The organism is Phenylobacterium sp., from assembly GCF_031984885.1.
In the GTDB taxonomy this organism is placed as follows: domain Bacteria; phylum Pseudomonadota; class Alphaproteobacteria; order Caulobacterales; family Caulobacteraceae; genus Phenylobacterium.
Window position 1 is genome coordinate 106,716 of record NZ_DAMABV010000001.1, and the last position, 54,600, is coordinate 161,315.

57 protein-coding genes (2 of these 57 running past the window's edge) are annotated in these 54,600 nt (G+C 70.7%); 30 read left to right on the forward strand and 27 right to left on the reverse strand.

Annotation, left to right across the window (positions count from 1 at the left end; translation table 11 throughout):
• From RTL41_RS00570 to RTL41_RS00590, 5 genes are all read left to right on the forward strand, one after another.
• Positions 1-199, forward strand: partial view of a UbiD family decarboxylase gene (locus RTL41_RS00570; RefSeq protein WP_312160270.1) — the end only. 1,325 nt of this gene lie to the left of the window's left edge; 199 of the gene's 1,524 nt are visible here — the last part of the coding sequence; the start codon falls outside the window, past its left edge; it ends in the stop codon at positions 197-199.
• A gap of 89 nt (positions 200-288) precedes the next feature.
• Entirely contained in the window at positions 289-690 is a 402-nt protein-coding gene (locus RTL41_RS00575; RefSeq protein WP_312160272.1) for an MAPEG family protein, read from the forward strand.
• Between the two features lie 43 nt (positions 691-733).
• A complete protein-coding gene (locus RTL41_RS00580; protein ID WP_312160274.1) occupies positions 734-2,065 on the forward strand; it encodes a TldD/PmbA family protein in 1,332 nt (443 codons plus the stop codon).
• Positions 2,065-2,859, forward strand: coding sequence for a 3'(2'),5'-bisphosphate nucleotidase CysQ (locus tag RTL41_RS00585; protein ID WP_312160276.1), 795 nt, complete (start codon positions 2,065-2,067; stop codon positions 2,857-2,859). Before RTL41_RS00580 ends, RTL41_RS00585 begins: the two co-directional genes overlap by 1 nt.
• Positions 2,860-2,876: 17 nt before the next feature.
• The gene (locus RTL41_RS00590; protein WP_312160279.1) at positions 2,877-3,113 is read left to right on the forward strand and encodes a DUF4170 domain-containing protein; all 237 of its coding nucleotides are present in this window, start codon (positions 2,877-2,879) and stop codon (positions 3,111-3,113) included.
• A gap of 232 nt (positions 3,114-3,345) precedes the next feature.
• Here RTL41_RS00590 and RTL41_RS00595 read toward each other — a convergent pair whose 3' ends face one another.
• Together RTL41_RS00595 and RTL41_RS00600 are read right to left on the reverse strand one after the other, a co-directional pair.
• Positions 3,346-4,011, reverse strand: coding sequence for a fused DSP-PTPase phosphatase/NAD kinase-like protein (locus RTL41_RS00595; RefSeq protein ID WP_312160282.1), 666 nt, complete (start codon positions 4,009-4,011; stop codon positions 3,346-3,348).
• Between the two features lie 74 nt (positions 4,012-4,085).
• Entirely contained in the window at positions 4,086-4,568 is a 483-nt protein-coding gene (locus tag RTL41_RS00600) for a hypothetical protein (RefSeq protein ID WP_312160285.1), read from the reverse strand.
• Positions 4,569-4,719: 151 nt separating this feature from the next.
• Between RTL41_RS00600 and RTL41_RS00605 the strand changes: the two genes are divergently transcribed.
• Genes RTL41_RS00605 through lpxK form a run of 5 tightly spaced genes read left to right on the forward strand, consistent with a single transcriptional unit; the run spans position 4,720 to position 10,471 of the window.
• Positions 4,720-6,492, forward strand: a complete 1,773-nt coding sequence (locus tag RTL41_RS00605) for an ABC transporter transmembrane domain-containing protein (protein ID WP_312160288.1) — start codon at positions 4,720-4,722, stop codon at positions 6,490-6,492.
• Positions 6,489-7,190, forward strand: a complete 702-nt coding sequence (locus RTL41_RS00610) for a lysophospholipid acyltransferase family protein (protein ID WP_312160291.1) — start codon at positions 6,489-6,491, stop codon at positions 7,188-7,190. Before RTL41_RS00605 ends, RTL41_RS00610 begins: the two co-directional genes overlap by 4 nt.
• A 30-nt stretch (positions 7,191-7,220) precedes the next feature.
• Positions 7,221-8,222: a cation diffusion facilitator family transporter gene (locus RTL41_RS00615; RefSeq protein ID WP_312160293.1), complete on the forward strand. Its 1,002-nt coding sequence runs from the start codon at positions 7,221-7,223 to the stop codon at positions 8,220-8,222.
• 9 nt (positions 8,223-8,231) lie between these two features.
• Positions 8,232-9,482 (forward strand): 3-deoxy-D-manno-octulosonic acid transferase, encoded by a 1,251-nt coding sequence (locus RTL41_RS00620; RefSeq protein WP_312160295.1) that lies wholly within the window; start codon positions 8,232-8,234, stop codon positions 9,480-9,482.
• Positions 9,479-10,471, forward strand: coding sequence for a tetraacyldisaccharide 4'-kinase (gene lpxK, locus RTL41_RS00625; RefSeq protein WP_312160297.1), 993 nt, complete (start codon positions 9,479-9,481; stop codon positions 10,469-10,471). The genes RTL41_RS00620 and lpxK overlap by 4 nt, the downstream gene beginning before the upstream one ends.
• Position 10,472: 1 nt before the next feature.
• Here lpxK and RTL41_RS00630 read toward each other — a convergent pair whose 3' ends face one another.
• The 5 genes from RTL41_RS00630 to RTL41_RS00650 form a co-directional block, all read right to left on the reverse strand.
• A complete protein-coding gene (locus tag RTL41_RS00630) occupies positions 10,473-12,413 on the reverse strand; it encodes a transglycosylase domain-containing protein (protein ID WP_312160299.1) in 1,941 nt (646 codons plus the stop codon).
• Positions 12,414-12,488: 75 nt separating this feature from the next.
• Positions 12,489-13,556: a phosphotransferase family protein gene (locus RTL41_RS00635; RefSeq protein ID WP_312160301.1), complete on the reverse strand. Its 1,068-nt coding sequence runs from the start codon at positions 13,554-13,556 to the stop codon at positions 12,489-12,491.
• 102 nt (positions 13,557-13,658) lie between these two features.
• Complete coding sequence (gene purD / locus RTL41_RS00640; protein WP_312160303.1) at positions 13,659-14,933, reverse strand: phosphoribosylamine--glycine ligase; 1,275 nt, start codon at positions 14,931-14,933, stop codon at positions 13,659-13,661.
• A gap of 33 nt (positions 14,934-14,966) precedes the next feature.
• Positions 14,967-15,431 (reverse strand): VOC family protein, encoded by a 465-nt coding sequence (locus tag RTL41_RS00645; protein WP_312160305.1) that lies wholly within the window; start codon positions 15,429-15,431, stop codon positions 14,967-14,969.
• 68 nt (positions 15,432-15,499) lie between these two features.
• Positions 15,500-16,513: a 2'-deoxycytidine 5'-triphosphate deaminase gene (locus RTL41_RS00650; RefSeq protein WP_312160307.1), complete on the reverse strand. Its 1,014-nt coding sequence runs from the start codon at positions 16,511-16,513 to the stop codon at positions 15,500-15,502.
• A 138-nt stretch (positions 16,514-16,651) separates the two neighbouring features.
• Here RTL41_RS00650 and metZ point away from each other — a divergent pair, with 138 nt between their 5' ends.
• A complete protein-coding gene (gene metZ / locus RTL41_RS00655) occupies positions 16,652-17,836 on the forward strand; it encodes an O-succinylhomoserine sulfhydrylase (protein WP_312160309.1) in 1,185 nt (394 codons plus the stop codon).
• On the opposite strand, the gene RTL41_RS00660 is transcribed toward metZ, so the two are convergent.
• From RTL41_RS00660 to RTL41_RS00675, 4 genes are all read right to left on the reverse strand, one after another.
• Entirely contained in the window at positions 17,811-18,899 is a 1,089-nt protein-coding gene (locus RTL41_RS00660) for a hypothetical protein (protein ID WP_312160311.1), read from the reverse strand. The two genes, metZ and RTL41_RS00660, sit on opposite strands and share 26 nt — an antisense overlap.
• Before the next feature lie 188 nt (positions 18,900-19,087).
• On the reverse strand, positions 19,088-19,993 hold the full coding sequence (locus tag RTL41_RS00665; RefSeq protein ID WP_312160313.1) for an Hsp33 family molecular chaperone: 906 nt from the start codon (positions 19,991-19,993) through the stop codon (positions 19,088-19,090).
• Between the two features lie 90 nt (positions 19,994-20,083).
• A complete protein-coding gene (gene argF / locus RTL41_RS00670; RefSeq protein ID WP_312160315.1) occupies positions 20,084-21,019 on the reverse strand; it encodes an ornithine carbamoyltransferase in 936 nt (311 codons plus the stop codon).
• Positions 21,020-21,132: 113 nt separating this feature from the next.
• Positions 21,133-22,308 (reverse strand): aspartate aminotransferase family protein, encoded by a 1,176-nt coding sequence (locus tag RTL41_RS00675; protein ID WP_312161338.1) that lies wholly within the window; start codon positions 22,306-22,308, stop codon positions 21,133-21,135.
• A gap of 224 nt (positions 22,309-22,532) precedes the next feature.
• Here RTL41_RS00675 and RTL41_RS00680 point away from each other — a divergent pair, with 224 nt between their 5' ends.
• Positions 22,533-22,943, forward strand: coding sequence for a YbaY family lipoprotein (locus tag RTL41_RS00680; protein ID WP_312160317.1), 411 nt, complete (start codon positions 22,533-22,535; stop codon positions 22,941-22,943).
• Between the two features lie 13 nt (positions 22,944-22,956).
• Here the strand turns inward: RTL41_RS00680 and RTL41_RS00685 are convergent, their stop codons facing one another.
• Entirely contained in the window at positions 22,957-23,778 is an 822-nt protein-coding gene (locus RTL41_RS00685; protein WP_312160319.1) for an ABC transporter permease, read from the reverse strand.
• 251 nt (positions 23,779-24,029) lie between these two features.
• On the opposite strand from RTL41_RS00685, the gene RTL41_RS00690 reads away from it, so the two are divergent.
• From RTL41_RS00690 to RTL41_RS00705, 4 genes are all read left to right on the forward strand, one after another.
• Positions 24,030-24,539 carry a GcrA family cell cycle regulator gene (locus RTL41_RS00690; RefSeq protein ID WP_312160321.1) on the forward strand — a complete coding sequence of 170 codons (510 nt, stop codon included), beginning with the start codon at positions 24,030-24,032 and terminating at the stop codon, positions 24,537-24,539.
• Positions 24,540-24,636: 97 nt separating this feature from the next.
• The gene (xseA, locus tag RTL41_RS00695) at positions 24,637-26,091 is read left to right on the forward strand and encodes an exodeoxyribonuclease VII large subunit (RefSeq protein ID WP_312160323.1); all 1,455 of its coding nucleotides are present in this window, start codon (positions 24,637-24,639) and stop codon (positions 26,089-26,091) included.
• 44 nt (positions 26,092-26,135) lie between these two features.
• Complete coding sequence (locus tag RTL41_RS00700; protein WP_312160325.1) at positions 26,136-26,354, forward strand: DUF2093 domain-containing protein; 219 nt, start codon at positions 26,136-26,138, stop codon at positions 26,352-26,354.
• Between the two features lie 145 nt (positions 26,355-26,499).
• Entirely contained in the window at positions 26,500-27,192 is a 693-nt protein-coding gene (locus RTL41_RS00705) for a M23 family metallopeptidase (protein WP_312160327.1), read from the forward strand.
• 6 nt (positions 27,193-27,198) lie between these two features.
• Here the strand turns inward: RTL41_RS00705 and RTL41_RS00710 are convergent, their stop codons facing one another.
• On the reverse strand, positions 27,199-28,113 hold the full coding sequence (locus RTL41_RS00710; protein ID WP_312160329.1) for a lysophospholipid acyltransferase family protein: 915 nt from the start codon (positions 28,111-28,113) through the stop codon (positions 27,199-27,201).
• 127 nt (positions 28,114-28,240) lie between these two features.
• On the opposite strand from RTL41_RS00710, the gene RTL41_RS00715 reads away from it, so the two are divergent.
• Positions 28,241-28,642 (forward strand): helix-turn-helix transcriptional regulator, encoded by a 402-nt coding sequence (locus RTL41_RS00715; protein ID WP_312160331.1) that lies wholly within the window; start codon positions 28,241-28,243, stop codon positions 28,640-28,642.
• 83 nt (positions 28,643-28,725) lie between these two features.
• On the forward strand, positions 28,726-29,547 hold the full coding sequence (gene hisN, locus RTL41_RS00720; RefSeq protein ID WP_312160333.1) for a histidinol-phosphatase: 822 nt from the start codon (positions 28,726-28,728) through the stop codon (positions 29,545-29,547).
• On the opposite strand, the gene RTL41_RS00725 is transcribed toward hisN, so the two are convergent.
• The 3 genes from RTL41_RS00725 to RTL41_RS00735 form a co-directional block, all read right to left on the reverse strand.
• Complete coding sequence (locus RTL41_RS00725) at positions 29,548-30,993, reverse strand: alpha/beta hydrolase (protein ID WP_312160335.1); 1,446 nt, start codon at positions 30,991-30,993, stop codon at positions 29,548-29,550.
• A 2-nt stretch (positions 30,994-30,995) separates the two neighbouring features.
• Positions 30,996-31,304, reverse strand: coding sequence for an SCP2 sterol-binding domain-containing protein (locus RTL41_RS00730; RefSeq protein ID WP_312160338.1), 309 nt, complete (start codon positions 31,302-31,304; stop codon positions 30,996-30,998).
• Between the two features lie 101 nt (positions 31,305-31,405).
• Complete coding sequence (locus tag RTL41_RS00735; protein WP_312160339.1) at positions 31,406-31,861, reverse strand: DUF3617 family protein; 456 nt, start codon at positions 31,859-31,861, stop codon at positions 31,406-31,408.
• A 158-nt stretch (positions 31,862-32,019) separates the two neighbouring features.
• On the opposite strand from RTL41_RS00735, the gene RTL41_RS00740 reads away from it, so the two are divergent.
• Positions 32,020-32,631, forward strand: coding sequence for an MSMEG_1061 family FMN-dependent PPOX-type flavoprotein (locus tag RTL41_RS00740; RefSeq protein ID WP_312160341.1), 612 nt, complete (start codon positions 32,020-32,022; stop codon positions 32,629-32,631).
• A 46-nt stretch (positions 32,632-32,677) separates the two neighbouring features.
• On the opposite strand, the gene RTL41_RS00745 is transcribed toward RTL41_RS00740, so the two are convergent.
• Together RTL41_RS00745 and RTL41_RS00750 are read right to left on the reverse strand one after the other, a co-directional pair.
• The gene (locus tag RTL41_RS00745) at positions 32,678-33,565 is read right to left on the reverse strand and encodes a methyltransferase (protein ID WP_312160343.1); all 888 of its coding nucleotides are present in this window, start codon (positions 33,563-33,565) and stop codon (positions 32,678-32,680) included.
• A gap of 68 nt (positions 33,566-33,633) precedes the next feature.
• Complete coding sequence (locus RTL41_RS00750; RefSeq protein ID WP_312160345.1) at positions 33,634-34,473, reverse strand: methyltransferase; 840 nt, start codon at positions 34,471-34,473, stop codon at positions 33,634-33,636.
• A 262-nt stretch (positions 34,474-34,735) separates the two neighbouring features.
• On the opposite strand from RTL41_RS00750, the gene RTL41_RS00755 reads away from it, so the two are divergent.
• Positions 34,736-35,191 (forward strand): Hsp20 family protein, encoded by a 456-nt coding sequence (locus RTL41_RS00755; RefSeq protein WP_312160347.1) that lies wholly within the window; start codon positions 34,736-34,738, stop codon positions 35,189-35,191.
• A 120-nt stretch (positions 35,192-35,311) separates the two neighbouring features.
• Here RTL41_RS00755 and RTL41_RS00760 read toward each other — a convergent pair whose 3' ends face one another.
• The 4 genes from RTL41_RS00760 to gpmA form a co-directional block, all read right to left on the reverse strand.
• Positions 35,312-36,079 (reverse strand): crotonase/enoyl-CoA hydratase family protein, encoded by a 768-nt coding sequence (locus RTL41_RS00760; protein WP_312160349.1) that lies wholly within the window; start codon positions 36,077-36,079, stop codon positions 35,312-35,314.
• Between the two features lie 66 nt (positions 36,080-36,145).
• Positions 36,146-37,405, reverse strand: coding sequence for a pentapeptide repeat-containing protein (locus RTL41_RS00765; protein ID WP_312160351.1), 1,260 nt, complete (start codon positions 37,403-37,405; stop codon positions 36,146-36,148).
• 81 nt (positions 37,406-37,486) lie between these two features.
• On the reverse strand, positions 37,487-37,930 hold the full coding sequence (locus RTL41_RS00770; protein ID WP_312160353.1) for a bifunctional diaminohydroxyphosphoribosylaminopyrimidine deaminase/5-amino-6-(5-phosphoribosylamino)uracil reductase RibD: 444 nt from the start codon (positions 37,928-37,930) through the stop codon (positions 37,487-37,489).
• Positions 37,927-38,640, reverse strand: coding sequence for a 2,3-diphosphoglycerate-dependent phosphoglycerate mutase (gene gpmA / locus RTL41_RS00775; protein WP_312160355.1), 714 nt, complete (start codon positions 38,638-38,640; stop codon positions 37,927-37,929). The genes RTL41_RS00770 and gpmA overlap by 4 nt, the downstream gene beginning before the upstream one ends.
• A 101-nt stretch (positions 38,641-38,741) precedes the next feature.
• Here gpmA and RTL41_RS00780 point away from each other — a divergent pair, with 101 nt between their 5' ends.
• The 7 genes from RTL41_RS00780 to RTL41_RS00810 all read left to right on the forward strand — a co-directional run bounded on the left by RTL41_RS00780 (position 38,742) and on the right by RTL41_RS00810 (position 46,029).
• On the forward strand, positions 38,742-38,987 hold the full coding sequence (locus RTL41_RS00780; protein WP_312160357.1) for a hypothetical protein: 246 nt from the start codon (positions 38,742-38,744) through the stop codon (positions 38,985-38,987).
• A gap of 14 nt (positions 38,988-39,001) precedes the next feature.
• Positions 39,002-39,964, forward strand: coding sequence for a KpsF/GutQ family sugar-phosphate isomerase (locus tag RTL41_RS00785; RefSeq protein ID WP_312160359.1), 963 nt, complete (start codon positions 39,002-39,004; stop codon positions 39,962-39,964).
• A gap of 94 nt (positions 39,965-40,058) precedes the next feature.
• Positions 40,059-41,558, forward strand: a complete 1,500-nt coding sequence (locus RTL41_RS00790) for a phosphomannomutase/phosphoglucomutase (protein WP_312160361.1) — start codon at positions 40,059-40,061, stop codon at positions 41,556-41,558.
• A gap of 123 nt (positions 41,559-41,681) precedes the next feature.
• Positions 41,682-42,986: a UDP-glucose/GDP-mannose dehydrogenase family protein gene (locus RTL41_RS00795; RefSeq protein WP_312160363.1), complete on the forward strand. Its 1,305-nt coding sequence runs from the start codon at positions 41,682-41,684 to the stop codon at positions 42,984-42,986.
• A 427-nt stretch (positions 42,987-43,413) separates the two neighbouring features.
• Positions 43,414-44,091: a DUF969 domain-containing protein gene (locus tag RTL41_RS00800; RefSeq protein ID WP_312160365.1), complete on the forward strand. Its 678-nt coding sequence runs from the start codon at positions 43,414-43,416 to the stop codon at positions 44,089-44,091.
• Positions 44,088-45,038, forward strand: a complete 951-nt coding sequence (locus RTL41_RS00805) for a DUF979 domain-containing protein (protein ID WP_312160367.1) — start codon at positions 44,088-44,090, stop codon at positions 45,036-45,038. The genes RTL41_RS00800 and RTL41_RS00805 overlap by 4 nt, the downstream gene beginning before the upstream one ends.
• A complete protein-coding gene (locus RTL41_RS00810; RefSeq protein WP_312160369.1) occupies positions 45,016-46,029 on the forward strand; it encodes a DUF2891 domain-containing protein in 1,014 nt (337 codons plus the stop codon). Before RTL41_RS00805 ends, RTL41_RS00810 begins: the two co-directional genes overlap by 23 nt.
• 149 nt (positions 46,030-46,178) lie before the next feature.
• Here the strand turns inward: RTL41_RS00810 and RTL41_RS00815 are convergent, their stop codons facing one another.
• Positions 46,179-47,192 (reverse strand): adenosine deaminase, encoded by a 1,014-nt coding sequence (locus RTL41_RS00815; RefSeq protein WP_312160371.1) that lies wholly within the window; start codon positions 47,190-47,192, stop codon positions 46,179-46,181.
• Positions 47,189-48,541: a phosphoglucosamine mutase gene (gene glmM / locus RTL41_RS00820; RefSeq protein WP_312160373.1), complete on the reverse strand. Its 1,353-nt coding sequence runs from the start codon at positions 48,539-48,541 to the stop codon at positions 47,189-47,191. The genes RTL41_RS00815 and glmM overlap by 4 nt, the downstream gene beginning before the upstream one ends.
• 111 nt (positions 48,542-48,652) lie before the next feature.
• Here glmM and glmS point away from each other — a divergent pair, with 111 nt between their 5' ends.
• On the forward strand, positions 48,653-50,470 hold the full coding sequence (glmS, locus tag RTL41_RS00825; RefSeq protein ID WP_312160375.1) for a glutamine--fructose-6-phosphate transaminase (isomerizing): 1,818 nt from the start codon (positions 48,653-48,655) through the stop codon (positions 50,468-50,470).
• 4 nt (positions 50,471-50,474) lie between these two features.
• On the opposite strand, the gene RTL41_RS00830 is transcribed toward glmS, so the two are convergent.
• The gene (locus RTL41_RS00830; protein ID WP_312160377.1) at positions 50,475-50,744 is read right to left on the reverse strand and encodes a hypothetical protein; all 270 of its coding nucleotides are present in this window, start codon (positions 50,742-50,744) and stop codon (positions 50,475-50,477) included.
• Positions 50,745-51,032: 288 nt separating this feature from the next.
• On the opposite strand from RTL41_RS00830, the gene RTL41_RS00835 reads away from it, so the two are divergent.
• Together RTL41_RS00835 and RTL41_RS00840 are read left to right on the forward strand one after the other, a co-directional pair.
• On the forward strand, positions 51,033-51,902 hold the full coding sequence (locus tag RTL41_RS00835; protein WP_312160379.1) for a UTP--glucose-1-phosphate uridylyltransferase: 870 nt from the start codon (positions 51,033-51,035) through the stop codon (positions 51,900-51,902).
• 9 nt (positions 51,903-51,911) lie between these two features.
• Entirely contained in the window at positions 51,912-52,778 is an 867-nt protein-coding gene (locus tag RTL41_RS00840) for an SDR family NAD(P)-dependent oxidoreductase (protein WP_312160380.1), read from the forward strand.
• Between the two features lie 24 nt (positions 52,779-52,802).
• Here the strand turns inward: RTL41_RS00840 and chrA are convergent, their stop codons facing one another.
• Positions 52,803-54,137: a chromate efflux transporter gene (gene chrA, locus RTL41_RS00845; RefSeq protein WP_312161339.1), complete on the reverse strand. Its 1,335-nt coding sequence runs from the start codon at positions 54,135-54,137 to the stop codon at positions 52,803-52,805.
• A protein-coding gene (locus RTL41_RS00850; protein WP_312160382.1) for an alpha/beta hydrolase crosses the window boundary here: on the reverse strand, positions 54,134-54,600 show its 3' portion. 280 nt of this gene lie beyond the right edge of the window; 467 of the gene's 747 nt are visible here — the last part of the coding sequence; its start codon lies off the right edge, out of view; it ends in the stop codon at positions 54,134-54,136. Before RTL41_RS00850 ends, chrA begins: the two co-directional genes overlap by 4 nt.

A 54,600-nucleotide genomic window follows, 5' to 3' on the forward strand; every position in this document is an offset into this window, starting at 1 on the left:
CACCCCGATCGACTATCTCGACTTCGCCTCGCCCGAGAGCGGGCTGGGCTCGAAGATCGGCCTGGACGCCACCAACAAGTGGCCGCCCGAGACCAGGCGGGAGTGGGGCGAGAAGCTGGGCATGGACGAGGCCACGGTGAAGGCCGTCAGCGAGAAGTGGGCGCGGCTGGGCCTGCCGGGCGGCGGCGAGCCGGTCTGACCAGGTCGTGACCAGGCCAAGCCTTGCCCTTTGAGTGAATCCAAGTCCAACTGCGCGCCTTCGCGGGGGCGAAAGAAGGACAATCGAGTATGGACGCCGTGACATCCGGCCACGCCGCGGCCCTGTGGGTCGGGCTGCACCTGATCCTGTTGCTGGTGCTGTCGCTGCTGGTGGTCCGCCAGCGACGCCGGCACAAGGTGGCGCTGGGCGACGGCGGGGTGCCGGAACTGGCCCAGGCGATCCGCGCCTTCGGCAACGCCACCGAGTACGTGCCGGCCGCCATGGTCGGAATCGCGGTGCTGGCCATGGTCGACGCGCCGCCGCTGGCGGTGCACCTGACCGGCTTCCTGCTGTTCGTCGGCCGCGGGCTGCACGCCTTTGGCCTGTCGCGCAGCGGAGGGGCCTCTTTCGCCCGTTCGATCGGCGTCACCCTGACCTGGCTGGCCTATGTGTTCGCCAGCGTCGCCCTGCTGTTCTACGCCATCGCGTGAGGCGCGGCTTGCCGCGGGCCGCGCATCCCGCCATATGGCCTGGATGGATGAGAGCCTCCTAGCCGATGTCGTCGCCGCCGCGCTGAAAGCCGGGGCGGACTCCGCCGAAGCCGTCGGGGCGCAGCGCGCCGCGCTCGGCATCAATGTCCGGATGGGCGAGCTGGAGGAGGTCGAGCGCGAAGAGAGCCGCGACCTCGGCCTTCGCGTGTTCGTCGGCCAGCGCCAGGCCACGGTGTCGGGCTCGGACATCTCGCCCGAAGCCCGCGCCAAGCTGATCGAGCGGGCGGTGGCGATGGCCAGGCTGGCGCCCGAGGATCCCTATGCGGGCCTCGCCCCCAAGGAACGCCTGGCCCAGGGCCCGTTCGCGGACCTGGAGCTCTACGACCCGCAGGAACCCTCTCCGGAATCGCTGGAGGACGTCGCCCGCGCCGCCGAGGACGCCGCCCGGGCCAATCCCAAGATCACCAATTCGGACGGCGGCTCGGCCTCGGCTTCCTCGTCGCACTGGCGGCTGGTGACCTCGGAGGGCTTCTCCGGCGTCTACCGGGCCTCGGCCTTCTCGATCACCGCCTCGGTGGTGGCCGGCGACGGCGAGACCATGGAAAGCGGCTATGACGGCCGCTCGGCCCGCTGGCGCGACGACCTGCCGAGCGCGCAGTCGATCGGCGAGGAAGCCGGCCGACGCGCCGCCCAACGCCTGGGCGCCCGCAAGATCGACTCCACCACCGCCCCGGTGATCTTCGAGAACCGCGTGGCCATGTCGCTGATCAGCCCGCTGATCGGAGCCATCGCCGGCCCCTCGATCGCGCGCGGCACCTCGTTCCTGAAGGACAAGCTGGGCGCCCGGCTCTTCGCCAAGGGCGTCAACATCGTCGATGACCCGCACAAGGTCCGCGGCCTCGGCTCCTCGCCGTTCGACGACGAGGGCGTCGCCAACCGCCGCTGGTCGCTGATCGACGACGGGGTGCTGACCACCTGGATCATGAACACCTCGTCGGCGCGGCAGCTCGGCCTGGAGACCACCGGCCACGCCTCGCGCGGACTGGCGGGCGCGCCGGGCGTCTCGACCACCAACCTGACGCTGGAGCCGGGCGCCCACAGCCAGGCCGAACTGATCGCCCAGGCCGGCAAGGGCCTGCTGATCACCTCGATGTTCGGCCCCTCGCTGAACGGCAACACCGGCGACTGGTCGGTGGGCTGCTCGGGCTTCTGGTTCGAGAACGGCGAGCTGGCCTATCCGGTCGCCGAGATCACCGTGGCCGGCAACCTGATCGACATCTACGGCCGGCTGGTCCCGGGCTCCGACCTGGAGATCCGCGGCTCGGCCAACGCGCCGTCGCTGCTGGTCGACGGCCTGGCGATCGCCGGGCGCTGATGACCGATCCCGCCCAGGACCTGGAACTGATCACGCAGGCCGCGTTCGAGGCCGGGGCCCTGGCCCTGAAACTGCGCAGCCAGGGCCTGGAGACGACCTACAAGGAAGGCGACTCGCCGGTCACCAACGCCGACCTGGCCACCGACGCCCTGATCAAGCAACTGCTGACCAGCGCCCGACCCGACTACGGCTGGCTGTCGGAGGAAACCGCCGACGATCCGGCCCGGCGCTCGCGCCGGCGGCTGTTCGTGGTCGACCCGATCGACGGCACCCGCGCCTTCATCAAGAACCGGCCCTGGTGGGCGGTGTCCGTCGCCGTCGTCGAGGACGACAAGCCGATCGCCGGCGTGGTGTTCGCCCCCGATGTCGACGAAACCTACCAGTCGATCGCCGGCGCCGGCGCGACCCTGAACGGCCAGGCCATCCACGCCTCGGACCGCGAGGTGATCGAGGGCTGCGGCATGGTGGGCGACGCGCGCATGTTCGCCCATCCCGCCTGGCCAGCGCCCTGGCCGCCGATGCGGATCGAGGCGCGCAACTCCACCGCCTACCGGCTGTGCATCATCGCCGCCGGGGCGTTCGACGCCACCCTGGCCCTGGTCGCCAAGTTCGACTGGGACCTGGCCGCCGCCGACCTCATCGCGCGGGAAGCCGGCGCCTTCGTGGGCGATCACCGCGGGCGGCCGTTCGTGTACAATGGCGCAAAACCTGCGCAACCGAGCCTGGTTTGCGCCGCGCCGCGCCTGGCCCCATTGATCCTTGAGCGCGTACGGCATATCGACCTACCCAACTGACCAATTTGGGGAACATCATGCCCGACAAGCAGCTTCTTCACCTCGTCATCGGCGGCGAACTCGAGGATCTGGAGCACAATACGTTCCGTGATCTGTCGAAGGTCGACCTGGTCGGCGCCTTCGCCAGCCACGGCGAGGCCCTGGCCGCCTGGCGGCGCAAGGCCCAGGAGACCGTGGACAACGCCCACATGCGCTATTTCATCATCCACGCGCATAAGCTGCTCGACCCCGACAAGGACACCGAGCACAACTGAACTGGACGCTAAGCGCCCCCGACGGCGGCGAGGGTCCGCCCTTCTCCCTTTGCGGGAGAAGGAAAGCCCATGGCCGCCTCGTCATGGCCGGCAGGTCCCGGCCATCCATGGACGCCGAGGTCCGTCGGCGATCCCGGGCGCGTATGGATCCCCGGCACGCCTACGCGGCCGGGGATGACGATCGCAGGCGGGGGCGAGGCGACGACGCCATATGCGATCGCCCTGCCGGGACCTACTCCCGCTTGAGAATGCCCTCGGTGAGCAGCCGGCCCCACATCTGGGCGCGGAAGTCGGCCTTGATGGCGGCCTCGTCATAGGCGTCGCTGTCGACCCATTGCAGGAAGCTCTGCCCCTTGGGCTCGCCCTCGGCCAGGTAGCGCTCGAAGGTGTAGTCCAGCACCCCGGTCTTGCCCTGCTTCACATGCAGGTAGCGGATGTGCAGTTGGTCCAGGGCCTCGCGGATCGGCAGGCCCTTGCGGAAGTGCATGTAGAAGACGCTCATGATCCCCGCCCGGTCCGCGCCGGACTTGCAGTGCATCAGGGCCGGATACTCGATCGTCTCGAACAGCTCCTTGGCGCCGTGGACGCGGGCGCGGCTGGGCACCTCGCGCGAGGTGATGGTGAAGTCGACCATCTTCAGGCCCAGGCGCTCGCAGGCGTCCTTCTCCAGCGCATGGAAACTGGCGTCGAACCCGCCGCGCAGGTTGATGATGGTCTTGACGCCGCGCTTCTTCCACTCCGCCAGTTGGTGGGGCCAGGGCTGGTTGGTGCGCACCAGCTCGTCGCTGATCCAGTGGGCGTTGGAAAAGCCCAGGCGCAGATAGGCGTGATCCTTCCAGAGGTAGTCCAGATAGGTCGCGGCGCGCCCCTGGGGCGTGGAGAGGTCGAAATCGGCCAAGGGGGCTTCCTGCATTGCGGGGGCCTAGATAGGCGGTTCGGTCCTCCAGCGGAAGCCGAGCGCGACGTCTGGTCCTAGGTCGCGGGCTTCAGGACGGCGGTGAAGCCGGCGACCTTGCCGCTGCTGGGCATCAGGGCGCAGGTGAAGGTGAAGTCCCTCCAGGTCGAGCCGGAGCGCACCTGGCCGACCCCGGTCAGGCTGCGGACGCTGACCAGGGTCAGGGTGGTCGGATCGTCGGAGCCCAGGAACACGCGGTCGGCGTTCGGCACCTGCTTCTTGAGCGCCGGCAGCGCGGCCGGGCGGCAGATGACCTCGGCCACCTTCTTGGCGTTGTTCCAGCCCGCGGCGAGGTGGCGCTCCTCCGGCGTCTTGAGCGCGGCGATCGACTTGGCGATGGCCGCGTTCTGGGCCCGCGACAGCGCCGGCTCCGCGGGGGCGGGCGCCGGCCTGGCCGGCGTCGTCGCGACAGGCTTCGCAGCGGTCGGCGCAGCGGGCGGCTGCGCGGCGACCGTCGCGGGCGCGAAGATCATGACCAGGGCGAATGCGACGGCGCGCATGACAGTCTCCTTCGGGGTAAGGTTTGCCCGAGGCGCCCTTGAAAATAGCATCGAGCCCTCTGTTTCACCCCGTTCGACACCATATGCCGCCTTTGCGCTGGGCCAAGACGCCTTCTTGACTTCGCCGCGCCGAGAGCCGACCCCAGGACCGATGAGCGAGCCCGCCGCCGAACTTTCCACCCGCGCCGTCGTCGCCCGGATCGCGCGCGTCTACATGGCGCCGCGCTGGAAGGGCTGGACGGTGGCCATGATCGCCGCGATCGCGGTGGCCTATCTGAGCGCCAGCCTGATCCAGATCCTGGAGCCGGCGATCAACGACCTGCTGGTCAATCACAAGCCGGGCACGCTGCTGGCGGTGCCGCTGACCATCGCCGGCCTGGCCATCGCCCGCGGGCTCTCGCAGGTGATCCAGGCCACCCAGGTCAACCGCATCGGCAACGAGGTGGTCGGCCAGGTGCAGGTGCAGTTGTTCGGCAAGCTGGTCCGCGCCGACCTCGCGCGCCTGCGCGCCGGGCACACCGGCTCGTTCGTGTCCTCGGTGCTCTACGACGCGGGCCTGATCCGCGAGGCGGCGACCGCCGGGATCATCAACTACACCCAGCACCTGCTGACCGTGATCGGGGCGATCGTGGTGATGGTCAGCAACGACCCGATGCTGTCGCTGACCCTGGTGGTCGCCGCGCCGCTGTCGACCTGGGTGATGCGCCGCTTCTCCAAGCGGACGGTGAAGGCCACCAAGGGCGCCATGGCCGAGACCTCGGCCCTCTCCACCGCGATCATGGAGAGCCTGGACGGCGTGCGCGTGGTGAAGATCGAGAACCGCGAGGCCTACGAGGAGAACCGCGTCGCCGAGGTGGTCAAGCGGCGGCAGAAGTTCCTGGTCCGGGGCGCCAACGCCCGCGCCCGCGCCGCGCCGGCGACCGAGACGCTGATGACCCTGATCACCGCCGGGGTGATCGCCTATGCCGGCTGGCGCTCGCAGTCGGGCGGCATGAACGTCGGGGCCTTCGTCGCCTTCATCGGCGCGCTGGGCCTGGCCTCGCAGTCGTTGCGGCAACTGGCCAACCTGCAGACCGTGATGGCCGAGGGGCTGTCGGCCGCCCGCCGCCTGTTCGCCGCGCTCGACGTCGAGCCGGAGGTGCGCGAGCGCCCGGGCGCCCGGCCGCTGGTCATCACCGAGGGCACCGTCGCCTTCGACGAGGTCGGCTTCGCCTACGGCGCGGAGGACCGCCCGGCCCTGCAGGGCGTCAGCTTCGAGGTGCGGCGCGGCGAGACCGTGGCCCTGGTCGGCCCCTCGGGCGGCGGCAAGACCACGATCCTGAACCTGATCCCGCGGTTCTACGACGCCAGCAGCGGCAAGGTGACCATCGACGGGGTCGACGTGCGCGACGTGACCCTGGCCTCGCTGCGCGATCACGTGGCGCTGGTGACCCAGGAGCCGTTCCTGTTCGACGACACCATCCAGGCCAACATCGCCTATGGCCGCCCGGGCGCCACCGACGCCCAGATCATCGAGGCGGCCAAGGCCGCCGCCGCCCACGAGTTCATCGGCGCCCTGCCGGAAGGCTATGAGACCCTGGTCGGCGAGGCCGGCGCCCGGCTGTCCGGCGGCCAGCGCCAGCGCATCGCCATCGCCCGCGCCTTCCTGAAGGACGCCCCGATCCTGCTGCTCGACGAGGCGACCAGCGCGCTGGACACCGAGAGCGAGGCCCAGGTCCAGGTCGCCCTCTCGCGGCTGATGGCCGGCCGCGCGACGATCCTGATCGCCCACCGGCTGTCGACCGTGCGCGGCGCGGACCGCATCTATGTGATCGAGAAGGGCAAGGTGGTCGAAACCGGCGACCATGCGAGCCTGATCAGGAAACGCGGCCTCTACGCCCGGCTCGCCAAGAGCCAGGACCTGGACATGGAACCCGCGATTTGAAGACCCTGCTGCGTAATCCCGGCGTCCAGACCTTCCTGAGCTGGCTGCTCTGGCTGCACCTGATCATCACGCTGAAGAGCCGCCGCTGGGTGCATGACAACCTGGCCTGCGTCGAGCCGGTGCTGAGTGACGGCAAGCCTGCGGTCGCGCTGTTCTGGCATGGCGCCATCCCGCTGTGCCTGGGCCTGGCGCCGGTCTGGTGGCGGCGCGACAAGGTCCGCTGCATGGTCTCGCCCTCGGCCGACGGCGAGTTCATCGCCCAGGCGCTGTCGCGCGCCGGCTTTCCCGCCATCCGCACCTCCTCGGCCAAGAAGGGCGACACCACCAAGGCCCGCCAGGCGGTCGCCGCGATCCGCGAGGCGATCAACTGGGTCAATGACGGCGGCGTGCTGATCGTCACGCCGGACGGCCCGCGCGGCCCCGCCGAGGTCATCGCCCCAGGCTCGCTGCAGATCGCCAGGAAGACCGGGGCGCCGATCTACCTGATGGGGCTGGCGGTCTCTCCGGCCATCGTGCTCGACACCTGGGACAAGGTCACCTTCGCCTGGCCGTTCGGCCGCGGCGCGACCGCCTGGGACGGCCCCTTCTACGTCCCCGCCGACGCCGGCGAGGCGCAGATCGCCGCCCTGATCGAAGATCTGTCCGCCAGGCTGACCGCCACGACGAAACGGGCCGAGGCCCTGGTCGGCCGGCGTTGATCCTTCCGCCGCGGGGTGAGACATAGGGGCATGGCGCACGACCACCCCGGCCACCGTCACGACGATCACGACCATGATCACGCGCACGGCCATGATCACGGTCATGGCGCGCACGGCCACGCCCATTCGCACGACCATTCCCACGGCCCGGGCGGGCATAGCCACGCGCCCAAGGACTTCGGCCGCGCCTTCGCGATCGGGGTCGGGCTGAACTTCGCCTTCGTCCTGGCCGAGACCGCGGCCGGGCTGTGGTCTGGATCGCTGGCCCTGCTGGCCGACGCCGGACACAATCTTTCGGACGTGCTCAGCCTGCTGCTGGCCTGGGGCGCGACGATCCTGGCCAAGGCCGCGCCGACCGGCCGCCGGACCTACGGCCTGCGCAAGGCCACGATCCTGGCCTCGCTGGCCAACGCCGTGCTGCTGCTGGTCGCGGTCGGGGTGATCGTTTCGGAGGCCATCCACCGCTTCAGCGAGCCGGCGGACATCGCCACCTGGCCGGTGATGATCGTCGCGGCCATCGGGGTGGTGATCAACACCGCCACCGCCCTGATGTTCATGAAGGGCCACGAGGACCTCAACGTGCGCGGGGCCTTCCTGCACATGGCCGCCGACGCGGCGGTGTCGCTGGCGGTCGTGATCGGGGCGGGCCTGATCGCCCTGACCGGCCTGCTCTGGATCGACCCGGCGCTGAGCCTGCTGATCGCCGCGGTGATCGTCATCGGCACCTGGGCGCTGCTGCGCGATTCGGTCGACCTGGCGCTGGACGCCGCGCCGCGAGGCGTGGACGTCGAGGCGGTGCGCGCCTGGCTGACCTCGCGGCCCGGCGTCACCGAGGTCCACGACCTGCACATCTGGGCCATGAGCACGACCGAGGTCGCCATGACCGCCCACGTGACCCGGCCCGACAACGAGAACGCCGACGACTTCCTGCACGCGGTCTGCGAGGGCCTGGCCAGCAAGTTCGGCATCGGCCACGCCACCTTGCAGGTCGAGACCGGGCACGCCGCCTGCCGGCTCGCGAACGCAATCTGAGTCCGCGCCTTGCGCCCCCTTTCCCTAGCGCTCTACGCCGCGGCCACCGGCCTTGCCGAACCCCTGGCCCCCGGCATCCTCCGCCGCCGGGCCGCCCGCGGCAAGGAAGACCCCGCGCGCCTGGCTGAGCGGCTGGGCCGCGCCGGCGCGCCCCGGCCGCCCGGCCCGCTGATCTGGCTGCACGGCGTCAGCGTCGGCGAAAGCCTGTCGCTGCTGCCGCTGGCCGAGGCGCTCGCCCGCCCCGGCCTGACCCTGCTGGTGACCTCGGGCACCCGCACCTCGGCCGAGCTCCTGGCCAGGCGCCTGCCGCCGGGCGCCATCCACCAGTACGCTCCGGTCGATGCGCCGGGGGCGGTGCGGCGGTTCCTGGATCACTGGAAACCCGACCTCGGCGTCCAGGTCGAGAGCGAGCTGTGGCCCAACCTGATCCTCGGCGCCAAGGCCCGCGGCGCGAAGCTCGCCCTGGTCTCGGCCCGCATGACCCAGGCCAGCGCCGACGGCTGGGCCCGCGCGCCCGGCGCGGCGCGCGCCCTGCTCTCGGCCTTCGACCTCATCCTGCCGCAGGACGCGGAGACGCAGGCCCGGCTCCAGGGCCTGGGCGCCGCCGTCGGCCCGCGCCTGAACCTGAAGAACCTCGGCTCCCCCCTGCCCGCCGACCCCGCCGAGCTGGAGCGCCTGAAGGCCGCGATCGGCGCACGGCAGGTGGTGCTGGCGGCCAGCACCCATCCCGGCGAGGAAGAGATCATCGCCCGCGCCGCCGCCGGCTCGGGCGCGCTGCTGATCGTCGCGCCGCGCCATCCCGACCGCGGCGAGGCGCTCGCCGCCCAGCTTCGGCAGATGGGCCTGTCCATCGCGCGCCGCGCCGCGGGCGAGCCCCTGACCTGCGCCACGGACGCCTATGTCGCCGACACCCTGGGCGAGATGGGCCTGCTGTTCCGGGTCTGCGACGTGGCGGTGATGGGCGGCAGCTTCGTGCCCGGGATCGGCGGCCACAACCCGCTGGAGCCGGCGCGCCTGGGCGTGCCGATCCTGACCGGACCCGACGTGTTCAACGCCGCGGCGACCTATGACGAGATGTTCGAGCGCGTCGCGGCCATCCGCTGCGCGGACGAAGCCGCCCTGGCGCGGGACCTGCGCGGCCTGCTCACCGAGCCGCTGATCGCCCCGCGGATCGGGCGGGCCGCCCTGGCCTATGCCGAGCGCCAGGGCGCGGCCCTGGGCCAGGCCCTGGCCCTGCTCAAGCCCCTGTTGCCGGCATGAAGCTCTCCACGCCCCGCTGGTGGTACGTGCGCGAAGGCGCGCCGGCCCCCGTCACCCGCGCCCTGCTCAAGCCGGTCTCCTGGATCTGGGCCGCCGCCACCGCGCGGCGGATCGCGCGGGCCGAGCCGGTCGATCCGGGCGCGCCGGTGATCTGCGTCGGCAACTTGACGGTCGGCGGCTCGGGCAAGACCCCGGTCGTGCGCGAGATCCTGCGGCGCCTGCCCGGCGCCCACGGCCTCTCGCGCGGGTATGGCGGCTCCGAGCGTGGCCCGCTGCGCGTCGATCCGGCCCGGCACACCGCCGCCGAGGTCGGCGACGAGCCGCTGATGCTGGCCCGGGACGCGCCGATCTGGATCGCCCGCGACCGCGCCGCCGGCGCCCAGGCGGCCGCCAAGGCCGGCGCCAAGGTCATCGTCATGGACGACGGCCACCAGAACCCCAGCCTGAAGAAGGCGCTGTCGCTGGTGGTGGTCGACGGCGAGACCCGCGACGGCGTCTGGCCGCTGGGCGACGGCTCGGTGTTCCCGGCCGGGCCGCTGCGCGAGCCGCTGGCCATCGGCCTAGCCCGGGCCGACGCCGTGGTCCTGATGCTGCCCGCCGACCTCGCCGAGCCGGACCCGGCCCTGGTGCGGGCCTTGATCGACAAGCCGATCCTGATCGCCCGCCTCGACCCGGCCGCGCCGCCGCCGCCGGGGCCGCAGGTCGGGTTCGCCGGCATCGGCATGCCCTGGAAGGTCGAGCGCGCGCTCAAGGCCGCCGGCTGCGAACTGGCCGACTTCCTGCCCTTCCCCGACCACTTCGCCTATGACGCCGGCGCGCTGAAGCTGATCGAGAGCCGGGCCGAGCTGTTCGGCGCCGGCCTGGTCACCACCGAGAAGGACTGGGTGCGCCTGCCCTCCGACTGGCGCAAGCGCGTCACCGCCTGGCCGGTGCACGCGGCCTTCGAGGACGACGCCGTGCTGGAGCGCCTGCTGGCGCCGTTCCGCTAGCCTAGAAGATCGGCTGCAGGCCTTGCGGCGGCGGCGCGGCTGGAGCCGCCGGGGCGGGCGCGGCTTGCGGGACCGGGGCGGGCTGGCTTTCGACCGGGGCCTGCGGCGCAATCTCTTCCAGCGGCGCTTGCGGCTCGATCGGCGGCGGGGCGACCGGGGGGAGGCCGATCTGGCGGCCGTTGGCGCGGACCACGCCCTTGCTCATCGCAAAGCGCGCGAAGTCCCGCCAGATCTCGGCCGGCAGGCCGGCGCCGGCCACGCCGTTCATCGGGCTGTTGTCGTCGTTGCCGACCCAGACGCCGATCACCAGGTCGCCGACATAGCCGAGATAGAGCGCGTCGCGGTAATCCTGGGTCGTGCCGGTCTTGCCATAGGCGTAGGGCGAGACGTTGCCGCCGTTGGCGGTGCCGAAGACGACCGCCGCGCGCAGCAGGTCGCGCAGGCCGTCGCGCTCGGCGGCCGGAAGCTCCTTGGGGGCGGGCTTGCGCGCCTGGATCACGCCATAGGGCGTCACCGGATAGCGCCCGCCGGCCACGCCGGCATAGGCCGCCGTCATGTCCAGCAGGGTGGTCGGCGCGGTGCCGAGCGCAAGGGTCAGGTCGGGCGGGAACTGCGAGCGCAGGCCCATGTCCTCGGCCGCCTTGATGATCGCGCCGCGGCCGACCTGCTGGGCCAGGCGCGCGGCGGCGACGTTCGAGGAGCCGGCGAAGGCGTTGCGCAGATGGATCTCGCGGTTGGCGTAGTGGCCCTCGTGGTTCTTGGGCGACCAGTCGGCGATGGTCACGGGGGCGTCGAGGATCAGGCTGTCGGGCGTCATCCCCTGGCGCAGGGCGGCCTGGTAGACGAACAGCTTGAAGGCCGAGCCGGGCTGGCGCTGGGCGTCCGCGACGCGGTTGAACTGGCTGACCCTGTAGTCGTCGCCGCCGACCATCACCAGCACCCGCCCGTCGGGGCGCATGGCGACCAGGGCGGCCTGGCCGGCGTGCAGGTAGCCGCCGTGGCGCTTCAGCGCCGTGCGCACGATCTCCTCGGCGCGGTCCTGGAGGACGGAGTCGAGGGTGGTCGGGACCATGACCTCGCCATAGGCCGCCTCGAACGCCTCGCGCGCCTGGGACGAGACCCAGTCGGCGAAGTAGGAGCCGACGGGCAGCTTCTCGCGGCCGGAGCGGACGCTGGCCGGGCGGGCGGCGCGGGCCTGCTGCGGCGTTATGACGCCCTGGTCGGCCATCGCCGCAATGACGATCCGAGCCCGCTCGCGGGCCGCCTCCAGGTCCTCGGTCGGGGCCAGGCGCGAGGGGGCCTTGACCATGCCGGCCAGCATCGCCGCCTCGCTGATCGAGAGCGTGTCGGGGGTCTTGTCGAAGTAGTGGCGGGCGGCGGCGCGCAGGCCGAAGACGCCGTCGCCGAAATAGACGGTCGACAGGTACCTGGAGAGAATCTCGTCCTTGGACAGCCGCGCTTCCAGGTAGAGGGCGATCAGGGCTTCCTGGGCCTTGCGGCGCAGGCTGCGCTTGTTGCTGAGGAAGGCGTTCTTGGCGAGCTGCTGGGTGATGGTGGAGCCGCCCTGCTGGACCTCGCCGGCCGAGACGTTGCGCTGCAGGGCGCGGGTCAAGGCCTTCAAATCTATACCGAAATGGCTGTAAAAGCGCCGGTCCTCGATGGCGATGAAGGCGCCGGGAACGTGGCGGGGCAGCCCGGTCACGTCGACCGGCGGCTCCTTGTAGGAGCCGCGCCGGGCGAACGGCTTGCCGTCGGCGGTGACCAGCACCAGGGTCGGATCCGGCAGCGGCTCCAGCGCCCGCCCGAGCGGCAGGGACCAGACCATGAAGACGATCGCCGCGACCAGTGCCAGCGCCGCGCCGCCGGCGATCTGCCAGGGGCGGCGGCGCCAGATCGGCGGCCGTTCGCGCACGACGTCGGGTGCGCCGGTAAGCTCGGTCATGGGGTTCCGTACTCGGACGTTGGGCAAGGGCCCGGATCGGCCGATCGCCCTCTTCGCACGCCGCGACGGCGGTTTCTAGGCGCCGGCCCTCCGGGCGTACTCCCAGGCCGACTTGGCCAGCAGCGGCACGCGCTCGGCCATGGCCGCGGCCTGCGGGCTGTTGGCGGTGCCGTCGCGCACCCGGCCCACGATCCCCTGACAGATCCCGGCCAGCCGGAACATGTTGTAGGACAGGAACCAGTCGAGATGGTGCAGGCCCGCGCGGCCGGTGCGGGCGCAATAGGCCTCGACCGCCTCCTCGATGGTCGGGATGCCGTGCGCCTTGAGGTCGGGCAGTTGCGAGATCGTGCCGTTGACCCAGTTCATCAGGAGATAGGTGAAGTCGGCGAGCGGCTCGCCGAGCGTGCCCAGCTCCCAGTCGAGCACGGCGATGACCCGCGGCTCGGTCGGGTGGATGACCATGTTGTCCAGGCGGTAGTCGCCATGGACGATCGAGGTGCGCTCCTGCTCGGGCAGGGTCTTGGGCAGCCAGTCGATCAGCCGCTCCATCTCCTCGATGTGGGCGGTCTCCGAGGCCTTGTACTGCTTGGTCCAGCGGTCGACCTGACGGCCCATATAGTTGCCGGGCTTGCCGTAGTCGCCCAGGCCGATGGCCTGGTAGTCGGTGTTGTGCAGGTCGGCCAGGGTGTTGATCTTGGCCATGAAGATCGCATGGCGCTCGGCCGGCTCGTACTGCGGAAGCTGCTGGTCCCAGAGGATGCGGCCCTCGACCATGTCCATGACGTAGAACATGGTGCCGATGACGCTGTCGTCGGTGCAGAGGCCATAGGAGCGCGCCACCGGGAACCCGGTCGGATAGAGCGCGGTGATCACCTTATACTCGCGGTCGACCGCGTGGGCCGAGGGCAGCAGCTTGCCCGGCGGCTTGCGCCGCATGACGTACTTCTTGGCCGGGGTGATGAGCTGGTAGGTCGGGTTCGACTGCCCGCCCTTGAACTGACGGACTTCGAGCGGGCCGGCATAGCCCTCGACATTGGCCTGCATCCAGGCGGCCAGCGCGGCCTCATCGAAACGATGGGATTCGGCGACCTCCTTGGTCCCGCTGTTGAGCTGTTCGCGCTGCTGCTCTGCGGTGTCGGCCATGGCGGTTCCCTCGACGTTCGTACAGTTGTTTGAACCACCATACCGAGGCCGAGGCATACCGAGCAAGCCGTTCCGCCGCGGGAGCCGCCCAGGAACCGACCGCTAGCGGGCGGTCAGCGCCCGCCAGCCGATGTCGGTGCGATGGAAGCCGCCCGGCCAGTCGATCCGGGCCACCGCGGCATAGGCCTTGTCGCGGGCCTCCTGCAGGGTCGCGCCGCGGGCGCAGACGTTCAGCACCCGGCCGCCGGCGGCGCGCAGGGTCCCGTCGGCGTCGCGCGAGGCGCCGGCGTGGAAGACCACGACGTCGGGCCCGAAGTCCTGGTCGGCGCCGCGGATGATCGAGCCGGTCACCGGGCTTTCCGGATAGCCGTCGGCGGCCAGGACGACGCAGATCGCCGCCTCGTCGCGCCAGACCGCGGCCGGCGCCTGGGCCAGCTCGCCGTTGGCGCAGGCCAGCAGATAGGGAACCAGGTCGCTCTCCAGGCGCAGCATCAGCACCTGGCACTCGGGGTCGCCGAAGCGGACGTTGAACTCGACCAGCTTGGGGCCGTCCTTGGTGGCCATCAGCTCGACGAACAGCACGCCCTTGTAGGGCGCGCCTTCCGAGGCGATGCCGGCGAAAGCGGGCTCGGCCAGCCGCAGGCGGGTCTGTTCGATCAGCTCGGGTGTGAACACCGGGGCCGGGGAATAGGCGCCCATGCCGCCGGTGTTGGGGCCGATCTCGCCGTCATAGGCGCGCTTGTGGTCCTGGGCCGCGCCGAAGACGATGGAGTCCTTGCCGTCGCAGAGCGCGAACAGCGAGCCGATCTCGCCTTCGAGGAACTCCTCGATCACCACGCGGGCGCCCGCCGTGCCGAACCGGCCGCCCAGGGCGTCGTCGATGGCCGCCTCGGCCTCGGCCCGGTCCTGGGCGATGACGACGCCCTTGCCGGCCGCCAGGCCGTCGGCCTTGATCACATAGGGCGGCTGGAAGCCGTCCAGCGCCGCCTTGCCGGCCTCGGCCGTGTCGCAGACCTTGTAGCCGGCGGTCGGCAGGCCGTGGCGGTCGGTGAAGGCCTTGGTGAAGGCCTTGGAGGACTCAAGCCGGCCCGCGGCGGCCACGGGGCCGAAACAGGGGATCTGGGCCGCGTTCAGCGCGTCGGCCAGGCCCGCCTCGACCGACACCTCGGGTCCGATCACCACGAGGTCGGCGGCGATCTCCCGCGCCAGGGCGACCAGGGCCGGCACGTCGGTCGCCTTGATCGGCGCAAGTTCGCCCAAAGCCGCCATGCCCGGATTGCCCGGGGCCATGACCAGGCGCTTCACCAGCGGCGAGGCCGCGATCTTCCAGGCCAACGCATGTTCGCGCCCGCCCGAGCCGACGAGGAGGATGTTCATGCGCCGAGCGTTTGGCGCGCTTGATCGCGGCGGTCAAGGACGGGCCGCGCCGAGCCACCGGCGGACGACCTGCGCCGCCCGCTCGCCGGCGCCCGCGGCCGGCGCGCTGGGCGGGGCGGTGATCTCCAGGACCACGCCGTCGGGGTCCTCGAAATAGATCGACTGCTGGGCGCCGTGATCCTCCTCCCAGAAGCGCACGTCGGCGGCGCGGAGCCGGGTTCGCCAGGCGGCGAGGTCGGAGACGGCCTCGATCGCCATGGCGTAGTGCCGCGCGTCCCGCGGCAGGTCGCCATAGTCGGGGAGCTGGGCGTCCTTGAGCTCGACCAGCACGATCTCGCCGCCGCCGGGCAGCGGGAAGATCATCATCAGCCAGGGATAGGAACCCCAGTCGTCGCCATCGTGCGCCTCGGCCAGGGAGAGGCCGAGGACGTCGCGGTAGAAGGCGAGGCTTCGTCCGGCGTCGCGGACCGGAAAGACCACATGGTCCAGTCTGAGCATGCCAAACCCTCCTTTGAGGGAGGGGCCAGCATAGCACATGCGCCGGGCCGGCGGGGGCGGCTTCGGCCCTAGCTCCAGACCCGGAAGTGCTTGGAGAGCTTGAGGCCCTGGCGCTGGTAGTGGGAGCCGTTATCCCCGTACAGACGGGCAGGTTTCGCGGTCAGGGGCTCATAAACCAGCCGAGCGACGGTCTGGCCGTCCTCGAGCAGGAACGGGGTCTCGTGGCTGCGCACCTCGAGCACGCCGCGCGAACCGACGCCGCCCGCCTCTTCGGTGCCGAAGCCGGGATCGAAGAAGCCGGCGTAGTGGACGCGGAACTCGCCGACCGAGGGGTCGATCGGGGTCATCTCGGCCGCTTCCATGACCGGGATCTCGACGGCCTCCTTGGAGGCCAGGATGTAGAACTCGCCCGGATCGAGCAGCAGCTCGCCCCGGCGCGGGATCAGCGGTTCCCAGAAGTCCTTGGGGTCGTGGCCGTCGACATGGTCCATGTCGACGACGCCGGCATGGCGTCGCGCCCGGAACCCGGCGACGCCGTCGGTGAGGTCGACCCCGACGCTGCGGACCTGGAGCTTGGGCGGCTCGCCGCGCTTCAGGCGCAACTGGTTGAGGCGCGTGGAGGTGCGCACCAGGATCGAGAAGGTCTGCGGCGCGATCTCGATATAGGTCGGGCCGGCATAGCCCTCGGACACGTCGTCGAAGGCGACCGAATTGTTGGTCAGCAGCCGCACGAACACGTCGACGCGGCCGGTGGAGCTCTTGGGATTGGCGCGAGCCGAGATGCCCTTGGGCAGGGCCAGGGCCTCCTGCAGCTCGGCGATGTAGACGCAGCCCCGCTCCAGCACCGCCCCGCGGGTCAGGTCGAGTTCGTGCATGGCCACGTCCTCGATGCGCTGGGGCACGGTGCGCCCCAGGCCCGGCAGGAACGAGGCGCGCACGCGCCAGGCCCGCGCGCCCAGGCGCAGGTCCAGGCTGGCCGGCTGGACCTGGTCCCTGTCGAAGGGACGGGAGGACGTGATGGCGCCCGCGGCGATCAGGTCTTCGATGGATTGGGAGGGCAAGATGCCGGGGGCGTCGTTCATCGCCGCGACACTCGCCGCCCGTCACGAGTCTGGCAAGGCTCGACGCCCGCTTCACCTGCAAGCCGCGGCAGATTTTCACTGGTGGCGGAGGGCCGGGACGGGGTTTAGAACGCGACGCCTAAGCTGAAAGGAACCACCATGGCCGAAGACACGCGCGACTGGGAGCTCGAGACCAAGCTGGTGCGCGGCGGCCTGGCGCGGACGCCCTACGGCGAGATTTCCGAAGCCCTGTTTCTGACCCAGAGCTTCTCCTACGAGAGCGCCGGCGCGGCCGACAAGCGCTTCTCCGGCGAGGAGCCGGGCTTCATCTACCAGCGCTTCGGCAACCCGACGACGGCGATGTTCGAGGACCGCCTGGCGCTGCTGGAAGGCGCCGAGTCCTGCCGCGCCACGGCCTCGGGCATGGCGGCGGTGCACGTAGCGCTGCAGGGCCTGGTGCGGGCCGGCGACCATATCGTGGCGGGCCGGGCGCTGTTCGGCTCCTGCCGCTGGATCCTGTCGGAATGGATGCCGCGGTTCGGGGTCGAGGTGACCTATGTCGACGCCACCGACCTGGACGCCTGGAAGAACGCCGTGCGGCCCAACACCAAGGCCTTCCTGGTCGAGAGCCCGGCCAACCCGCTGCTGGAGGTGACCGCCATCGGCGCGGTCGCCGAGATCGCCCACGCGGCCGGCGCCAAGCTGGTGGTCGACAACGTGTTCGCCACGCCGGTCTTCCAGAAGCCGCTGGCCCTGGGTGCGGATATCGTCGTCTATTCGGCGACCAAGCACATCGACGGCCAGGGCCGGGTGCTGGGCGGCGCGATCCTGGGCGCCGAGCCGCTGATGACCGAGTCCTACAAGGAAATCCTGCGCCACACCGGGCCGGCGCTGTCGCCGTTCAACGCCTGGGTGCTGCTGAAGGGGCTGGAGACGCTGGAGCTGCGCGTCACCCGCCAGGCCCAGAACGCCGCCAAGATCGCCGAGGTGATCGCCGCGCACTCGAAGGCCAGGACGGTGCTCTACCCGACGCGGCCCGACCATCCGCAGGCGGCGATCATCGCCAACCAGATGACCGGCGGCGGCAATGTCGTGGCCTTCGACCTGGGCAGCCGCGAGGCCGCCTGGCGGTTCCTGGACACGCTGGAGATCGTCGACATCTCCAACAACCTGGGCGACGCCAAGTCGATGGCCACCCATCCCTGCACCACCACGCACCGCTCGATGCCCGAGGCCGAGCGGCTGGAGATCGGCCTGACCGAGGGCTGGGTGCGGATGAGCGTCGGCCTGGAAGGCGCCGGCGACCTGGCCCGCGACGTCAACCGCGCGCTGGACGCGGCCTGAGTTCGAGCCACTCCAGGATCTCGGCGCTCATCTCCACCGGATAGGTGTGGGCGAGGTCGGCGATCTCCCGATAGGCGACCTCGGCGCCGGCGCCCTCCAGGGCCCGGACGGCGTCGCGCGCCATCTCGACCTGGAACATCCAGTCGAGCGCGCCGTGCGCGACGTGGATCGGCAGGCCGCGCAGGCGATCGGCGTCGGCCATCTGGGCCAGCATCGGATGGAAGGCGGCGGCGACGGGGGCGAGGTGCGTGAAGGGCGAGCCCGGCTCCAGCCCGCTCACATAGCTGAAGGTCCCGCCGTCGCTCATGCCGGTGAGCAGCAGGCGGCCGGGGTCGAGGTTCCAGCGCGCGCCGATCTGCGAGACGATGTGCGCCAGGTTGGGGGTGTCGAGGTCCGGCCCCGACAGCGCCCAGGTCTGGCCCAGGGCGGTGGGGGCGACGACGATGGCGCCGTGGCTGCGGGCGGCCCGCAGCCAGCTCCACAGGAAGGCGCGGCCATTGCCCGAGCCGCCGTGCAGGGCCACCACCAGCGGCCAGGCGCGGTCGGCGGCGTAGTACTCCGGCACGTAGAGCGAGAACGCGCCGCGCGCGCCCGGCTCGCCGCCGGCGTGCATGACGCCGGTGTGCGGCGCGGGGGCGTTGAAGCGGGCCTGCCGTCGCGGGTCGCCGCGGACGCCGGGCTCCAGGAAGAAACGGTTCACCGGCGGCAGCAGGCCGGCCAGGGGATAGAGCGCCTCCAGCGCCTGCGGCCCGTGGCGCAACGCCTTGAAGGCCTCGCGCGCGTCGCCGGCCGCCACGCCCGCGCGCAGGGCCTCGAACCCGGAGACGACGGCTTGGCCCGCTTCCTCCAGCGGCCCGCGCAGCGCGGCGACCGGCCCCTGCCAGCCGCCGGCCCGTTGCAGGTGCTCGGCCAGGCCCGCCTCGGGCGCGCCGACCGCGGCCAGCAGCGCGGGCAGGTCAGGCGGGTTCAGCCGCCGACCGATGAAGGCGAGCGCCTCCAGCGCGCCCAGAAGCGCGCCGGTCAGGGCGGCCAGCTCGTCGAACTCGCGGTCGGCGTCATCCATGCCGCATAGTCGCGTCAGCGGCGGCGGGAGGCCAGCCCCGAGAAAGCCTGGAAATCAAGGCTGTCATCCCGGTTCCGGCGCAGCCGAAGACCGGGACCCATTCGCGCCGTGCCTGACGAATGAGGCGCGGCCTTGCCGCAAAAGCTCAACTGACTTGATGACGCCTATGAACTGATGACAGCCGTGAGCTAGAGGCTGGCCGGATCGATGGCGTAGACCGTCGAGCAGTATTCGCAGGTGACGCGGATCTGGCCGTCGTCCTCGACCATGTCGGCGCGCTCGTCCGCGCCGAACGACTTCAGCACGGTCTCGATGCGCTCCTGCGAGCAGCGGCAGAAGGCCTGCAGGGCCTTGGGCTCGAACACCCGCACGCCGTCCTCGTGGAAGAGGCGGAACAGCAGGGTGTCGGCCGAGATCGTCGGGTCGAGCAGCTCGTCCTCGCCGATGGTCTCGAAGAACGCCTGGCTGCGCACCCAGGGCTCGGTGGTCGGGCCGCGGGCCTCGTCCTCGGCGATGTTCTGGATCAGCATGCCGCCGGCGCGCCAGTGCGGCCCCTGGCCGACATCGGCCTGGCCGACGGCCAGGCGCACGCGGGTCGGGGTCTGCTCGGACTGGGCGAAGTACTGCTCGGCGCACAGGGCCAGGGTCTCGCCCTCGATGGCGGTGACGCCCTGGTAGCGGTCCATGTCCGGGCCCTGGTCGACGGTCATGATGAACACGCCGCCGCCCAGCAGGCTCTTGGCGCCGGGGCGCGCGAAGCCGGTGGTCAGCTTGGCGACCTCGTCGGCGTCGAACCGGCAGTAGCCGCGCAGGGCGCCGGAGGTGTCGTAGTCGGCCACCACGTAGCGCACCGGGCCGTCGCCCTGGGCCTGGACGATCAGCCGGCCTTCGAACTTGAGGCTGGAGCCGACCAGGGCGGCGAGCGCGCAGGCCTCGCCCAGCAGGTTGGCGACCGGCTCGGGATAGGCGTGGCCGGAGAGGATCTTGTCGACCGCCTCGCCCAGGCGGACCAGGCGTCCGCGCACGGGTTCGCCTTCGATCTGGAAGGGGGCGACGATGTCGTCGGGGATGGCGTTCATGACGGTGTCGGACATGGTGGCGGCATATAGGGAGCCGATGTCGAAGTTGCGAGCTTCACCGATTTTCCTCTTCCTCCCCCATCGCGACGGGGGAGGAAGGGATCGTCAGATCGCGCCGAAGCACCAGGCCAGGATCGACTTCTGGGCGTGGATGCGGTTTTCCGCCTCGTCCCAGATCAGCGACTGCGGGCCGTCGATGACGTCGTCGGTGACTTCCTCGCCGCGGTGGGCCGGCAGGCAGTGCAGGAAGACGCCGTCGGAGGCCGCCAGGGCCATCAGGTCGCGGTCGACCTGATAGGGCTCCAGCGCTTCCAGGCGCTCGTCGTGGTCGGTGTCGCCCATCGACACCCAGGTATCGGTGATCACGCAGTCGGCCCCGCGCACCGCTTCGCGCGGGTCGGCGGTGGTCATGATCTGGCCCTGCTGCTCGGCGGCGCGGGCCAGGTCCATCAGGTCGGGGTGATAGACCGCCGGGCTGGCGATGTTCAGCTTGAAGCCGAGCTTGGGCGCGGCGTGGATGAAGCTGGAGCAGACGTTGTTGCCGTCGCCCACCCAGGCGAAGGTCTTGCCGCGCACCGGGCCGCGATGCTCCTCGAAGGTCATCAGGTCGGCGATGATCTGGCAGGGATGGCCCTTGTCCGACAGGCCGTTGATGACCGGCACGGTGGAGGCGTAGGCCAGCCGCTCGACGTCGTCGTGGCTGTTGGCGCGCAGCATGATCGCATCGACCATGCGCGAGAGCACCTTGGCGGTGTCCTCGATCGTCTCGCCGCGGCCGAGCTGCATGTCGGCGGCGGTGGAGATGATCACGTCGCCGCCAAGCTGGCGCATGGCGGCGTCGAACGAGAAGCGGGTGCGGGTCGAGTTCTTCTGGAAGATCATCGCCAGCGTGCGCTCGCGGGCGGGCGCGTCGCCGTCGGGGCGGCCCTGCGGCCAGCCGCGGCGGGCGGCCTTGCGGGCCTTGGCGTCGTCGAGGATGGCGCGCAGGTCGGAAGCTTCGATCTTCCAGAGGTCGACAAAGTGTCTGACGGGTTGGGTCATGGCGGGGTCCAACTGACCCCGCTCGTCCCGGCCGGGGCCGGGGGCCAGTTTCCTCTGGCGCGAGCGGGGTGTTTCACCTGGGTCCCGGCCTTGGCCGGGACGAGCGGTTGTATTCAGGCGGCCTTGGCCTTGGCGCGGGCGGCTTCGCAGGCGCGGTCCAGCTTCTCGACCGCCTCGCGGGCCTCCTCCAGGGTGAGGGTCAGGGGCGGCAGCAGGCGCACGCAGTTGTCGCCGCCGCCGGCCACCAGCAGGTGCTGGTCGCGGGCGAGCTGCATGAACTCGCGGTTGTTGGTGGCGAGCTTGAGGCCGATCAGCAGGCCCTTGCCGCGGATGTCGAGCACGACGTCGGGATAGCGGTCCTTCAGCCCGTTGAACTGCTGGGTGAAGTAGCCGGCCAGCTCGCGGACGTGGTCCATGAGCTCGGGCCTGGACAGCTCCTCCATCGAGGCCAGGCCGACGGCCATGGCCAGCGGGTTGCCGCCGTAGGTCGAGCCGTGCGAGCCGACGGTCATGCCGGCGCCGGCCGCGGCCGAGGTCACGCAGGCGCCGATCGGGAAGCCGCCGCCCAGGGCCTTGGCCAGGGCCACGATGTCGGGCTTGACGCCGGCCGCCCATTCCCAGGCGAACAGCTTGCCGGTGCGGCCCAGGCCGCACTGGATCTCGTCGAGGATCAACAGCACGCCGGTCTCGTCGCAGAGCTGGCGCATCTGCTGGAGCTGCTGCTCGGTCAGGGCCCGCGCCCCGCCCTCGCCCTGCACCGGCTCGACGATGATCGCCGCGGTGGTCGGGCCGACGGCGGCCTTCAGCGCCTCCATGTCGCCGAACGGCAACTGGACGAAGCCCGGCATGCGCGGGCCGAAGCCCTCCAGATAGGCGGCGTTGCCCGAGGCGTTGACCGCGGCCAGGGTGCGGCCGTGGAAAGAGCCCTCGAAGCCGATGATGTCGATCCGCTCGGGCGCGCCCTTGGCCCAGTGATACTTGCGCGCGGTCTTGATCGCGCACTCGACCGCCTCGGCGCCGGAGTTGGTGAAGAACACCTCGTCCAGGCCGGTGAGGTCGGTCAGCACCTTGGCCAGCTTTTCCTGGCCCGGGATCTGGAAGACGTTGGAGACGTGCCAGAGCTTCTCGGCCTGCTCCTTGACCGCCGCCACCAGCTTGGGGTTGGCGTGGCCGAGCGCATTGACCGCGATGCCGGCCATGCAGTCGAGATAGGCTTCCCCGTCCGTGGTGAACAGGCGCGCGCCCTCGCCTCGTTCGAACGCCAGCGGGGCGCGGTTGTAGACGCCCATGATGTGGTCGCTGGGAACGGTCGCGGCGTGTTGCGCGGTCTTTTCAGTCACGGGGATGCCCTCCGAAAACGTAAGCGTCCCCGCGGCGAGCGCTGCGGGGACTGGAAGGCTTGGCGTTTTCCGCTGGGAACGGCGGTCTGTCAATGACCGGTTCTGTGAAGCTTCATGGACCGCCTGGCCGCCACGGTCCATGTTTGGCCACGTTCGCCCCCGAGGAGGCCCGCATGAAACCGATCCACGCCCTCGCCCCGCTCGCCGCCCTGGCCCTCGCCGGATGCGCATCCATGGAACCGCCGCCCGCCGCCCAGGCCCAGGTCACCGGCTCGGTGCTCTATCGCGAGCGGATCATGCTGCCGCCCACCGCCACGGTGACCGTGACCCTGGCCGACACCTCGCTGATGGACGCCCCGGCCCAGGTGATCGACACCCAGGTCATCACCGGCGGCTCGCCGCCCTACCGGTTCGCGCTGTCCTACGACCCGGCCAGGATCATCGCCAACCACACCTATTCGGTGTCGGCGCGGATCGAGGTCGACGGCAGGCTGCGCTTCATCACCGACACCCATACGCCGGTGATCACCCACGGGGCGCCGACCCACGTCGAGATGATCGCCGTGGGCGTGCCGCAGACCTGAGCCCAGGGCCGGCTCAGGTCTTGAGCTTGTAGCCGGTCTCGAACATCCAGAGGCACAGGCAGGCGAAGGCCGCCACCAGGCCCGCGGTCATGCCGACGCCGGCCAGCAGCGAGCCCTCCGCATGGCCGATGAAGCCGTAGCGGAAGCCGTCGATCAGATAGAAGAACGGGTTGTAGTGGCTGGCCGTGCGGAACGGCTCGGGCAGCTTGTCGACCAGGTAGAAGGTCCCCGACAGGAAGGTCAGGGGCATGATGATGAAGTTGGTGACCACCGCCATGTGGTCGAACTTCTCGGCCCACAGCCCGGCCATGATGCCCAGCATCCCCAGGATCAGCGCCGCGCTGATCCCGAAATAGAGCACCGCCCAGAGGTGGACGACCGGCAGGGCGGCGAAGGGCAGGATGGCCGCGAAGGTCACCGCGCCGACCACCACGCCGCGCGTGGCCGCGCCCAGCGAGAAGGCCAGCACCTGCTCGACCGGCGTCAGCGGCGGGGTCATGAAGTCGCCGACCAGGCCGTTGAACTTCGCCTGCAGCAGCGACGATGACGAGTTGGCGAAGGCGTTGTTGAGGATCTGCATCATGATCAGGCCCGGCGCCACGAACACCGCGAAGGGCGTGCCGTGGATCGGCGGGGCCGCGCCGCGCACCGCCACGACGAAGACCATCATATAGAGCAGCGCCGTGACCACCGGGGCGGCCAGGGTCTGCATCCCCACCTTCCAGAAGCGGCGGACCTCGCGGGTGTAGAGGGTTCCGAACCCCGCCCAGTTGAACCCGTGATAGTCGCGGGGCTGCGGCGGAACGACGGCTTCGGATGCGGGCATGTCCTTCATGGCCCTGGATGTGCGCCCGCTGCAGCCAGTTCGCAAGCGCCTGGAGGCGCCGCCCGGCAGGCGAACCCTGTGGACAGAATCAACATCTGGTTTCTGTGGACGAAGCTAAGGGCGCCTATTGTGGCCGTTAATGGATCGGTTACGATATCTAGTAGTTGATGGCGGTCAGGTTTTCGGACTGCCACAAGATGTAGATCCCGGCCAACCCGCGGGGGCGGCGCCGGGGGCGTACAAGCGGGTGGAGGCCAGACATGGGTTGGACTGACGAACGCGTCGAGAGTCTGAAGAAACTCTGGCAAGACGGCCTTTCGGCCAGCCAGATCGCAAAGCAATTGGGCGGGGTGACCCGCAACGCCGTCATCGGCAAGGTCCATCGCCTGGGCCTGTCGGGACGCGCCGCGCCCTCGAAACCGGCGCGCCCGGCCTTCAAGGCGCCGCGTCCGGCCCGTCCGGCGGCGGCTCCGGCCACGCCGCGGCGCATCGCCGAGCCGACCGCGGTCGCCGCCGCGCCGGCCCCGACGCCCGCGCCGGTGCGCTATGTCGAAGAAGCTCCGGGCACGGCCACCGTGCTGACCCTGGGCGCGCACATGTGCAAGTGGCCGATCGGCGATCCGTCGAGCGACAGCTTCACCTTCTGCGGCCGCCGGCAGGACGAGGGCCCCTACTGCATGGAGCACGCCCGCGTCGCCTATCAGCCGGTGCAGACCAAGAAGCGTTCGGGCGCCAACGAACTGGCCCGCTCGCTGCGCCGGTACATCTGATCCGGGGGGATGGGTTCAGGGCGCGCCCTGCGACGGCTTGCTGTCGCCCGGCGCGCCCGAACTTCTTTTTGACGGCGCACGCCGCTATGTCTCGCCCATGACCGACGTCGCGCCCGACACCGACAGCAACGCCAAGGCCTACTCGGTCTCGGAACTCGCGTTCGCGCTGAAGCGGACGCTGGAGGACGCCTACGGCTTCGTGCGCCTGCGGGGCGAGCTGTCGAAGGTCACCCACCACTCCAACGGCCACGTCTACCTGACCATCAAGGACGAACGCGCCGCCATCGACGGGGTGGTGTGGAAGGGCTCGGTCAAGAACCTCTCGATCCGTCCCCAGCAGGGGATGGAGGTCGTGGTCACCGGCAAGATCACCACCTATCCGGCCGGCTCGCGCTACCAGATGGTCATCGAGACCATGGAGGCGGCCGGCGTCGGCGCCCTGCTGGCCCAACTCGAACGCCTGAAGGCCAAGCTGCATGGCGAGGGCCTGTTCGACCCGGCCCGCAAGCAGCCGCTGCCGACCATGCCGGGCGTGGTCGGGGTGATCACCAGCCCGACCGGGGCGGTGATCCGCGACATCCTGCACCGCATCCGCGACCGCTGGCCCTGCCGGGTGATCGTCTGGCCGGTCGTGGTGCAGGGCGACGCCGCCGCCGGGCAGGTCGCCAACGCCATCGCCCGCTTCAACGCCATGGGCGACGACGGCCCCGTGCCGCGCCCCGACATCCTGATCGTCGCGCGCGGCGGCGGTTCGGTCGAAGACCTCTGGGCGTTCAACGACGAGAACCTGGCCCGCACCGTGGCGGCCGGGACCATCCCGCTGATCTCGGCCGTGGGGCATGAGACCGACACCACCCTGATCGACTTCGTCTCCGACCGCCGCGCCCCGACCCCGACCGCCGCGGCCGAGATGGCGACGCCGGTCCTGGCCGAGCTGAAGGCCTATATCGGCGACCTGTCGGCGCGGCTGCACCGCTGCGGCGGACGCACGGTCGAGGACCGCCGCGGCCGGGTCGAGCACGCCGGCCGGGCGCTGTCGCGGGTCCCCGACCTGGTCGAGATGGCCGCCCAGCGCTTCAACCTGGCCTCCAGCCGGCTGGGCGCGGGGCTGTCGCGCAACGTGGCGGCGCACCACACCGACCTGGTGCGGATATCCTCGCGGCTGTCGCCCAGCCTGCTGCAACGGCCCCAGCAGGTGCACGCCGATCGCCTCTCGCGGCTGGTGCTGCGCCTGAAGCCGGCGATGGAACGCGGCCTGGACCGGACCGCCGAGCGGCTCTCCAGCCTGTCGAAGCTCTACGCCTCGGTCGACCCCAGCGCGCCGCTGAAGCGCGGCTTCGCCCGCGTGCACCGCGCCGACGGCTCGCTGGTGCGCGAAGGCGCCTCGCTGGCCAGCGGCGAAGGCGTGCGGCTGGTCTTCGCCGACCAGAGCCGCCAGGCGACCATCGACGGGACGCCCAGCGCCGCCCCGCCCGCGCCGTCGCAGCCGGCCAGGCCGGCGCGCGCGCCGAGGCCCCCGCCGCCGCCCTCCAACCAGGGCGATCTGTTCTGACGGCGCCCTGTTCCGACCGACTTTCGCGCGCTACATAGAGATCCATGAACGCCCACGACCGCGACCTCACCGGCTCCGACATCGCCACGCTGCACTATGGCGACGGCGAATTCGTCGTCCTCAAGCCGGGCCGCTACGTGATCTGCGCCGTCTCCAAGGTGAAGATCCCCGTGGAGGCGCTGCGCTACTGGAACCCAGCCCTCCAGGAAGCCTACGCCACCCCGGTCGAAGCGCTGGCGCGGTGGAAAGAGCTGCATCCCTGACGCGCGCCTGAACCGCCGCGCGGCGGTTCTCGGGCTGGCCTCCACCGCGCTGAGCAGCCCCGCCCTGGCGGCGGCCGAACTCTCGCTGAGCGGGCGCTTCCAGCAGGGCGGCTTTGCGATCGGCCGGACGGTCAGGCACGCCCAGGTGTTCCTGGACGGCCAGCCGGTCACCCGCGCCTCCGACGGCGGCTTCTTCTATCTGGGCTTCGACCGCGACGCCGGACCCAAGGCCGCGATCCGGGTCGACGGCCGCGGCGGCGAGGCCAGCCGCGTGCTCGAGATCGGCAAGGCCGACTACGACGTCCAGCGCATCAAGGGCCTGCGGCAGGTCTACCAGGGCCAGGCCAGCCCGGAGCTGGAGGCCCGCATCGCCGACGAGAGCCGCCGCAAGGCGCAGGCCTTCGCCAGCCGCGTGGAGCACGACGACTTCCGCGGCGGCTTTTCCGCGCCCTTGCGGGACTTCCGGGTCACGGCCCGGTTCGGCGGCCAGCGGATCATCGACGGGCGGCCGCGCCCGCCGCACTACGGCGTCGACCTGGCCGCGCCGCGCGGCACGCCGGTCTACGCCCCGGCCGGCGGGCTGGTGGTGCTGGCCGACAGCGACATGCTCTTCGAAGGCGGCCTGGTGATGATCGACCATGGCCAGGGCCTGGTCTGCGCCTATCTGCACCTGAGCGAGGTGGACGTCATGCGCGGCGCCAGGGTCGCCCGCGGCGAGCGCATCGGGGCGGTCGGCGCGACCGGCCGCGCCACCGGCCCGCACCTGTGCTGGCGGCTCAAGTGGCGCGGGCGGAACATGAACCCGATGCTGATGGTGGGCGTGCCGGGGCCGGCCTGAAGTTGCTCAGCGGCCGCGCCGATAGGTCTCGTTCGGCCAGCGCTTGTGGGTCCAGAACCATTCGGCCGGACGCTCGCGCACCATGCTCTCGATCATGGCGTTGATCTTGCGCACGCCCGCCTCGATGTCGGCGGTCATGTTGCCGGTGCGCTCCAGGCGGATCGGGTCGTGCACGACCACTCGGAAGCGGGCCTTGCGCCCCCGCTGCACGGACATCGGCTGGAGCACGGTGTTGAACCGCAGCGCCAGGCGCGAGGGCCCCGGCGCGGTGTGGCAGGTGACGCCGAAGAACGGCGCGGCGACCCCGCCGTTGAACTTCTGGTCGTTCATCAGCGCGACGGAATCGCCCCGGCCCAGGGCGGCCAGCAGTTCGCGCGCGCCGTCCCCGCCCTTGGGTGCGAAGTAGCGGACGCCATAGCGGAAGCGATAGTCGCGGACCCGCTTCTCGACGTGCGGGTTGTTCATCGCCCGATAGGTGATCTGGCACTTCACGGGCGAATTGACGATCGCGGCCGGCATCACCTCGAAATTGGCGAAGTGGCCCGAAACGAACACCACCGGCTCCTGGTTGGCGGCGATCTCGTCGAAGCGCTGGCCGTTGACGATCTCCACGCGGCCGGGCGCGCCGATGATCCGGTCCATGATCAGCAGTTCGAGGAAGGTGCGGCCGGTATTGTCCCACTGGGCCTTCAGCAGGCCGGCGATCTCGGCGTCCGAGGCCTGCGGAAAGGCGATGCGCAGATTGGTCTCGGCCACCTTGTGCGCGCCGGTCAGCGGCCCCAGGGTCTTGAAGAACCAGGCTCCGAAATCGGACACCAGGTCGACCGGCAATATCCGCGCGAACGCGATCACCACGTCGAAGGCCAGGGCCTCCAACCGCCACAAAAGATCCTGCGCCAACGGGGGCTTGGTCTGCGTCATGCCCCTCTAGTAGTCGCCTCGTTCCCTGTCGCGCAACGCGAACGGCGCTCGCTTGGCGCGCGACTTGCGAAATTCGGTTCAGGCCGTCTCGCTTTGGGACGGGCGCCAAGCAGAGGAACCGGGGGCGATGGAAGCCATGGGCAGCAATATCGACGTTCATCTGGGCAAGCGGCTGCGCCGTCGGCGGCGCCTGCTGGGCCTGACCCAACAACAACTGGCCGGCGCCTGCGGCGTGCGGTTCCAGCAGATCCAGAAATACGAGTGCGGCGCCAACCGCATTTCCGCGGCCCGCCTGTGGCAGTTGTCGGAAGCGCTGGAGGTGCCGGTGGGCTATTTCTACGACGGCCTGGCCGAGGCCGCGCAGCGCGAGCATGCGCTGGGCGAGGGCCTGGGCGAAGCCGGCGGCGAGGTGCTGGGCCGCAAGGAGACCCAGGACCTGATCCGCGCCTATTATCAGCTCGGCGAGCGTCCGCGCCGCCGGCTGCTCGACCTCGCCAAGTCGCTGAACGGCGAGCACGAGGCCGCCTGACGCCTGCTTGCGCCCGACCTTGCGTTTCCCCCTTCTCCTCAGGGGGATTTCGCGGACGCCGGCGGCAGGGTAAAGCGGGAGCCATGCCCGCCTCCGACCTTGCCGCCGGCCGTCTGGCCGAACTCGACGCCTTCCTGATCGAGCTGAACGCCGCCGCAGGGCGCGTCACCCTGCCCTACTACCGGGCCGACCACGGCCTGGAGGACAAGGGCGGCGCACGCGGCTTCGACCCCGTCACCGCCGCCGACAAGGGCGCGGAGGCGGCCATCCGCGAGCTGATCGCCGAGCGCTATCCCGAGCATGGGGTGATCGGCGAGGAATATGGCGAGGACCGCCCGGACGCCGAGTTCGTCTGGGTGCTGGATCCCGTCGACGGCACCCGCGCCTTCATCGCCGGCCTGCCGCTGTGGACCACGCTGATCGGCCTGCGCCACCAGGGCCGCCCGGTCCTGGGCTCCATCGGACAACCCTATCTGGACGAGGTGTTCATCGGCCATGCCGGCGGCTCGCGGCTGATCGCGCGGGGCCAGACCACGCCGCTGAAGGTCCGCCCCTGTCCCAAGCTGACCGACGCGATCATCGCCACCACCGACCCGGAGGGCTGTTTCGACGGGGCCGAGCTGGGCGCCTGGACCCAGGTGCGCGCCGCCGCCCGCCTGGCGCGGCTCGGCTGCGACGCCTACGCCTACGCCATGGTGGCGATGGGCAGGATGGACATGGTCATCGAGGCGGGCCTGAAGTCCTGGGACATCGAATCCGCCATCCCCCTGATCGAGGGCGCCGGCGGGCTGGTCACCGACTGGCGCGGCCAGCCGGTGGGCCAGAACGGCGGCCAGGTCGCCATCGCCGGCGACCGGGCCTGCCTGGACGAGGCCCTGGTCGCGCTGAAGCGATCGGCGAAATAGCTACTTCTTCGCCGGCGCCGTCTTGGCGGCGGCCGGCTTCTTCGCAGCCGCGGTCTTCGGGGCGGCGGCCTTAGAGGTGGCGGCCTTGGGCGCAGCGGGCGCCTTGGCGGCCGCCGGCTTGGCCGCAGCCTTCGCCGGGGCGGCTTTCGCGGCAGGCTTGGCGGCGCTCTTGGCCGGAGCGGCCTTCGCTACGGCGGGCTTGGCCGCCTTCGGCGCGGCGGCGGGCTTGGCGGCGGCGGTCTTGGCGGGCGCCTTGGCCGGAGCCGCGGCCTTCGGCTTTGCGGCGGGTTTGGCGGCGGCCTTGGGCTTGGCGGCGGCCTTCGGCGCGGCGGGCTTCCTGGCGGGGGGCGCAACCGCCGCGGCCGGCGCGGGCTCGGGGGCCTTCGGCGCGGGCGCGGGCTCCGGAGCGGGGGCCGGCTTGGCTTCGGCGACGGGCGCGGGCGCCGCGGCGGCGACCGGCTGGGGCGCGGGCTCCGCAGGCTTGGCCGCGGCAGGGACCGCCGGCGCGGGCGCCGACTTGCCGAGCAAGGCGTCCAACGCACGCAGGAAGATGTTCCGCATAGTGTCCGTCTCCATCAGAATTTCGTGGTACGCGCCGGCGACGCTGACGAACTCGCCCTGGGGCAGGTTCCTCGCGGCGGCGCGCTGCGCAGAGTTGTCGACGAGTCGGTCTTGTTCAGCCGAGACGATGACGACCGGAATCGTCACGTTTTTCAAGTTTTCCGGGCGGGACAGATAGCGCGTGGCGCTCAGGGCGAAGTCGATCCAGCCCCAGGTCGGACCGGCGAGATCCAGTTTCGGCTCGGCCCGGACCTGCGCCCTGGCCCGCTCGTAGCGCGCGCGGTCGTGGGTGAGGATGTTGGTCTCGAAGGTCTCGGCGGGGCCGGGCGGCCGCGCCATGGCGCCGGCGCGTCCCAGCAGGACGTTCAGCCCCGCCATCAGCCGTGCGGCCGGCAGCGGCGTCTTGCCGAGCTGCAGGCCCAGCATCGGGGCGCAGAGGGCCGCCCCGGCGAAACGGCGCGCCTCGCCGCGGGCCAGGGCCAGCAGCGTCAGGCAACCGCCCATCGAGTGGCCGATGGCGAACCAGGGCTTGGGCAGCCGCGCCTCGTAGGCGGCGAGCAGGGCGCGGTAGTCGGTGAGGAACGCCTCGTAGCCGCGGGCGTGCCCGGCCAGCGGGTCGGCGAGCTCGCGGTGCGACAGGCCCTGGCCGCGCCAGTCGTGCGCCAGCACCACGAAGCCGCGCGAGGTCAGGTCCTCGATGACCTCGAAGTATTTCTCGATCGGCTCGGTGCGCCCGCCGCTGAGCACGATCGAACCGCGCACCGGCCCGCGGGCCGGAAACAGCGCCGCGCGCAGCCGGGCCTTGCCCGCGCCCTCGAACCAGGCCGCTTCGCCGCCGGCGGGGACCGGCGCGCCCGGGATGGCGAGGAGGGGCGCCGGCGTCATGCTCATCCCAGTTTGGCGAACAGGGCTTGCATCTGCGGCTGCAAGGCCATGGCCAGGCCCATGTCGGAGACCTTCAGCCGGCCGGTGATGACCGCGGTCATCGGATTGAGCTCGCCCGCGCCCAGAGCCTTGAGGTCCTTGCGGCTGATCGAGACGGTCAGGTCGGCGGGCTTGTCGTCGTTGGTGACGCTGGCGCCGTCGATATGGATGAAGCCCTCGCCGCGCAGGTCGACCTTGAACGACCTGCCAAGGCCGGCGTCCTCGCCCACCGCGGCGGCCACGCGTTCGGTCAGTTCCTGAAGGGTGGTCATGTGCGCCGTCTCACATCGTCGTGAGGCGGCAGCTTCGCCTCAAGCGCGAGCCAAGTAAACGGCTCAGCTAGGGTTTGAGCGGCGATTTCGTCGCAGCGTGGTTAAGAGCCCGCCGCCTCGGCAGGCGCCGCCACAGGACAGGTCTCGCTGATGCGCTTGGCGGTGGTGACGGCGTTGGCGCTGAGCGGCACCCCGGCATAGGTGGTGCTGATCTTCGCGTTCATCGTGAAGGTGGTCGGCGAATAGGTCCCGGTGGCCTCGATCGCCGCCTTGCTGCCGTTCTTGGTGGCGCAGTCGCCCTTCAGGCGGATCTTGCCGTCCTTGAAGACCCGGGTGGGGTAGTCGCACTTGTAGTGGCGGTTCGAGGGGCCCATCACGAACTTCGAGACCTCGGCCGGGGTGATGCAGCGCTTCTCGCTCTTGGACTGGCTGATGATGGCCGAGACCTTGTTCGTCACGTCCCAGTAGCCGGGCAGGATGGTCTGCTCCTGCGCTGCGGCGGGCGCGGCCAGCAGCAGGCCGGCGGGGATCAGGGCGAGCAGGACGTTGCGGAGCATGGTTGGCCTTTAGCGCATCAGGTACGAACCAGACTAGCAGGTTGGAGCTGACTGCAACCTGACAGGGCCAGGCCCGGCGCCGTTCATCTTGGGATGACAGGCCGCCCTTTCAAGCGCATGTTTGCGAACAACTCTCAACAAGAACGGGGAGCGAGCGCATGAAGACCCTCGATCTGGCGGCCATCGACGAGCTCTATCGCCCGCCCGGCAAGCTGGTCCTCGACAAGGTGCTGGACCATGTCGAGAAGAACGGCCGCGCGTTCATCGGCCTCTCGCCCTTCTGCGTGGTCAGTTCCGCCGGCCCGGACGGCGCGATCGACGTCTCGCCGCGCGGCGGCGGGCCCGGCTTCGTGCATGTCAGCGATGACGGCAAGACCCTCTACCTGCCCGATCGCCCCGGCAACAACCGGCTGGACACGATCCGCAACCTGCTGTCGGGCCCCGGGCGGATCGGCCTGATGTTCATGATCCCCGGCTTCGACGACGTGTTCCGCGTCAACGGCCGCGCCAGCGCCACCGCCGCCCCCGACCTGCTGGCCCAGTTCGTCGAGTTCGGGAAGACGCCGCGGCTGGTCCTGATGGTCGCGGTGGAGGAGGCGTTCCTGCACTGTCCGAAGGCGATCATGCGCGGCCGGTTGTGGGAACCCGAGGCGCAGGTGGACCGCAGCGCCCTGCCCTCCGGCGCCGAGATGATCTTCGAGCAGCTCAACCTGGGCAAGACGCCCGTGCCCGACGAACAGATCATCGCCGGCTACAAGGAACAGCTCTGATAGTCGGGCGTGGAGGCCGGTTGCGGCGTGCCTTGCCCTGAAGGCGCTAGGCGGCGGGCTTGACCAGCCGCAGGGTCATCCGGTCGCTCTCGCCGATGGCGTCGTACTTCGTGCGATCGAAGCTGGGATCGGCCGGCTCGCCGCGCGGCGCGGTCAGGCGGACCGGCGGCAGGGTCCACACCCCGAACGGATGGTCGCGGGTGTCGGCCGGATTGGCGTTGATCTCGCTGGTCTTGTCGAGGACGAAGCCCGCCTCCTGGGCCAGCCGCACGGCGTAGGCTTCCTGGACATAGCCGCTGGCGGCCAGCACGTCCTGCACCCCGCCCGGGGCGGCGCGATGCTCCTCGACGCCCAGCACGCCGCCCGGCTTCAGGGCCGCGAAGGCGTCGCGGAAGGCCTTTTCGGCGATGCCCGCCGCCATCCAGTTGTGCAGGTTGCGCAGGAACAGCACCAGGTCGGCGCCGCCCGCCGGGGCCACCGGGCCGCTGGTCGGGCCGAAGGCGGTGACCTGGACGTCGCCGTAGATCTTCGGGCGAGCCTTCAGGCGGGCGCGATAGGCCTCGACGATCTCGGCCGAGGCCGGGTCGCTGGGCTCCAGGTCGGCGGCGATCAGCCTGCCCTTGTTGGCCGCCAGGTAGGGAGCCAGGATGTCGGTGTACCAGCCGGCGCCGGGCCAGAACTCGACCACGGTCTGGCCGGGCTTCAGGCCCCAGAACTCCAGGGTCTCGACCGGATGGCGCCAGGGGTCGCGGGCCTTGTCGGCGGCCGAGCGCCACTCGCCGGCGACGGCGTCCTGGAGGGTCATGTTCCGCGCCGCCTTGGCCGGCGGGGGCTCGGCCTCGCCCTTCCGGCCGCAGGCGGCCAGGGCGAGCGCGCCGATCAGGGCGCCTCGCCGCGAGAAGGAAGCCGCCGAAACCGGAAGAATACGCCGCATGGAAATCTCGAAGTCGCCATCGTCCCGTGCCCGCTTACCTGACCCGGGACGATGGTCAAAGCGTGGCCCTACGGTTTCACGAACCGCAGGGTCATCCGATCGCTCTCGCCGATGGCGTCGTACTTGGCGCGATCGAAGCTGGGATCGGGCTTGTCGGCGGCCGGCGAGCGGCGGACCGGCGGCAGGGTCCAGACGCCGAAGGGATGGTCCTTGGTGTCCTTGGGGTTCGCGTTGATCTCGGACCTGGCGTCCAGCTTGAAGCCGGCCTTCTCGGCGGCGGCGATCACGAAGTCGGTGGCGACGTAGCCGTCCGAGGCGCCGGGGACCTGGTCGCGGGTCGGGTCGGAGCGATGCTCCTCCACCGCCAGCACGCCGCCCGGCTTCAGCACCGCGTGGAAGTCGTTGAACACCTTGTCGACCATGCCCGGCTGGCCCATCCAGTTGTGGACGTTGCGGGCGGTGATCACGACGTCGGCCGAGCCGGGCGCGCCGAGCGGGCCCGAGACCGGGCCGAAGCCGACATAGGTGATGGCTCCGAACTTATCCTGGTCGGCGTACTTGGCCTCGAAGTCCGCACGGCCCTTGCGCGCGCCCTCCGAGAGCTGGGGGTTCTGCAGGTCGGCGACGCCGGCGACATAGGTCCCGCCCGTGGCCTTGGCGTAGGGCGCCAGGATCTCGGTCCAGTAGCCGGAGCCGGGCGAGATCTCGATGACCGTCTGCTGGGGCTTCACGCCCCAGAACCCAAGGCTCTCATAGGGGTGGCGGGCGGCGTCGCGGGCGACGTGGTCGGCGCCGCGCTGGGGACCGGCGATGGCGGCCTTCAACGCCGCGTCTTCCGCCGCGGCGGCGGGTTGGGCGAGCACGGCGAGCGCCGCGGCGGCGGCGAGCGCAAACATTCGGGGGGACATCTGTGTCGTGCCTTCTGGTTGTTTCCTGGACGCGGCGGAGCCTAGAGGCGCACGCGGCGGTGGCAACCCGGCTTCAGCATTCATCGAGGGCGCGTCGCACGAATGTTGCGCGGCATGGGGCTTGAACCGGGCAAATCGCCTCCCACCTAGACAATCGAAGGCGCTGGGCATCCGGGCCTTCCGGACACAGGGCGAGGCCGCTTTCAGGCTCGCGTGCAGTCCGACCCACGCAACCTTGCTTAAGCCAAGAAGGTCCTTTCACATGCGTACCATCGACTTCTCCCCGCTCTATCGCTCCGTCGTCGGGTTCGATCGCCTGGCCTCGCTGCTGGAAACCGCCAGCGTCGACGCCGCGGCCGGCTATCCGCCCTACAACATCGAGCGCACCGACGAGAACGCCTACCGCGTCGAGATCGCGGTCGCCGGCTTCCGTCCGGAAGAACTGAACATCGAGGTCAAGGAAAACCTCCTGACCGTCCAGGGCCGCAAGGCCGCCAACGACGACCAGCGCCGGTTCCTCCACCGCGGCCTGGCCGAGCGCAACTTCGAGCGCCGGTTCCAGCTCGCCGACTACGTGGTGGTGACCGAGGCGAAGCTCGCCGACGGCCTGCTCTCGATCTCGCTGAAGCGCGAGCTCCCCGAGGCCCTGAAGCCCCGCACGATCGAGATTTCGACAGGGGCCGAAACCAACCTGATCGAAGGCGAGAAGGCCGCCTAACCCTCCCCCCAGAGGCGGCCCTCCAGCCCTCCCCGGGGCGGCGCAGCGACCTGCGCCGCCCCGCTTCCCCTCCCAGACTTCGCGAGGGCGGCTCCGCAAGGCGCCGCCCTTCTTTTTTGCTCAGAACGCGCCGTGGCGGCCCTGGCCGGAAGCGAAGCGGCTGGCGCCGTCGCGGGCCTCGCCGCTGGCCAGGGTGGCGCGGCCCAGCTCGACCTCGAAGCGGGCGGCGCTCTCCCAGTCCATCGACCACTGGGCGATCGCCGAGGCGCGGTCGTTGCGCAGGCAGAGCTGGGGGAAGGCCGAGATCTGCGCCGCCAGCTCCAGGGCCGCGTCCAGGGCCTGGCCCTTGGGCGCCAGCCGGTTGGCCAGGCCGATCTGGAAGGCCTCCTGGGCGCTCACCGGCCGGCCGGTCAGGATCAGGTCCATGGCCCGCGAATGGCCGATCAGCCGCGGCAGCCGCACGGTGCCCAGGTCGATCAGCGGCACCCCGAAGCGGCGGCAGAACACCCCGAACACCGCGTCCTCGGCGGCGACGCGCAGGTCGCACCAGGCCGCGACCTCCAGCCCGCCGGCGACGGCGTGGCCCTCGATCGCGGCGATCACCGGCTTGGAGAGCGCCAGGCGGGTGCAGCCCATCGGTCCGAGATCGCCGTCCCGATGCACGGGATTGCCCCGCCCCTCGCTGACGCCTTTGAGGTCGGCGCCGGCGCAGAACGCCCCGCCGCGCCCCTGCAGGACGGCGGCGTCCAGGGCGGCGTCGGCGTCGAAGGCCTTGAAGGCGTCGTAGAGCGCCTGGGCCGTCGCGCCATCGACGGCGTTGCGGCGCTCAGGGCGCTCGATGGTGACGATGGCGGTCCGCGCACGGACCTCGACGCTGACGGTTTCCATGATCGCGGGCCTCCTGATCCGAAGGCCGCACGATAGGCGATTGCCCGGGCGTCAGCCCACGCGCGGTCAGATCACGTCTTCGAGGCCGCGCGCGCCCCATCGCTGGGCGTTGGTCAGGTTGGCGGTCCGCACCATGGCGCTGGTGAAGTTGGCGCGGCTGAGGTCGGCCTCGACGAAGATCGCGTGGCGGCAGTCGGCCCGCGCCAGGTCGGCGTTCTTCAGCGTCGCCCCGGTCAGGTTGCACGGCAAGGTGCGGTCGGCGCCCAGCAGCAGCGGCCCCATCTGGGCGTCGCGCAGGTCCGCGCCCGACAGCTTGGCCCCGATCAGCCGCGCGCCCCGCAGGTCGGCGCGGCGCAGGTTGCAGTTGCGCAGGTCCGCCCCGTCGAGCTGGGCGCCCTGGAGCTGCACGCCCTCCATGTCGAGGCCGTAGAACACCGCCCCCTTGGCCGACAGCGCAGTCAGGTTGAAGCCGCGGATGGTCTCCAGCGCCCGCAGGTCGGCGTTGTCGAACACGCTGGGGGTGCCTTCGGCGCCGCCGGTCTCGCACCACTTGGCGTGGTCGCGGATCATGGTCTTGTAGGGCAGGTCCTGCACCGACTTGCCGACCGGATCGTCGGTCAGCACGCCGCGCATGTCGGCCTGGGAGACGTTCCAGGCGAAGGTCTTGGCGCCCACCAGGATCACGTCGCGCATATCGGCGCCGGCCAGGTCGGCGCCCGAGAGGTCGCAGCCGGCCATGTTGGCGCCGGACATGTTGGCCTGCTTGAGGTTGGCCCGCACCAGCTTGGCGTCCTTCAGGATCGCGTCGCTGAAGTCGGCCTTGATGGCCATGACGCCCGACAGCCGCGAGCGCTCCAGGTTGGCGCCGGCCAGGATCGCGCCGGAGGCCTCGCCCACGCGGTTGATGTGCTCGAGCACGCGCAGGCCCTTGTCGCGGTCGCCGACGGCGATCGAGCCTTCGCGCAGGTCGGCCTCGAAGAGGTCGGCGCCCGTCAGGTTGGCGCCGCGCAGGCAGGCGCCGCGCAGGTCGGCCCGGCGCATCGAGGCGTCGGTCAGGTTGGCGTTCTGCAGGTCGGCGCCGAACAGGTTGGCGTGGTCGAGACGCACGCCCTGCATCTGGCAGTCGGCGAGCACGGCGCCGGTCAGGTCGGCGTCGCAAAGGTTCTTGCCGCGCAGGTCCAGTCCCGAGAGATCCTTCCAGGCGAACACGGCGCGGGCGCCGCCCGGCTTGGAGGTCCAGAGGCGGTCGTGCTTGGCGCAGACGGCGTCGAGCTCGTGCTGGTCGAGCTTGCGCAACTCCTGTGCTGGAGCGGTCTGGGCGGACATCGGAAACCCCACTGACTTTCAGCCGGGGATCCTAGGCCAGCGTAATTAACACGCTCTTTCCGCGGCTTAGCCTGGCCATGGTTAATTTTGCGGCGGGGCGTAGTTTTCGTAGAGGCCGGCGGCCTCATCGGCGAGGACCCCCAGGCGCACGGGAATCCCCGCCGCCCGCAGCCGTTCGGCCCCTTGTCCCGAGGCGTAGGGCGAGGCGTCCTCGCAGGCGATCACCACCTCGGCGACGCCGGCGCTCGCCAGCCGCTGGGAGCAGGAGGCCGCGCCCGACGACCTGGCGCCGCACGGTTCCAGCGTCACATAGGCGACGGCGCCGCGGGCGTTTTCGCCGGCCTTATCAATGGCCTGCTCCTCGGCATGCGGGCGGCCGCCCTGGGCGGTGACGCCCTCGCCGACCACCACGCCGTCCTTGACCAGCACGCATCCGACGCTGGGATTGGCGCCGGTCAGGCCGACATGGGCCTGCGCCAGGGCGATGGCGCGGCGCATGTGCTGGCGGTCGGCCTGCGTCGTCATGCCGTCTGCGGCAGGGCGGTGGCGCGGGCCTCGTCGAGATAGCGGGCGGACACCGGCTTAAGGTTAGCGTCGAGCTCGATCAGCAGCGGATTCCCGGTCGGGATTTCCACGCCGATGACACCCTCGTCGGACAGGCCGAACAGCAGCTTCACAATCGCGCGTAGAGAGTTTCCGTGCGCCGCAACCAGCAGGGTCTCCCCGGCCTTCAGGTGCGGGGCGATCTCGGCGTCCCAGTAGGGCTGAACGCGGTCGAGCGTGGTCTTCAGGCTCTCGGTGTCGGGCAGGACGGCGCCGGCGTAGCGGCGGTCCTTGGAGAAGTCGAACTCCCCGCCGGGCGCCAGCGGCGGCGGCGGCACGTCATAGGACCGGCGCCACACCTTGACCTGCTCCTCGCCGTGCTGGGCGGCGGTCTGCGTCTTGTTGAGGCCGGTGAGGCCGCCATAGTGGCGCTCGTTCAGCCGCCAGTCCTTGGTCTCCGGCACGAAGACCTGGCCGGCCGCGGTCAGGGCCAGCCAAAGGGTGCGGATCGCGCGGGTCAGGACCGAGGTGTAGGCGCGGTCGATCTGCAGGCCGGCGGCCTTGATCAGTTCGCCGCCCTTGCGCGCCTGGGCCTCGCCCTCGGCGGTCAGGTCGACGTCCACCCAGCCGGTGAAGCGGTCTTCGAGGTTCCATTGGCTCTGGCCGTGGCGAAGAAGGATCAGGGTGGGCAAGGCGCGCGCTCCATCTGCGGAATGCCTGCGGGCTAAGGCCCGGCGCCCCCAGCGTCAAGGTCCGCTGGCCCCTGAGGGCGGCGCTGGCTATATGAGCGTGCATGTCCGATCGTCTGTTCTTCCCCCTGGCCGCGGCCCTGGCGCTCGCCATGGTGGCCTTGGCCGCCGTCTGGCCCCAGGGCCTGGGCGCACGCTCGCCGGGCCCGTTCGGCCACGTCCCGGTCCAGCAGACCGCCCAGGCGCAGGCCGCCATGAAGCGCGAGACGGAAGCCTCCGAGCAGCGGCTGAAGGCCGCGCGCGAAGCGGTCGCCGACATCCAGACCCAGAGGCTCAGCCCCGCCAAATGACGGACCCCGCCCAGATGACAGATTTCGACGCCGTCGCCGTGGGACGCCGGGTGCTGAGCGCCGAGGCCGAGGCCCTGCGCCTGCAGGCCGACGCCCTGGGGCCCGCGTTCGTCAAGGCGGTGGACCTGCTCTACGCCGCCAAGGGCCGGGTGATCTGCACCGGCATCGGCAAGTCGGGCCATGTGGCCAAGAAGATCGCGGCCACCTTCGCCTCCACCGGCGCGCCGGCCTTCTTCGTCCACGCCAACGAGGCCAGCCACGGCGACCTGGGCATGATCGCCGAGGGCGACGTGATCCTGGCGCTGTCGAAATCGGGCCAGAACCAGGAGCTGGCCGACGTCATCGCCTATTCGCGGCGCTTCCACATTCCGCTGATCGCCCTGACCGCCTTCGCCGACAGCCCGCTGGGCCAGGCGGCCGACGTCGCGCTGCTGCTGGCCGACACCACCGAGGTGACCTCCGAGGTCAAGGCGCCGACCACCTCGACCACCCTGCAGATCGCCCTGGGCGACGCCCTGGCCGTCTCGCTGCTGGAACGCCGCGGGTTCAGCGCCAAGGACTTCAAGATCTTCCACCCCGGCGGCAAGCTGGGCGCGATGCTGCGCACGGTCGGCGACCTGATGCACGGCAAGGACGAGCTGCCGCTGGTGGCCCAGGACACGCCGATGTCGGAAGCCCTGCTGATCATGACCGAAAAGGCCTTCGGCATCATCGGCGTGACCGACGAGAGCGGCGCGCTGAAGGGCGTGATCACCGACGGCGACCTGCGCCGCCACCTGGACGGCCTGCTGACCCATACGGCCGGCGAGGTGATGACGCCCGGCCCGAAGAAGACCGCCCCGCCGCAGATGCTGGCCGCCGAGGCCCTGGCTCTGATGAGCGACCCGCTGCCGATGGTCACCGTCCTGTTCGTGGTCGAGAACGGCCGGCCGGTGGGCATCCTGCGGGTTCACGACCTGGTCCGCGCCGGGGTCTGAACGATCGTCACGAAACGGCCGCCCGAGGTTCGCGTTGGCATGGTCTTAAGGTCTCGCGGCCTTTAAGAGCCACAAAAGAGATAACGGAGTTACGATGCTGCCCGTCCCGCGCGCCGATCTCACGCCCAATACATTTGAATACGAAGTCGTCCCGCTGGTTAAGGCGACGGGCTTCCGCGAATACGACGCGCGCTGGCTGTTCGGGCCGGACATCAACCTGCTGGGCGTCGAAGCGCTGGGCCTGGGCCTGGGGACCTACATCCAGGAACTTGGCCAGACCAGGATCGTCGTCGGCCACGACTACCGCTCGTACTCGCTGTCGATCAAGCAGGCCCTGACCGTCGGCCTGGTCGCCGCGGGCTGCGAGGTGGTCGACATCGGCCTGGCGCTGTCGCCGGTCGCCTATTTCGCGCAGTTCGCCCTCGACGCGCCGTGCGTGGCCATGGTCACCGCCAGCCACAACGAGAACGGCTGGACCGGCGTGAAGATGGGCGCCCAGCGGCCGCTGACCTTCGGCCCGGTCGAGATGGGCCGCCTGAAGGAGATCGTGCTGGGCGGCGAGGGCAAGGCGCGGCCGGGCGGGTCGCTGACCCACGTCCAGGGCTTCTCCGAGACCTATATCGCCGACGTCTCCAGCCGGGTTTCGATCAAGCGGCCGCTGAAGGTGATCTGCGCCTGCGGCAACGGCACGGCCGGGGCCTTCGCGCCCGAGGCCCTGCGCCGCATGGGCGTCGAGGTGGTCGAGATGGACTGCGACCTCGACTGGACCTTCCCGCGCTACAACCCGAATCCGGAAGACCATGAGATGCTCATGGAGATGGCCAAGGCCGTCCGCGAGCACGGCGCGGACCTGGCGCTCGGCTTCGACGGCGACGGCGACCGCTGCGGCGTGGTCGACGACACCGGCGAGGAGATCTTCGCCGACAAGATCGGCCTGATGCTGGCGCGCGACCTCTCGGCCCTGCACAAGGACGCCACCTTCGTGGTCGACGTGAAGTCGACGGGCCTGTTCGCCACCGATCCGGTGCTGAAGGCCAACGGCGCCACGACGGTCTACTGGAAGACCGGCCACAGCTACATCAAGCGCAAGACCGCCGAGCTGGGCGCCCTGGCCGGCTTCGAGAAGAGCGGCCACTTCTTCTTCAACGCCCCGCTCGGCAACGGCTACGACTGCGGCCTGACGGCGGCGGCGGCGATCCTGGCCATGCTCGACCGCAATCCCGGCCAGAAGCTCTCCGAGCTCAAGGCCGCCCTGCCCGTCGCCTGGACCTCGCTGACCATGTCGCCGCACTGCGCCGACGAGGAGAAGTACGGCGTCGTCGACGACGTGGTCGCCGAGTACGAGGCCCTGGCCGCCGCGGGCGGGACCATCCTGGGCCGCAGGATCGTCGAGGTGATCACCGTCAACGGCGTGCGGGTGGCGCTGGAGGACGGCTCGTGGGTGCTGGTGCGCGCCTCGTCCAACAAGCCCGAGATCGTGGTGGTGGTCGAAAGCACCCGCTCCGAGGACGACATGCGCGCCCTCTTCCGCGAGGAAGTAAAGCCGCGCCTGGCCAAGCGGCCGCAGATCGGCGTCTATAATCAGGAAGTCTAGCGCCGCGTGGCGCGGCGTTTGCTTGCTCGGAAGACCAATGTTCCGGTCTGGATCAACGCGCGATTGCGGGGGCGCTCGCGGCGTGGTGAAAGGCGGGGCGCGACAGGATCTTAAGGATACTCCATGCACGTCACGATGATCGGCACCGGCTATGTGGGCCTGGTGAGCGGGGCCTGTTTCGCCGATTTCGGCCACACCGTGACCTGCGTCGACAAGGACGCCGGCAAGATCGAGCGCCTGCGCGCCGGGGGCATCCCGATCTATGAGCCGGGCCTGGACGTGCTGGTCGCCCAGAACGTCAAGGCCGGGCGGCTGTTCTTCGACACCGAGGCGGCCGAGGCCGTGAAGAAGGCCGATGCGGTGTTCATCGCCGTGGGCACCCCCTCGCGGCGCGGCGACGGCCATGCCGACCTCTCCTATGTCTACGCCGCGGCCGAGGAGATCGCCGACCTGCTGGACGGCTTCACCGTCATCGTCACCAAGTCGACCGTGCCGGTCGGCACCGGCGACGAGATCGAGCGCATCGTGAAGGCCAGGCGTCCCGACGCCCAGTTCGCCGTGGTCTCGAACCCGGAGTTCCTGCGCGAAGGCGCGGCCATCGAGGACTTCAAGCGCCCCGACCGCGTCGTGGTCGGCATGGAGGACGAACGCGCCCGCCCGGTGATGACCGAGCTCTACCGGCCGCTGTTCCTCAACGAGACGCCGATCCTGTTCACCGGCCGGCGGACCAGCGAGCTGATCAAGTACGCGGCCAACGCCTTCCTGGCGATGAAGATCACCTTCATCAACGAGATCGCCGACCTCTGCGAGGCGGTGGGCGCCGACGTGCAGCACGTCGCCCGCGGCATCGGCCTCGACAAGCGGATCGGCGGCAAGTTCCTGCACGCCGGCCCGGGCTATGGCGGCTCCTGCTTCCCGAAGGACACCCTGGCCCTGGTCCGCACGGCGAGCGACGCCGGCGCGCCGGTGCGGCTGATCGAAACCACCGTCCAGGTGAACGACGCTCGCAAGAAGGCCATGGCGTCCAAGGTCTCCGAGGCCGTGCCCGGCGAGCTGGCCGGCAAGACGGTCGGGGTCCTGGGCCTGACCTTCAAGCCGAACACCGACGACATGCGCGACGCGCCCAGCCTCGACATCATCCCGGCCCTGCAAGCCATGGGCGCGAAGGTCCAGGCCTTCGACCCCGAAGGCGTGCACGAAGCCCGCAACATGCTGCAGGACGTTGTCTTTAAAGAAGATTCCTACGAGGCGGCGGCCGGCGCCGACGCCCTGGTGATCATCACCGAATGGGACCAGTTCCGCGCGCTGGACCTGGACCGCGTGAAGGACGTGATGAGGACGCCGGTGCTGGTCGACCTGCGCAACATCTACCGCCCCGACGACGTGCGCGGACGCGGCTTCAAGTACGCCTCGATCGGCCGCAGCTAGACCTTGGCGGCGTCAGCCCGCCAGCATGTGGATCAGGGTGTTGCCGATCCACAGGGCGCCCGACCAGAAGGCGATGGCGAGGATGGCGACGAAGGCGAGGCAGGCGATCGAGGTCAAACCTCGCGCGGCTCCCCGCGATGCGCCCCCGAAGGCGACGGGTCGTGGCATGTTTCGCTCCCAGACTTTTCGTTTATCCCCACCGGTCGAGCGGTGTGGACATCACAAGGCTGACACGAATTAACCGATCTGCAAAGTCCTGCCGCGGAGCGCGACAAATAGGCGCAAGAACAGACTTGGCCCGGCAGGTGATCTTCACTGTGGATAAGTCGGTCAGCGGCAGCTCTTCCTCCGATTACGCAACGTCCGGACGTCGCTAGAGTTCACTGTTCCGCGCGACAAGGCGGCGGAGCCGGGGGACCTGCAAGCTATGCTTCCGCTCGTCGGCATTCTCTTGGTCGTGGTCGGGTTCACGGCTCGGCTCAATCCCTTGCTGGTGGTTACGCTCGCGGCGCTGGTCACGGGCCTGGCCGGCGGCATGGGACCGGTCGAGGTCGTCGAGACCTTCGGCAAGGCCTTCAAGGAAAACCGTTACGTCTCAGTGGTCTGGGTGGTGCTGCCGGTCATCGGCCTGCTGGAGCGCGCGGGCCTGCAGGAACGCGCCAAGACCCTGATCGGCCAGGTGAAGGCGGCCACCACGGGGCGGCTGCTGCTGCTCTACTTCATCCTGCGCCAGGCGACCGCGGCGCTGGGCCTGACCTCGCTGGGCGGCCATGCGCAGATGGTGCGGCCGCTGATCGCGCCGATGGCCGAGGCCGCCGCCGAGACCCGCCATGGCCCGATCTCCGACGACACCCGCCAGACGATCCGCGCCCATACCGCGGCGGCCGACAACATCGCGCTGTTCTTCGGCGAGGACATCTTCATCGCCATCGCCTCCATCCTGCTGATCAAGGGCTTCCTCGAGCAGAACGGGATCATCGTCGAGCCCTTGCAGCTCTCGGTCTGGGCGATCCCGACGGCGGCCGTCGCGCTGCTGGTCCACGGGGCGCGGCTGATGCTGCTGGACCGCCGGCTGGCCCGCACCCTGGCGGAGGCCGCCGCATGATCGGGCTGGAGGTCCTCTATGTGATCGGCGGGGCGTTCTTCGCCGCCGTCGCGGTGCTGAGCGCGCGCGACGCCAGCAACCCCAGGCGCTGGAAGAACACCGCCTTCTGGGGCCTGTTCGCGGTGAGCTTCCTGTTCGGATCGCACCTGCCCGACTTGGCCAACGGCCTGGTGGTCATCGCCATGGTCGCGGTGGCCGGGTTCGGCGGGCTGGGCCGCGGCGAGCCCCTGACCACCAGCCTGGCCGAGCGCGCCGAGAGCGCGGCGCGGCTGGGAAACCGCCTGTTCCTGCCGGCCCTGGCGATCCCGGCGACCGCCCTGGCCGGGACCTTCCTCTTCAAGCGCCCGGAACTGGCGGGCCTGGTCGATCCCAAGCAGGCGACGCTGGTCTCGCTGATCCTCGGGGTGCTCGTCGCCCTGGCCATCGCCATGCCGATGCTGCGCGCCAGGCCCGCAATCCCTTTGCAGGAAGGCCGCCGTCTGCTGGACACGGTCGGCTGGGCGGCGGTGCTGCCGCAGATGCTGGCGGCGCTGGGCGCGGTGTTCGCCGCCGCGGGAGTCGGCGTGGCGATCGGCCAACTGGCCGGCCAGTGGCTGCCGGACGGGAGCCGGCTGGCGGCGGTGGCGGCCTATACTTTCGGCATGGCGATCTTCACGATGATCATGGGCAACGCCTTCGCGGCCTTCCCGGTGATGACCGCGGGAATCGGATTACCGCTTGTCGTTCAAAGGTTTGGCGGCGACCCGGCGATCATGGGCGCGATCGGGATGCTCTCCGGCTTCTGCGGGACGCTGATGACGCCGATGGCCGCCAACTTCAACATCGTCCCGGCGGCGCTGCTGGAGCTGAAGGACCGCAACGGGGTGATCCGCGCCCAGGTCCCGACCGCCCTGCTGCTGCTGGCGGCCAACACGGCGCTGATGTATGTCCTCGTCTTCCGTTTCTGAGCTGAATCAAGAGCTTGGCGAGAAATTCGCGCGGCTGGCCCTGGGCCATGTGCGGCGGCCCTACCCGTTCAAGCTGGACCAGGTGCTGGCCGGGGACGAGGACGTACTGGCGCCGCGCGTGCTGCACCCGATCTTCCACGGCAGCTTCGACTGGCACTCCTGCGTGCACGGCTACTGGCTGCTGGCCAGGCTCTATCGGCGCCTGCCGATAATACCTGCCGCTGACGAAATCCTCAGCCTGTTCAACGAGATGCTGACCCCCGACAAGGTCGCCGGCGAGCTCGCCTACCTGCGGCGGCCGACCAGCGCCGGGTTCGAGCGACCCTATGGATGGGCCTGGCTGCTGATGCTGAGCGCCGAACTGGAGCGCCATGAGGGCCGGCCGTGGGCCGCCGACCTGCGCCCGCTGACCCACGCCTTCGCCGACCGGTTCAAGGCCTTCCTGCCCAAGGCGACCTATCCGATCCGCACCGGAACCCATTCCAGCACAGCCTTTGCGCTCACCCTGGCCCACGAATACGCCGGCCAGGTCGGGGACCACGACCTGGCCCGGCTGGTCGAGGCGACGGCCCGCGGCTGGTACCTCGGCGACGCCGACGCCAACGCCTGGGAGCCGAGCGGCGACGACTTCCTGTCGCCGACCCTGATGGAGGCCGAATGCCTGCGCCGGATGCTGCCATCGGCAGATTTTCGGGCCTGGTTCTCCAGGTTCCTGCCGAACGCCGCCGAGCGCCGGCCGGCGACCCTGTTCACCCCCGCCACGGTCAGCGACCGCAGCGACGGCAAGATCGCCCATCTGGACGGATTGAACCTCAGCCGCGCGTGGTGCTGGAGGTCGATCTCCAAGTCGCTGGCCCTGACCGACCCGGCCCGGCGCGTGGCGCAGGCCGCGGCCGACGCGCACCTGGCGGCGGGGCTGGCGCATGTGGCCGGGGACTATATGGGCGAGCACTGGCTGGCGACCTTCGCGCTGCTGGCGCTGGAGGCGTAGCTTCTCGTGTCATCCCGGAAAGCCCGGAGGGCTTGTCCGGGATCCATTCGCGCCGCGCCGGTCGGGGTGGCGAGGCCGCGCCGCATCCGGACGATCGGGTGTTCATGGGTCCCGGTCTTGCTTCGCAAACCGGGATGACGCTGGGGGAGCTAGTCGGCCGCCACGTAGGCGTCGATCTGGGCCAGGTGGCGGGCGATTTCGTCGGGGGCGAGGAAGGAGCCGGTGAAGCTGTTGCGGGCCAGGGTCGCCAGCTCGTCGCGGGAGAGATCGAGGGCCTGGGCGGTCTCGATCCAGTTCCGGGCCAGATAGCCGCCGAAATAGGCCGGATCGTCGGAATTGATCGTGGCGCGCAGGCCAAGGCCCAGCATCCGCTTGAGCGGATGGGCGGCCAGGTCGCCGACGACGCAGAGCTTGAGGTTGGACAGCGGGCAGACCGTCAGGGTCATGCCCTCGCGGACCAGGCGCTCGGTGAGGGCGTCGTCCTCCAGGGCGCGGTTGCCGTGGTCGATGCGGTCGACCTCCAGCAGGTCGAGGGCCTGGTAGACATAGTCGGGCGGCCCCTCCTCGCCGGCATGGGCGACGACCTTGAGGCCGAGCTTGCGGGCGGCGGCGAAGACGCGGGCGAACTTGGCCGGCGGATGGCCGACCTCGGAGGAATCGAGCCCGACCCCGGCGATGCGGTCGAGCCAGGGCTGCGCCTGCTCCAGGGTCGCGAAGGCCGCGTCTTCGGGCAGGTGACGCAGGAAGCAGAGGATCAGCTTGGAGGTCACCCCCAGGGTCTGCTCGGCCTCGTCCATGCCCGCCAGCAGCCCCTCGATCACCACGGCGAACGGCACGCCGCGGTCGGTGTGGGTCTGGGGATCGAAGAAGATCTCGGCATGGCGCGCGCCGTCGGCGGCGACGCGGCGGAAATAGGCCGTGGCCAGGTCGTGGAAGTCGGCCCGGGTCAGCAGGACCTGGGCGCCCTGGTAGTAGATGTCGAGGAAGTCCTGGAGGTTGGAGAAGGCGTAGGCGGCGCGCACCGCCTCCACGTCGGCGAAGGGCAGCTTCACGCCGTTGCGCCGGGCGAACTCGAACATCTGCTCGGGCTCCAGGCTGCCCTCGATGTGCAGGTGGAGCTCGGCCTTGGGCAGGCCGCGGATGAAGGCGGCGAGGTCGCTCACGCCGCCGCCTTCTTCACCGCGCCGACGATGTCCTTGACGACCTCGCTGACCAGCTTCTCGTCGTCGCCCTCGGCCATGACCCGGATCAGCGGTTCGGTGCCGGAGGCGCGGACCACGATGCGGCCGGCGCCGTTCAGGCGCTGCTCGGCGTCGGCGATGACGCCCTTGACGTGGGCGGTCTCCAGCGGCTTGCCGCCGGCGAAACGGACGTTCTCGAGGATCTGGGGGACGGGGTCGAACTGGCGGGCCAGCTCGCTCATCGGCTTGTCGGCGTCCTTGAGCACCGCCAGCACCTGCAGGGCGGCCAGCAGGCCGTCGCCCGTGGTCGAGAAGTCGGACATGATCATGTGGCCGGACTGTTCGCCGCCGAGGTTGAAGCCGCCCTCGCGCATGCGGGCCATCACGTAGCGGTCGCCGACCCTGGTGCGTTCCAGCTTGAGGTCGCGGGCGGCCAGGAAGCGCTCCAGGCCGAGGTTCGACATCACCGTGGCGACCACGCCGCCGCCGCTGAGGCGGTCGCGCTTGGCCCAGTAGTCGGCGATCAGGGCCATGATCTGGTCGCCGTCGACCACGTGGCCCTTCTCGTCGCAGATGATCAGGCGGTCGGCGTCGCCGTCCAGCGCCACCCCGATGTCGGCGCGGAACTCCTTCACGGCGCGGGACACCGCCTCCGGATGGGTCGAGCCGCAGTCCTCGTTGATGTTGGTGCCGTCGGGGCTGACCCCGATCTTGATGACCTCGGCGCCCAGTTCGTAGAGCACCACGGGGGCGACCTTGTAGGCGGCGCCGTTGGCGCAATCGATGACGATGCGCAGGCCCGAGAGCGACAGCCGGCGCGGGAAGGTCGCCTTGGCGATCTCGACATAGCGGGCCTGGCTGTCGTCGACGCGGGCGACGCGGCCGAGCTCGGTCGGCGGGGCGAGGCCGTCGGCCAGGCCCTGGCTCATCAGCGCCTCGATCTCCAGCTCGCGGTCGTCGGAGAGCTTGTAGCCGTCGGGGCCGAACAGCTTGATGCCGTTGTCGGTATAGGGGTTGTGCGAGGCCGAGATCATCACCCCGAGGTCGGCGCGCAGCGAGCGGGTCATCATGGCCACGCCCGGGGTCGGCATCGGGCCGAGCAGGCGCACGTCCATGCCGACGCTGGCGAAGCCCGCCACCAGGGCCGGTTCGACCATGTAGCCGGACAGGCGGGTGTCCTTGCCGATCACCACCAGGTGGCGGCGCTCGTCCTGGGACTTGAACAGCTTGGCGGCAGCCAGGCCGACGCGCAGGGCGACCTCGGCGGTCATCGGGTGGCTGTTGGCCTGACCGCGGATACCGTCGGTGCCGAAATAGGCGCGCTTGGACATTCGTGTTCCCGAAACGATGCGAAACTCAGATTTAGTCGACGCCGCGTTTGCGAATGCTAAAGGCGACACAGGATTATCACGCCTTCGGGCGGCAAAAGGAACTAGGGCGGCATGTGCGGCATCATCGGCATCGTCGGCGACACCCAGGTCCAGGACCGGTTGCTCGACAGTCTCAAGCGCCTGGAATACCGCGGCTATGACAGCGCCGGCGTCGCCGGGCTGGTCGGCGGCAAGGTCGAGCGCCGGCGCGCCAAGGGCAAGATCCGCGCGCTGGAGGACGTGCTGGCCGCCGATCCGCTGAACGCCAGCGTCGGCATCGGCCACACCCGCTGGGCGACGCACGGCGCGCCGTCAGAACGAAACGCCCACCCGCACACCGCCGGCAAGGTGACCCTGGTCCACAACGGCATCATCGAGAACTTCGCCGAGCTGCGCCGCGAGCTGGAGGCCGCCGGCCGGACGTTCGAGAGCGACACCGACACCGAGGTCATCGCCCAACTGCTGGATTCCGAACTGGCCACCGGCCTGGAGCCGCTGGCGGCGCTGAAGGCCACCCTGGACCGGCTGACCGGGGCCTATGCGATCGGGGTGCTGATCGAGGGCGAGGGCGACCTGGTGATGGGCGCGCGCCGCGGCAGCCCGCTGGTGGTCGGCTATGGCGAGGGCGAGATGTTCATCGGCTCGGACGCCCTGGCGGTCGGCCCGTTCACCAACAGGATCGCCTATCTGGAAGAGGGCGACTATGTCGCCATCGACCACAAGGGCGCGCGCATCTTCGATGAGACCGGCCGGCCGGTGGAGCGCAAGACGCGGGTCGTCTCGGCCTCGGCCGCCCTGGTCGAGAAGGGCAACTACCGGCACTTCATGGAAAAGGAGATCCATGACCAGCCGGACGCCGTGCAGCGCACGCTGTCGGCCTATATCGACCCGGTGTCGGGCACGGCCAGCGCGCCCGACGGCGTCGACTTCGCCAAGATCGACCGCCTGCAGATCGTCGCCTGCGGCACGGCCTATTACGCCGGGCTGATCAGCCGCTACCTGTTCGAGCGGCTGGCGCGGCTGCCGGTCGACATCGACGTCGCCTCGGAGTTCCGCTACCGCGAGCCGCCGGTCTCGCCCGGGACCCTGGCGGTGATGGTCTCGCAGTCGGGGGAGACCGCCGACACCCTGGCCTCGCTGCGCTGGTGCAAGAGCCAGGGATTGAAGACCGCCGCGGTGGTCAACGTGCACGAATCGACCATGGCGCGGGAAGCCGACGTGCTGTTCCCCACCCATGCGGGGCCGGAGATCGGCGTCGCCTCGACCAAGGCCTTCACCGCCCAGGTCACCGCCCTGGCGGCGCTGGCGGTGGCGGCGGCGGCGGCGCGCGGCCACATCGATGCGGCCGAGGAGGCGCGGCTGTCGAAGCTGCTGCTGGAGGCGCCGCGGCTGATCGCCGAATCCCTCAAGGCCGAGGAGGCGATCCGCGCCCTGGCGCCGGAGCTGGCCAAGGCCCGGGACGTGCTCTATTTCGGCCGCGGGGCGATGTCGGCCCTGGCCCTGGAAGGGGCGCTGAAGCTCAAGGAAATCAGCTATATCCACGCCGAGGGCTATGCCGCCGGCGAGCTGAAGCACGGGCCGATCGCACTGATCGACGAGGCCACCCCGGTCATCGTCATCGCCCCGAGCGACAGCCTCTTCGAAAAGACCATGTCGAACATGAGCGAGGTGATGGCGCGGGGCGGCCCCATCCTGCTGATCACCGACGCCGAGGGGGCCGCGCGGGCGCCCAAGGGCGTCAAGGTCATCGTGGCCCCGACCTGCGATCCGCTGATCGCGCCGCTGGTGTTCTCCGCTCCCATCCAACTGCTGGCCTATTACGTGGCCGTCCAGAAGGGCGCCGATGTCGACCAGCCGCGCAACCTGGCCAAGTCGGTGACCGTCGAGTAGCGGCCTACTTGGCCGGCGGGGTTGCGGGGGGAACGTCCACCAGCGGCGGGGTTGCGGCCATCGAGCCCGTCGCCGGCGGGGTCGCCGTCATCGCGTCGGCGGGCGGGGTCGCCGCCATGCTGTCGACCGGCAGGGTCGTCGTCGTGTCCTCGGGCGGGGCGATGACGGCGGTGTCGGCGGCGGGAGTCGCCTCCTCCGCCTTCTGGCCGCAGGCGGCCAGGCTCAAGGCCAGCATCGAGGCCGCGGCCAGCGCGGTATAGGTGCGAAGTTTCATGGAAAGCCCTTCATTCGAACTAGGGGTGGCGCTGCGTGAACCGTTCACGGCCTCGTGAGTTCCGGCCGGCCGGCCACGAAACGGAGCGCAATTGTCGCACCCGGCGTAAGCTGGAGCGGATTCGGGATTGGCGGGCCGCTTAGCTTTGAGGCAACCCAATCCGTTGAAAAGAGCTGTGCAACGATGCGAGCGTGACGGAACCGGACGTCCAGTTTCGGGGCGTCACGCCGCGGCGTTGAATTTCGAACATCCCGTCATCTGGTCGGGGATCGTACGGGAGGGGCTTGCATGACCAAACGTGTGCGCAAGGCGGTGCTGCCGGTGGCGGGGCTGGGAACGCGGGTGCTGCCCGTGGCGCGGGCGACGCCGAAGAACCTGCTGAACGTGTTCGACCGCCCGATCCTGTCCTATGTGGTCGAGGAGGCGCGCGCCGCCGGCATCGAGCATTTCGTGTTCATCACCAGCCGCGGCCAGGGGCCGATCGAGGACTATTTCGACGGCAATCCCGAGATCGAGGGCGCGCTGGAGGCCAAGGGCAAGGACGACGTCCTGGCCGAGGTGCGCCGCGACCTGCTGCCCCCCGGTTCGATGAGCTTCGTGCGCCAGATGGCGCCGCTGGGCCTGGGCCACGCGGTCTGGTGCGCCCGCGACATCATCGGCGAGGAGCCGTTCGCGGTGATCCTGCCCGACATGCTGATGGCGGCGCAGACCCCGGCCCTGGCCCAGGCGGTGGCGGCCTATGAGCAGGTCGGCGGCAACATCGTGGTGGTCGAGCCGGTTCCCGACAGCGAGACCCACAAGTACGGCATCGTCGCGCTGGACGAGCGCGAGGGCCGGCTGAACCGGATGACCGCCATGGTCGAGAAGCCGAAACAGGGGACCGCCCCCTCCAACCTGATCATCTCCGGGCGCTACATCCTGCAGCCCGAGATCTTTCCGCTGCTGGAGCGGCAGGGCAAGGGCGCCGGCGGCGAGATCCAGCTCACCGACTCCATGCTCGAGCTGATGAAGGCCCAGGACTTCCACGCCCTGGAGTACGACGGGACCACCTATGACTGCGGCGACAAGATCGGCCTGCTGCGGGCCAATGTCGCCTTCGCCCTGCAGCGCCCCGAGTTCGCCGACGCCGCCCGCAAGGCGATCGGGGAGCTGCTGTAGGGGCCGGCGGTGCGCCTGTTCATCTACGGCTACGGCTTCGTCGGCCGGGCGCTGGCCCGGCGGATGCGGGCCAGGGGCTGGGAGGTCGGCGCCAGCTATCGCGACGCGGCCGACGCCGGGCCGATGCGCGCGGCGGGGATCGACGCGGTCGCCGCCGACGACAAGGGCGCCATCGCCGAGCGGCTGGCGAACGTGCAGGCGCTGCTGGTGACGCCGCCGCCGGGGGCCGAGGGCTGCCCGGCGCTGCAGGTGCTGGTCCCGGCCCTGGCCAAGGCCGGCGCCTTTCCCGACTGGATCGGCTATCTCTCCACCACCGGGGTCTATGGCGACCGCCGCGGCGGCTGGGCGTTCGAGGACAGCCGCCTGGCCGCGCAGTCGCTGGAAGGCGCGCGGCGGGTGGCGGCCGAGCGCGACTGGCTGGAGGTCGGGCGCGGCATGGGCCTGACCATCACCGTCCACCGGCTGCCGGGGATCTATGGGCCGGGCCGCTCGGCCTTCGATCGCCTGCGCGAGGGGCGGGCCCGACGCTACGACGCGCCGGGGCATGTGGTCGGGCGGGTGCATGTGGACGACGTGGCCGCGGGGCTGGAGGCCTCGATCGCCCGGCCGCGAGCCGGCGGGATCTACAATCTCTGCGACGACGAGCCGGCCGCCAACAGCGAGGTGATCGCCCATGCGGCGGCGCTGTTGGGCCTGCCCGAGCCGCCGCTGGCGCCGCTGGACGTCGACGCCCTGCCGCTCAAGGCGCAGCGGTTCTATCGCGAGAACCGGCGGGTCTCGAACGCGCGGGCCAAGGCCGAGCTGGGCTGGCGGCCGGCCTATCCGACCTATCGCGAGGGGCTGGCGGCGATTTTGGCGGAGACGCGCCAGACTTGAGATGCTCCGCCGCTGGGGGAGGATCTACTGGATCTGGCCCAGCAGCAGGCCGCCAAGGGCGCAGGCGATCAGGGTCGGGGTCAGGCCGAGCCGGAAGCGCAGCATGGCGAGGCCGGCGGCGAGGGCCAGCAGGGCCGGGCGCCAGTCGAAGCTGGCCAGGACCGGCAGGTCGGGGCCAGGGCCGCTGGTCACCTGGCCGAACAGCAGGTGCAGGCCAAACCACAGGGCGAGGTTGGCGATGACGCCGACCACCGCGGCGGTGATGGCGCTGAGCGCGGCGGCGGCGGCGCGGTGGCCGCGCAGGGCCTCGACATAGGGCGCGCCCAGGAAGATCCACAGGAAGCAGGGCGCGAAGGTCACCCAGGTGGTCAGCAGCGCCCCGAGGGTTCCGGCGACCAGCGGGTCGAGGCCGCCGGGGTGGCGGTAGGCGGCCAGGAAGCCGACGAACTGCAGCACCAGGATCAGCGGGCCAGGCGTGGTCTCGGCCAGGCCCAGGCCGTCGGCCATCTCCCCGGGCCGGAGCCAGCCGAAGCCCTCGACGGCGGCCTGGGCGACATAGGAGAGCACGGCGTAGGCGCCGCCGAAGGTGACCACGCCCATGGTCGAGAAGAACCCGGCCAGCCGGGTCCAGACGCTGGTCTCGCCAAGCAGCAGGAAGAGCACGGCCAGCGGGGCCAGCCAGACCGGCAGCCAGACCGCCAGCACCCGCAGGGCGCGGCCGCGCGAGGGCGTCAGGTGCCCCCCCGCCCCCGCCGCCAGGACGGCGTCGACCAGGTCGGGGGCGTCGGGCGCCTCGCCGGCCAGGGCGGGCGGGGCGACCAGGGCCGGCGCGAACCAGCCCAGCAGGCCGGCGGCGAGGATGACCAGCGGGAACGGGACATTGAGCAGGTAGAGCGCCGCGAAGGCCGCCATGGCGATCAGCAGCGCCGCGCGGGTCTTCAGCGCCCGGCGCCCGACGCGCAGCACCGCCTCGACCACGATGGCCAGCACCGCCGACTTGATCCCCAGGAACAGGGCCGCGGCCAGCGGCGTGGCCCCCAGCAGGGCGTAGGCGATGCTGAGCCCCAGCATGACCAGGGCGCCGGGGATGACGAACAGCAGCCCGGCCATCAGGCCCCCGGCGGTGCGGTGCATCAGCCAGCCGACATAGGTGGCGAGTTGCTGCGCCTCGGGCCCGGGCAGCAGCATGCAGTAGTTGAGGGCGTGCAGGAACCGCCGCTCGCCGATCCAGCCGCGCTCCTCGACCAGCACCTTGTGCATCAGGGCGATCTGCCCCGCCGGCCCGCCGAAGCTCAGGGCGCCGATCCGCGCCCAGACCCTGGCCGCCTCCCAGAAGCTGGGGATGGGGGCGGGGCTCAGGCCAGGACCTCGTCCAGGGCGGCCAGCAGGCGCGCCAGATCCTGGGGCCGCGAGAGGCGGTGGTCGCCGTCCTTGATCAGGGTGAAGACCACGTCCTCGCCGCGGATCGCCTGGGCCAGGTCCAGGGCGTGGCGCCAGGGCACGTCGGGATCGGCGCCGCCCTGCAGGATGCGGACCGGCGCGTCGATGTTGACGGGGCCGGGCAGGATCGACCAGCGGGCGCCGTCCTCCAGCAGTTCGCGGGCGATGGGATAGGGCTCGCCGTACTCGGACGGGCGCAGCCAGACGCCGGTGGCGGCCATCTGCGCGCGGTCGGCGGGGGTCATCTCCGGCGCCATCAGCTTTTCGGTGAAGTCGGGAGCGGGCGCGACCAGCACCAGGGCCTTGATCCGCTCGGGAACCGCGCCGGCGGCCAGGCAGGAGATCCAGCCGCCCATGGACGAGCCGACCAGCACGGCCGGCC

Coding starts and splice junctions, on each gene's coding strand:
- RTL41_RS00645 (WP_312160305.1), bottom strand. CDS start 15,431: ATGCTCAGACTGGACCATGTGGTCTTTCCGGTCCGCGACGCCGGACGA.
- purD (WP_312160303.1), bottom strand. CDS start 14,933: ATGAACATCCTCCTCGTCGGCTCGGGCGGGCGCGAACATGCGTTGGCC.
- RTL41_RS00665 (WP_312160313.1), bottom strand. CDS start 19,993: ATGTCCGACACCGTCATGAACGCCATCCCCGACGACATCGTCGCCCCC.
- RTL41_RS00635 (WP_312160301.1), bottom strand. CDS start 13,556: ATGGCCGACACCGCAGAGCAGCAGCGCGAACAGCTCAACAGCGGGACC.
- RTL41_RS00830 (WP_312160377.1), bottom strand. CDS start 50,744: ATGAAACTTCGCACCTATACCGCGCTGGCCGCGGCCTCGATGCTGGCC.
- RTL41_RS00660 (WP_312160311.1), bottom strand. CDS start 18,899: ATGGATGACGCCGACCGCGAGTTCGACGAGCTGGCCGCCCTGACCGGC.
- RTL41_RS00680 (WP_312160317.1), top strand. CDS start 22,533: ATGAAACCGATCCACGCCCTCGCCCCGCTCGCCGCCCTGGCCCTCGCC.
- RTL41_RS00715 (WP_312160331.1), top strand. CDS start 28,241: ATGGAAGCCATGGGCAGCAATATCGACGTTCATCTGGGCAAGCGGCTG.
- lpxK (WP_312160297.1), top strand. CDS start 9,479: ATGAAGCTCTCCACGCCCCGCTGGTGGTACGTGCGCGAAGGCGCGCCG.
- RTL41_RS00650 (WP_312160307.1), bottom strand. CDS start 16,513: ATGAACGACGCCCCCGGCATCTTGCCCTCCCAATCCATCGAAGACCTG.
- RTL41_RS00745 (WP_312160343.1), bottom strand. CDS start 33,565: ATGCGGCGTATTCTTCCGGTTTCGGCGGCTTCCTTCTCGCGGCGAGGC.
- RTL41_RS00585 (WP_312160276.1), top strand. CDS start 2,065: ATGACCGATCCCGCCCAGGACCTGGAACTGATCACGCAGGCCGCGTTC.
- RTL41_RS00800 (WP_312160365.1), top strand. CDS start 43,414: ATGCTTCCGCTCGTCGGCATTCTCTTGGTCGTGGTCGGGTTCACGGCT.
- RTL41_RS00710 (WP_312160329.1), bottom strand. CDS start 28,113: ATGACGCAGACCAAGCCCCCGTTGGCGCAGGATCTTTTGTGGCGGTTG.
- RTL41_RS00725 (WP_312160335.1), bottom strand. CDS start 30,993: ATGACGCCGGCGCCCCTCCTCGCCATCCCGGGCGCGCCGGTCCCCGCC.
- argF (WP_312160315.1), bottom strand. CDS start 21,019: ATGACCCAACCCGTCAGACACTTTGTCGACCTCTGGAAGATCGAAGCT.
- RTL41_RS00795 (WP_312160363.1), top strand. CDS start 41,682: ATGCACGTCACGATGATCGGCACCGGCTATGTGGGCCTGGTGAGCGGG.
- RTL41_RS00760 (WP_312160349.1), bottom strand. CDS start 36,079: ATGGAAACCGTCAGCGTCGAGGTCCGTGCGCGGACCGCCATCGTCACC.
- glmS (WP_312160375.1), top strand. CDS start 48,653: ATGTGCGGCATCATCGGCATCGTCGGCGACACCCAGGTCCAGGACCGG.
- RTL41_RS00755 (WP_312160347.1), top strand. CDS start 34,736: ATGCGTACCATCGACTTCTCCCCGCTCTATCGCTCCGTCGTCGGGTTC.
- RTL41_RS00630 (WP_312160299.1), bottom strand. CDS start 12,413: ATGACCGAGCTTACCGGCGCACCCGACGTCGTGCGCGAACGGCCGCCG.
- RTL41_RS00590 (WP_312160279.1), top strand. CDS start 2,877: ATGCCCGACAAGCAGCTTCTTCACCTCGTCATCGGCGGCGAACTCGAG.
- RTL41_RS00615 (WP_312160293.1), top strand. CDS start 7,221: ATGGCGCACGACCACCCCGGCCACCGTCACGACGATCACGACCATGAT.
- RTL41_RS00735 (WP_312160339.1), bottom strand. CDS start 31,861: ATGCTCCGCAACGTCCTGCTCGCCCTGATCCCCGCCGGCCTGCTGCTG.
- RTL41_RS00730 (WP_312160338.1), bottom strand. CDS start 31,304: ATGACCACCCTTCAGGAACTGACCGAACGCGTGGCCGCCGCGGTGGGC.
- RTL41_RS00805 (WP_312160367.1), top strand. CDS start 44,088: ATGATCGGGCTGGAGGTCCTCTATGTGATCGGCGGGGCGTTCTTCGCC.
- RTL41_RS00750 (WP_312160345.1), bottom strand. CDS start 34,473: ATGTCCCCCCGAATGTTTGCGCTCGCCGCCGCCGCGGCGCTCGCCGTG.
- glmM (WP_312160373.1), bottom strand. CDS start 48,541: ATGTCCAAGCGCGCCTATTTCGGCACCGACGGTATCCGCGGTCAGGCC.
- RTL41_RS00785 (WP_312160359.1), top strand. CDS start 39,002: ATGACAGATTTCGACGCCGTCGCCGTGGGACGCCGGGTGCTGAGCGCC.
- RTL41_RS00780 (WP_312160357.1), top strand. CDS start 38,742: ATGTCCGATCGTCTGTTCTTCCCCCTGGCCGCGGCCCTGGCGCTCGCC.
- xseA (WP_312160323.1), top strand. CDS start 24,637: ATGACCGACGTCGCGCCCGACACCGACAGCAACGCCAAGGCCTACTCG.
- metZ (WP_312160309.1), top strand. CDS start 16,652: ATGGCCGAAGACACGCGCGACTGGGAGCTCGAGACCAAGCTGGTGCGC.
- RTL41_RS00790 (WP_312160361.1), top strand. CDS start 40,059: ATGCTGCCCGTCCCGCGCGCCGATCTCACGCCCAATACATTTGAATAC.
- RTL41_RS00835 (WP_312160379.1), top strand. CDS start 51,033: ATGACCAAACGTGTGCGCAAGGCGGTGCTGCCGGTGGCGGGGCTGGGA.
- RTL41_RS00690 (WP_312160321.1), top strand. CDS start 24,030: ATGGGTTGGACTGACGAACGCGTCGAGAGTCTGAAGAAACTCTGGCAA.
- RTL41_RS00580 (WP_312160274.1), top strand. CDS start 734: ATGGATGAGAGCCTCCTAGCCGATGTCGTCGCCGCCGCGCTGAAAGCC.
- RTL41_RS00600 (WP_312160285.1), bottom strand. CDS start 4,568: ATGCGCGCCGTCGCATTCGCCCTGGTCATGATCTTCGCGCCCGCGACG.
- RTL41_RS00740 (WP_312160341.1), top strand. CDS start 32,020: ATGAAGACCCTCGATCTGGCGGCCATCGACGAGCTCTATCGCCCGCCC.
- RTL41_RS00765 (WP_312160351.1), bottom strand. CDS start 37,405: ATGTCCGCCCAGACCGCTCCAGCACAGGAGTTGCGCAAGCTCGACCAG.
- RTL41_RS00770 (WP_312160353.1), bottom strand. CDS start 37,930: ATGACGACGCAGGCCGACCGCCAGCACATGCGCCGCGCCATCGCCCTG.
- RTL41_RS00810 (WP_312160369.1), top strand. CDS start 45,016: ATGTCCTCGTCTTCCGTTTCTGAGCTGAATCAAGAGCTTGGCGAGAAA.
- RTL41_RS00605 (WP_312160288.1), top strand. CDS start 4,720: ATGAGCGAGCCCGCCGCCGAACTTTCCACCCGCGCCGTCGTCGCCCGG.
- RTL41_RS00700 (WP_312160325.1), top strand. CDS start 26,136: ATGAACGCCCACGACCGCGACCTCACCGGCTCCGACATCGCCACGCTG.
- hisN (WP_312160333.1), top strand. CDS start 28,726: ATGCCCGCCTCCGACCTTGCCGCCGGCCGTCTGGCCGAACTCGACGCC.
- RTL41_RS00685 (WP_312160319.1), bottom strand. CDS start 23,778: ATGAAGGACATGCCCGCATCCGAAGCCGTCGTTCCGCCGCAGCCCCGC.
- RTL41_RS00575 (WP_312160272.1), top strand. CDS start 289: ATGGACGCCGTGACATCCGGCCACGCCGCGGCCCTGTGGGTCGGGCTG.
- RTL41_RS00675 (WP_312161338.1), bottom strand. CDS start 22,308: ATGGGCGTCTACAACCGCGCCCCGCTGGCGTTCGAACGAGGCGAGGGC.